The organism is Paenarthrobacter sp. NPDC057355, from assembly GCF_042667405.1.
Lineage (GTDB): Bacteria > Actinomycetota > Actinomycetes > Actinomycetales > Micrococcaceae > Arthrobacter.
In genome coordinates this window covers 56826-114496 of the sequence record NZ_JBHVAL010000001.1, presented here as the reverse complement: position 1 = coordinate 114496, position 57671 = coordinate 56826, and the positions used below count along the sequence as shown (strand labels likewise).

General features: G+C 61.0%; 56 protein-coding genes (1 of these 56 only partly in view). 23 read left to right on the top strand and 33 right to left on the bottom strand.

Features of this window, described 5'->3' with window-relative positions:
• The first annotated feature begins 60 nt into the window (after window positions 1-60).
• The 17 genes from ACFUOZ_RS00550 to ACFUOZ_RS00470 all read left to right on the top strand — a co-directional run bounded on the left by ACFUOZ_RS00550 (window position 61) and on the right by ACFUOZ_RS00470 (window position 15768).
• Window positions 61-549, top strand: coding sequence for a hypothetical protein (locus tag ACFUOZ_RS00550; protein WP_377543593.1), 489 nt, complete (start codon window positions 61-63; stop codon window positions 547-549).
• A gap of 9 nt (window positions 550-558) precedes the next feature.
• Window positions 559-1458 carry a phage major capsid protein gene (locus tag ACFUOZ_RS00545; protein ID WP_377543592.1) on the top strand — a complete coding sequence of 300 codons (900 nt, stop codon included), beginning with the start codon at window positions 559-561 and terminating at the stop codon, window positions 1456-1458.
• 182 nt (window positions 1459-1640) lie between these two features.
• The gene (locus tag ACFUOZ_RS00540; protein ID WP_377543590.1) at window positions 1641-2111 is read left to right on the top strand and encodes a hypothetical protein; all 471 of its coding nucleotides are present in this window, start codon (window positions 1641-1643) and stop codon (window positions 2109-2111) included.
• Window positions 2108-2512: a DUF6093 family protein gene (locus ACFUOZ_RS00535; RefSeq protein ID WP_377543589.1), complete on the top strand. Its 405-nt coding sequence runs from the start codon at window positions 2108-2110 to the stop codon at window positions 2510-2512. The genes ACFUOZ_RS00540 and ACFUOZ_RS00535 overlap by 4 nt, the downstream gene beginning before the upstream one ends.
• The gene (locus ACFUOZ_RS00530) at window positions 2509-2892 is read left to right on the top strand and encodes a hypothetical protein (protein ID WP_377543587.1); all 384 of its coding nucleotides are present in this window, start codon (window positions 2509-2511) and stop codon (window positions 2890-2892) included. Before ACFUOZ_RS00535 ends, ACFUOZ_RS00530 begins: the two co-directional genes overlap by 4 nt.
• A gap of 634 nt (window positions 2893-3526) precedes the next feature.
• Window positions 3527-4039, top strand: coding sequence for a hypothetical protein (locus tag ACFUOZ_RS00525; RefSeq protein WP_377543585.1), 513 nt, complete (start codon window positions 3527-3529; stop codon window positions 4037-4039).
• Between the two features lie 105 nt (window positions 4040-4144).
• Window positions 4145-4681 (top strand): hypothetical protein, encoded by a 537-nt coding sequence (locus ACFUOZ_RS00520; protein WP_377543581.1) that lies wholly within the window; start codon window positions 4145-4147, stop codon window positions 4679-4681.
• Between the two features lie 529 nt (window positions 4682-5210).
• A complete protein-coding gene (locus tag ACFUOZ_RS00515; protein ID WP_377543578.1) occupies window positions 5211-8114 on the top strand; it encodes a phage tail tape measure protein in 2904 nt (967 codons plus the stop codon).
• Between the two features lie 11 nt (window positions 8115-8125).
• Window positions 8126-8974 (top strand): hypothetical protein, encoded by an 849-nt coding sequence (locus ACFUOZ_RS00510; protein ID WP_377543576.1) that lies wholly within the window; start codon window positions 8126-8128, stop codon window positions 8972-8974.
• Between the two features lie 9 nt (window positions 8975-8983).
• Entirely contained in the window at window positions 8984-10279 is a 1296-nt protein-coding gene (locus ACFUOZ_RS00505) for a hypothetical protein (protein WP_377543574.1), read from the top strand.
• 15 nt (window positions 10280-10294) lie between these two features.
• Entirely contained in the window at window positions 10295-11248 is a 954-nt protein-coding gene (locus ACFUOZ_RS00500; protein ID WP_377543572.1) for a hypothetical protein, read from the top strand.
• Window positions 11248-11826: a hypothetical protein gene (locus ACFUOZ_RS00495; protein WP_377543570.1), complete on the top strand. Its 579-nt coding sequence runs from the start codon at window positions 11248-11250 to the stop codon at window positions 11824-11826. The genes ACFUOZ_RS00500 and ACFUOZ_RS00495 overlap by 1 nt, the downstream gene beginning before the upstream one ends.
• A gap of 121 nt (window positions 11827-11947) precedes the next feature.
• Entirely contained in the window at window positions 11948-12373 is a 426-nt protein-coding gene (locus ACFUOZ_RS00490; protein ID WP_377543567.1) for a hypothetical protein, read from the top strand.
• Complete coding sequence (locus tag ACFUOZ_RS00485) at window positions 12370-12729, top strand: hypothetical protein (protein ID WP_377543565.1); 360 nt, start codon at window positions 12370-12372, stop codon at window positions 12727-12729. Before ACFUOZ_RS00490 ends, ACFUOZ_RS00485 begins: the two co-directional genes overlap by 4 nt.
• A 12-nt stretch (window positions 12730-12741) precedes the next feature.
• A complete protein-coding gene (locus ACFUOZ_RS00480) occupies window positions 12742-13521 on the top strand; it encodes a hypothetical protein (protein WP_377543562.1) in 780 nt (259 codons plus the stop codon).
• Window positions 13522-13851: 330 nt separating this feature from the next.
• The gene (locus ACFUOZ_RS00475) at window positions 13852-14124 is read left to right on the top strand and encodes a hypothetical protein (protein ID WP_377543560.1); all 273 of its coding nucleotides are present in this window, start codon (window positions 13852-13854) and stop codon (window positions 14122-14124) included.
• 6 nt (window positions 14125-14130) lie between these two features.
• Entirely contained in the window at window positions 14131-15768 is a 1638-nt protein-coding gene (locus tag ACFUOZ_RS00470) for a hypothetical protein (protein WP_377543558.1), read from the top strand.
• A 9-nt stretch (window positions 15769-15777) separates the two neighbouring features.
• Here the strand turns inward: ACFUOZ_RS00470 and ACFUOZ_RS00465 are convergent, their stop codons facing one another.
• The 6 genes from ACFUOZ_RS00465 to ACFUOZ_RS00440 form a co-directional block, all read right to left on the bottom strand.
• Complete coding sequence (locus ACFUOZ_RS00465; RefSeq protein ID WP_377543556.1) at window positions 15778-16413, bottom strand: SGNH/GDSL hydrolase family protein; 636 nt, start codon at window positions 16411-16413, stop codon at window positions 15778-15780.
• Window positions 16414-17698: 1285 nt separating this feature from the next.
• Window positions 17699-18316: a hypothetical protein gene (locus ACFUOZ_RS00460; RefSeq protein ID WP_377543554.1), complete on the bottom strand. Its 618-nt coding sequence runs from the start codon at window positions 18314-18316 to the stop codon at window positions 17699-17701.
• A 41-nt stretch (window positions 18317-18357) separates the two neighbouring features.
• Complete coding sequence (locus ACFUOZ_RS00455) at window positions 18358-19584, bottom strand: hypothetical protein (protein ID WP_377543552.1); 1227 nt, start codon at window positions 19582-19584, stop codon at window positions 18358-18360.
• The gene (locus tag ACFUOZ_RS00450) at window positions 19581-19838 is read right to left on the bottom strand and encodes a helix-turn-helix domain-containing protein (protein ID WP_377543549.1); all 258 of its coding nucleotides are present in this window, start codon (window positions 19836-19838) and stop codon (window positions 19581-19583) included. Before ACFUOZ_RS00450 ends, ACFUOZ_RS00455 begins: the two co-directional genes overlap by 4 nt.
• Before the next feature lie 63 nt (window positions 19839-19901).
• The gene (locus tag ACFUOZ_RS00445; protein ID WP_377543547.1) at window positions 19902-20597 is read right to left on the bottom strand and encodes a hypothetical protein; all 696 of its coding nucleotides are present in this window, start codon (window positions 20595-20597) and stop codon (window positions 19902-19904) included.
• Between the two features lie 52 nt (window positions 20598-20649).
• Window positions 20650-21168 (bottom strand): hypothetical protein, encoded by a 519-nt coding sequence (locus ACFUOZ_RS00440; RefSeq protein WP_377543545.1) that lies wholly within the window; start codon window positions 21166-21168, stop codon window positions 20650-20652.
• A gap of 339 nt (window positions 21169-21507) precedes the next feature.
• Here ACFUOZ_RS00440 and ACFUOZ_RS00435 point away from each other — a divergent pair, with 339 nt between their 5' ends.
• A complete protein-coding gene (locus tag ACFUOZ_RS00435) occupies window positions 21508-21789 on the top strand; it encodes a helix-turn-helix transcriptional regulator (protein WP_377543543.1) in 282 nt (93 codons plus the stop codon).
• Window positions 21790-22007: 218 nt separating this feature from the next.
• On the opposite strand, the gene ACFUOZ_RS00430 is transcribed toward ACFUOZ_RS00435, so the two are convergent.
• The 4 genes from ACFUOZ_RS00430 to glnA form a co-directional block, all read right to left on the bottom strand.
• On the bottom strand, window positions 22008-22358 hold the full coding sequence (locus ACFUOZ_RS00430; RefSeq protein ID WP_144662552.1) for a hypothetical protein: 351 nt from the start codon (window positions 22356-22358) through the stop codon (window positions 22008-22010).
• Window positions 22359-22433: 75 nt separating this feature from the next.
• Entirely contained in the window at window positions 22434-22964 is a 531-nt protein-coding gene (locus ACFUOZ_RS00425; RefSeq protein ID WP_377543541.1) for a GNAT family N-acetyltransferase, read from the bottom strand.
• A gap of 36 nt (window positions 22965-23000) precedes the next feature.
• Window positions 23001-26012 (bottom strand): bifunctional [glutamine synthetase] adenylyltransferase/[glutamine synthetase]-adenylyl-L-tyrosine phosphorylase, encoded by a 3012-nt coding sequence (locus tag ACFUOZ_RS00420; protein WP_377543538.1) that lies wholly within the window; start codon window positions 26010-26012, stop codon window positions 23001-23003.
• Between the two features lie 9 nt (window positions 26013-26021).
• The gene (gene glnA, locus ACFUOZ_RS00415) at window positions 26022-27362 is read right to left on the bottom strand and encodes a type I glutamate--ammonia ligase (RefSeq protein WP_262278186.1); all 1341 of its coding nucleotides are present in this window, start codon (window positions 27360-27362) and stop codon (window positions 26022-26024) included.
• 190 nt (window positions 27363-27552) lie between these two features.
• On the opposite strand from glnA, the gene panB reads away from it, so the two are divergent.
• Window positions 27553-28458, top strand: coding sequence for a 3-methyl-2-oxobutanoate hydroxymethyltransferase (gene panB, locus ACFUOZ_RS00410; RefSeq protein ID WP_377543536.1), 906 nt, complete (start codon window positions 27553-27555; stop codon window positions 28456-28458).
• 44 nt (window positions 28459-28502) lie between these two features.
• Here the strand turns inward: panB and ACFUOZ_RS00405 are convergent, their stop codons facing one another.
• On the bottom strand, window positions 28503-28667 hold the full coding sequence (locus ACFUOZ_RS00405) for an SPOR domain-containing protein (protein ID WP_144662557.1): 165 nt from the start codon (window positions 28665-28667) through the stop codon (window positions 28503-28505).
• Window positions 28668-28775: 108 nt separating this feature from the next.
• Between ACFUOZ_RS00405 and map the strand changes: the two genes are divergently transcribed.
• From map to ACFUOZ_RS00390, 3 genes are all read left to right on the top strand, one after another.
• Window positions 28776-29654, top strand: a complete 879-nt coding sequence (gene map, locus ACFUOZ_RS00400; RefSeq protein ID WP_262278183.1) for a type I methionyl aminopeptidase — start codon at window positions 28776-28778, stop codon at window positions 29652-29654.
• Between the two features lie 72 nt (window positions 29655-29726).
• A complete protein-coding gene (ppgK, locus tag ACFUOZ_RS00395; RefSeq protein ID WP_144662628.1) occupies window positions 29727-30530 on the top strand; it encodes a polyphosphate--glucose phosphotransferase in 804 nt (267 codons plus the stop codon).
• A 7-nt stretch (window positions 30531-30537) separates the two neighbouring features.
• Entirely contained in the window at window positions 30538-31305 is a 768-nt protein-coding gene (locus ACFUOZ_RS00390) for an SDR family oxidoreductase (RefSeq protein WP_377543534.1), read from the top strand.
• Between the two features lie 60 nt (window positions 31306-31365).
• Here ACFUOZ_RS00390 and nrdR read toward each other — a convergent pair whose 3' ends face one another.
• From nrdR to ACFUOZ_RS00375, 3 genes are all read right to left on the bottom strand, one after another.
• Window positions 31366-31869: a transcriptional regulator NrdR gene (gene nrdR / locus ACFUOZ_RS00385; protein WP_377543532.1), complete on the bottom strand. Its 504-nt coding sequence runs from the start codon at window positions 31867-31869 to the stop codon at window positions 31366-31368.
• A 173-nt stretch (window positions 31870-32042) separates the two neighbouring features.
• On the bottom strand, window positions 32043-33401 hold the full coding sequence (gene hisD / locus ACFUOZ_RS00380; protein WP_377543530.1) for a histidinol dehydrogenase: 1359 nt from the start codon (window positions 33399-33401) through the stop codon (window positions 32043-32045).
• A 4-nt stretch (window positions 33402-33405) separates the two neighbouring features.
• Window positions 33406-33939 carry a hypothetical protein gene (locus ACFUOZ_RS00375; protein ID WP_377543528.1) on the bottom strand — a complete coding sequence of 178 codons (534 nt, stop codon included), beginning with the start codon at window positions 33937-33939 and terminating at the stop codon, window positions 33406-33408.
• Between the two features lie 108 nt (window positions 33940-34047).
• Between ACFUOZ_RS00375 and ACFUOZ_RS00370 the strand changes: the two genes are divergently transcribed.
• Window positions 34048-34548 carry a flavin reductase family protein gene (locus tag ACFUOZ_RS00370; RefSeq protein WP_306844882.1) on the top strand — a complete coding sequence of 167 codons (501 nt, stop codon included), beginning with the start codon at window positions 34048-34050 and terminating at the stop codon, window positions 34546-34548.
• Window positions 34549-34572: 24 nt separating this feature from the next.
• On the opposite strand, the gene dnaE is transcribed toward ACFUOZ_RS00370, so the two are convergent.
• The 19 genes from dnaE to ACFUOZ_RS00275 all read right to left on the bottom strand — a co-directional run.
• Window positions 34573-38130: a DNA polymerase III subunit alpha gene (gene dnaE / locus ACFUOZ_RS00365; RefSeq protein WP_262278178.1), complete on the bottom strand. Its 3558-nt coding sequence runs from the start codon at window positions 38128-38130 to the stop codon at window positions 34573-34575.
• Between the two features lie 22 nt (window positions 38131-38152).
• On the bottom strand, window positions 38153-39079 hold the full coding sequence (locus ACFUOZ_RS00360) for an RluA family pseudouridine synthase (protein WP_377543525.1): 927 nt from the start codon (window positions 39077-39079) through the stop codon (window positions 38153-38155).
• Window positions 39072-39671: a signal peptidase II gene (lspA, locus tag ACFUOZ_RS00355; protein ID WP_377543523.1), complete on the bottom strand. Its 600-nt coding sequence runs from the start codon at window positions 39669-39671 to the stop codon at window positions 39072-39074. Before lspA ends, ACFUOZ_RS00360 begins: the two co-directional genes overlap by 8 nt.
• A gap of 118 nt (window positions 39672-39789) precedes the next feature.
• Window positions 39790-40479 (bottom strand): DivIVA domain-containing protein, encoded by a 690-nt coding sequence (locus ACFUOZ_RS00350; RefSeq protein ID WP_144662565.1) that lies wholly within the window; start codon window positions 40477-40479, stop codon window positions 39790-39792.
• A gap of 155 nt (window positions 40480-40634) precedes the next feature.
• Window positions 40635-40922, bottom strand: a complete 288-nt coding sequence (locus ACFUOZ_RS00345) for a YggT family protein (protein ID WP_377543521.1) — start codon at window positions 40920-40922, stop codon at window positions 40635-40637.
• Between the two features lie 108 nt (window positions 40923-41030).
• The gene (locus tag ACFUOZ_RS00340) at window positions 41031-41567 is read right to left on the bottom strand and encodes a cell division protein SepF (RefSeq protein ID WP_377543519.1); all 537 of its coding nucleotides are present in this window, start codon (window positions 41565-41567) and stop codon (window positions 41031-41033) included.
• A gap of 85 nt (window positions 41568-41652) precedes the next feature.
• Window positions 41653-42417 (bottom strand): YggS family pyridoxal phosphate-dependent enzyme, encoded by a 765-nt coding sequence (locus ACFUOZ_RS00335; RefSeq protein ID WP_377543517.1) that lies wholly within the window; start codon window positions 42415-42417, stop codon window positions 41653-41655.
• The gene (locus ACFUOZ_RS00330) at window positions 42410-43123 is read right to left on the bottom strand and encodes a polyphenol oxidase family protein (protein WP_377543515.1); all 714 of its coding nucleotides are present in this window, start codon (window positions 43121-43123) and stop codon (window positions 42410-42412) included. The genes ACFUOZ_RS00335 and ACFUOZ_RS00330 overlap by 8 nt, the downstream gene beginning before the upstream one ends.
• 26 nt (window positions 43124-43149) lie before the next feature.
• On the bottom strand, window positions 43150-44367 hold the full coding sequence (ftsZ, locus tag ACFUOZ_RS00325) for a cell division protein FtsZ (protein ID WP_377543513.1): 1218 nt from the start codon (window positions 44365-44367) through the stop codon (window positions 43150-43152).
• 219 nt (window positions 44368-44586) lie between these two features.
• Window positions 44587-45549, bottom strand: coding sequence for an FtsQ-type POTRA domain-containing protein (locus ACFUOZ_RS00320; protein WP_377543511.1), 963 nt, complete (start codon window positions 45547-45549; stop codon window positions 44587-44589).
• Complete coding sequence (murC, locus tag ACFUOZ_RS00315; protein WP_377543509.1) at window positions 45542-46912, bottom strand: UDP-N-acetylmuramate--L-alanine ligase; 1371 nt, start codon at window positions 46910-46912, stop codon at window positions 45542-45544. The genes ACFUOZ_RS00320 and murC overlap by 8 nt, the downstream gene beginning before the upstream one ends.
• Entirely contained in the window at window positions 46909-48024 is a 1116-nt protein-coding gene (gene murG / locus ACFUOZ_RS00310; RefSeq protein ID WP_377543507.1) for an undecaprenyldiphospho-muramoylpentapeptide beta-N-acetylglucosaminyltransferase, read from the bottom strand. Before murG ends, murC begins: the two co-directional genes overlap by 4 nt.
• Window positions 48025-48030: 6 nt before the next feature.
• Window positions 48031-49332 (bottom strand): putative lipid II flippase FtsW, encoded by a 1302-nt coding sequence (ftsW, locus tag ACFUOZ_RS00305; protein WP_377543505.1) that lies wholly within the window; start codon window positions 49330-49332, stop codon window positions 48031-48033.
• 2 nt (window positions 49333-49334) lie between these two features.
• Entirely contained in the window at window positions 49335-50924 is a 1590-nt protein-coding gene (gene murD, locus ACFUOZ_RS00300) for a UDP-N-acetylmuramoyl-L-alanine--D-glutamate ligase (protein ID WP_377543503.1), read from the bottom strand.
• Window positions 50906-52015, bottom strand: a complete 1110-nt coding sequence (gene mraY, locus ACFUOZ_RS00295; protein ID WP_144662576.1) for a phospho-N-acetylmuramoyl-pentapeptide-transferase — start codon at window positions 52013-52015, stop codon at window positions 50906-50908. The genes murD and mraY overlap by 19 nt, the downstream gene beginning before the upstream one ends.
• A complete protein-coding gene (murF, locus tag ACFUOZ_RS00290; protein ID WP_377543500.1) occupies window positions 52012-53502 on the bottom strand; it encodes a UDP-N-acetylmuramoyl-tripeptide--D-alanyl-D-alanine ligase in 1491 nt (496 codons plus the stop codon). The genes mraY and murF overlap by 4 nt, the downstream gene beginning before the upstream one ends.
• 6 nt (window positions 53503-53508) lie before the next feature.
• Window positions 53509-55146 carry a UDP-N-acetylmuramoyl-L-alanyl-D-glutamate--2,6-diaminopimelate ligase gene (locus tag ACFUOZ_RS00285; protein WP_377543498.1) on the bottom strand — a complete coding sequence of 546 codons (1638 nt, stop codon included), beginning with the start codon at window positions 55144-55146 and terminating at the stop codon, window positions 53509-53511.
• A 102-nt stretch (window positions 55147-55248) separates the two neighbouring features.
• The gene (locus ACFUOZ_RS00280) at window positions 55249-57045 is read right to left on the bottom strand and encodes a peptidoglycan D,D-transpeptidase FtsI family protein (RefSeq protein WP_377543495.1); all 1797 of its coding nucleotides are present in this window, start codon (window positions 57043-57045) and stop codon (window positions 55249-55251) included.
• 42 nt (window positions 57046-57087) lie between these two features.
• Window positions 57088-57671 carry the 3' portion of a hypothetical protein gene (locus ACFUOZ_RS00275; protein WP_377543492.1) on the bottom strand. The gene runs 70 nt beyond the window's last position, so only the last 584 of its 654 coding nucleotides appear in the window; its start codon lies beyond the right edge, outside the window; the stop codon is at window positions 57088-57090.

The following is a 57671-nucleotide window of genomic DNA, read 5'->3' as shown; positions in this document are numbered from 1 at the left end:
CGCAACGGTCGCGCTTCAAGGCCGGTCTAACGTTCGACGGAACAGAAACGGGGTAATCCGATGACTACTGCACCCAATCCTGCCGATCCTGGCGCTCCTGCCGGCAATGAGCCGGAACCGCAGGGGAAGTCGTTCACTCAGGCTGATGTTGATCGCATCGTTCGTGAACGTCTCGCTCAGCAGGCAAAGAACCAGTTTGGCGACTACGAGGATCTGAAATCCAAGGCCGGCGAAACGCAAACCTTGGAACAGCGAGTCGCTGACATGGCAACCGAGATGGCTACCGCTAAGGCGGACGCTCTACGGTCGCGGGTCGCAGCAGAGTTCGGGATCAGCGCTAAGAAGGGGCCGAACGGCGAACCTTCTGACGCTGACCTTTTCCTCACCGGATCGGATGAAGCAACTCTGACCGCGCAGGCTGAGCGCCTTGCAGGTCGGGAAGCGGAGCGGAAGAAGCAAGGCAATTTCGCGCCGAAGGAAGGCTTGACCCCTTCCAACCCTGGCGACCCGCTTAGGGATTTCACGAAGAAACTTTTCAACAAAGAATAGGAGCCCATTGTGGCCGCTCTGACTACTGGCTCGCTGACCATTCCTACTCAGCTTCTTGACCCGTGGGTGAATAACATCCACAAGGGTTCCACCATCTCGCAGCTTTCGGGTTCCACTCCCATGAAGTTCGGCAAGGGCGAGGCGTTTGTTTTTGACTCGGGCGAAGCCGAGTATGTCGGTGAAGGCGCTAACAAGTCTTCGAACGATGTCACCAAGACCACCCAGACGGTTGAGCCGTTCAAGTTCCAGAAGACCATCCGTTTCACGGAAGAGGTCAAGTGGGCGGACGAGGATCACCAGCTGGGTGTTATCCAGGAAATCCTGACTCAGATCCAGCCGGCGCTGTCCCGCGCCCTGGATTACGGTGTTATCCACGGTATCAACCCGAAGACTGGCGCAGTTGTTGGCGCTATGACTCAGAAGCTGACCTCGGCCAGCACGTCTGTTGAGCTTGCCGCCGCTGATGCGCCGTACGTTTCCGTTGACGCTGCTGTTGCTGCTCTGCTTGCCGCTGATGGCGTCCCGAACGGCATTGCGCTTGACCCGAAGTTCGCTGCGAAGATCTCCGGGCAGAGGATCGCTTCGACGGGTCAGAAGCTCTACCCGGACTTCACCTTCTCGAATGAGACTTCTACTTTCGAGTCTCTGCGAGCGGCCACGTCAAAGACTGTTGGTGCGACTGGCGTGCTTGCCGTGGATACGAAGATCCGCGCTATCGTTGGCGACTTCTCGGCTGTGCGCTGGGGTGTTCAGAAGGCTATCGGCCTTGAGCTGATCGAGTTCGGTGACCCTGACGGCCAGGGCGACCTTAAGCGGAACAACCAGGTCGCTTTCCGCGCTGAGGTTGTTTACGGCTGGGGCATCGCAGAGATTAACCGCAACTTCGCCAAGATTGTCGATCTGGTCTAATGCCGCGTCTGCGTAATGAGACGACCGGCGCTGTGATGTCTGTTTCGGAGTCTACCGCCGCCCTTTTGGGTGGCGAGTGGGTTTCTGCTGACACGCAGCAGACGGAACCGGACGAAGCGCCTAAGCGCCGCGGCGGTAGGCCGCGCAAGGTTGAACCGAACGAATAACGGAAAGGGGCGGTCATGTCTGTGACGCCTGCGATGCTGGCGGTCGCTCTTGGGCGGGCCGCCCCTGAACCGGGTTCGGTCACTGAGCAGCAGTGGGACTTGTGGATCAGTGATGCTGAGATGCTGATTGAGGAACGCCGGGCGAGGCTTGGTGTTGAGGTTCCTGATGAGGCGAAGCTTGATTATGTGGTTCGTGAGGCTGTCGCGGACCACATCAAGCGGCCTGATGATGCCACTGAGGTCACCGTTTCGGTTGATGACGCTTCATCTTCCCGCAGGTACCAGAGCGGCAAGGGGCGCGTGACGATCCTTGATGAGTGGTGGGCGCTGCTTGGGCTGGTTGAGCCCAGCGGGGCTTTCTCACTGGACATGGTTGGTGGCTCGTCGGTTCACCTGCCGTGGTGCTCGTTGATGTTCGGCGCTAATTACTGTTCGTGTGGCGTTGACATTGCTGGTGTGCCGATCTTTGAAGGCGGTGAACCGTGAGCCTTATTGATGATGTGCTTGCGGCGCTTCCTGACTTTCGTGCCGCGGCTGAGTCGTTGATGTTGGATACGTGTACGGTGCATCGTCCTGGTGTTCCGGTGACTGATGCTGATGGCAATGTGTCTCCGTCGATGACGTTGTTGTATACGGGGCCGTGCAAGATTCAGCAAACTCTTGCGCAGTCGAGCAACCCCGTTGCGGGTGGGCATCGGTTTACGGTGCAGGATACGCGGTGGGATACGCCGGTTGTTGCTGGTCCGTTTCAGGTGGATGATGTGGTGACTGTTCTGGGCGCTGTGTTGGATCCGCAGCTTGTGGGCCGGGTTTTTCGGGTGACTGAGCCGTTCCATAAGTCTGGCGCCACGGCGCAGCGGACTCGTGTTGAGGAAGTGTCGGCATGAGTGATGGCTTGGAGGAAGTTCGCCGGCTTGCGCAGAACCTTGGGAAGGTCGCGGGGTCTGCGGTTGAGGATGTTGATGCGGTCCTTAAGAAGGGTGCGCAGAACATCAAAATGGAGATGGTTGCTGACGTAAGCGCCTCAGAGCATTTCAAGGGTATGGCTGGTTCGATCAGCTACGAGTCTAGGTATTCGGTGGGTCGTCCGAGGTATGTGGTTGGCCCTGATAAGAGTCGCCGTGGTGGTGCACTGGGCAATATCTACTACTTTGGTACGTCGCGTGGTGGTGGTTCTGGTGATATCGATAAGCCGTTGCGTAGCGAGGAACCGCGGACGGTCAGTGCGCTTGAGGCTTTGGCTGCGAAGTGGGCGGGTCAGTTATGACGGGTGATGCTCTTGCTTCGGCGTTTGAGGCTTTGCTGACTGGGTTCACGGTTTACAAGGACAAGGTTCCGTCCAGCCCGACTTTTCCTTATGTGCTTGTGCGGACGAATTTCCCTGCTGTTGCTGGTCGTTCTCATGCCCGTTCTGCGCAGTTCTCGCATTTGCGGTCAAGGACTCAGGTTGTTGGGCTTACTGGGACGTCTGTTCGGATCATCGCGGAGAAGGTCACGACCTGCCTTGAGGGTAAGAGGCCCGTTGTTGCTGGATGGGTGCTTGGGGCGATTGAGTCTGTCCCTAATGAGCAGCCGATACAACCTGACCTTGACGTGACGATTCCTGGCACCGCTGAGAATCCGTTGTATCAGCCGTTTGATTGGATCCTGACTGGTTCCCGTGCTGCTTAGGACGCTTAGGCGTCCTTTTTCTTTGCCCTGAAAGGGGTTCCCCATGTTTGTGCGTGTTAAGGACTCGACTTCTGGTCATGAGTTCGATGTTCACGAGTCGGATTGGCGGATTGATGCGGGTTCTTTGGTGCCTGTGAAGTCTGACCGATTCCCGCCGTCGCCTGTTGCGCGGCTTCCGAAGTTCAATGTCGGCCCTGTGAAGGCCAACCCATCTAAGAAGGAGCCGTAAATTGGCTGACATCCCCTCAACACCGGCTGACGGTAACACTCTCGTCAAGCTGGTTACCGCTATTGCTGATACTTCCGCGCCGAAGGTTGCTACAGAGTTGAACGCGGCGTCGTCCGTGGACATTTCTTGCTACCTGACTGCTGGTGGTTGGAAGCCGTCCCTGTCGGAGCAGGTCATCACGGATGAGCGTCTTTGCACCACTCAGACGTATGAGCAGAAGGGCCGTTCGCAGCGTGGTCTTGAGGTCGAGTACATCGACAACACGAACACTGCGAACGAGACGCTTTACAACAAGGCGAAGGACACCCTGATTCCGGGGACGAACTTGTTTGTTGTGGTTCGTACTGGTCTGCCGTACACGACTGCGTTGGCTGCTGGTCAGAAGGTCACGATTTATCCGGTGACTGCTGGTGAGTACAACGAGATGCCGCCTGAGGCTAACTCGGTTTACAAGATCGGGCAGAAGTTGTTTGTTCGTGCCGGCGTGAAGATCAGTGCAACGACTGTTGCGTAGCTGATCTTTTTTGAATACTCCTGCCTGCCCCTGTGTTGTGGGACCGGGGGCAGGCAGGCTCCAAGTCCCACTGTTCGTCCCACTCATTTTCTTTTGGAGTTACTGATGGCTTTGACTGTGAAGCGTCCTGAGACGCGTGTTTCGTTTTGCCTTGATGGTGATTTGAAGGCTGCGCATGAGGCGGCTGAGGCTGCGTTCAATGAGGCCCGCAATAAGTCCCTGGCGGATGCGCGGTTGAATAGCCCGGTGAAGGATCTGGCGCAGAAGGTCGCCGATATTGAGGAAGAGATGAAGTCTTCTTCAGTGACGTTCCTGATCCGTGGGTTGCCGCGTGGTGAGTGGTCTGAGCTGGTCGCTGCTCATGCCCCGCGTGAGGGGAACGCTTTGGATAAGTCTTACGGGTACAACGTGGAAGCGTTGATGGTTGAGGCTTTGCCTAAGTCGGTTATCAGTGTTGAGAGCGCTACTGGTGAGGTGCTGGACTTTGATCCTGCTACTGAGTGGGAAGCTCTCGCGGATGACATGACGAACTCTCAGTATGAGGATTTTGTTTTGGCTGCGATGCGTGTGAATGCGGGGCGAAACGATGTCCCTTTTTCGCTCAGCGCATTCAGGATGATCCAGGACTCAGAGCAGAAGTAGAGGCCGCTCATTCGCTCGGTATTTCGTTGAAACGGTTTCATGGGTGGGAGCCTGTGACTGTTCATGAGTACCGGGCGGGGCGGCTTGTGTCTTCGCGTCCTGAACCTGAATGGGATGACGCTGAGCAGACTGTGATGCTGGCGTTGCAGTTATACCGGAGTGGGTTGTGCCCGAAGTGTGGTGGCCCGTTGTCGGTGTGTACTGATCCGGCGAATGAGATGCGTTTTGATGCTGGGTTGCCGATCCGTTGCCACGCGACCACGGCGCGTGGTCGTGCTGCGGAGAATTACCGTGATCAGCCTGGCTCTGAGGCGTTGATGTTCGTCCCCCGGTTGAGGGACTAACCCCTCGCGTACCCGTCTACAGATGTTTGAGCCCCATAGACAAATAAGACCCTAAGCCCGCCCACGGCGGGCTTTTTTCATGCCCAAAACCTGTGGTTGGGCGCTCGCGAAAGAGGGTGGTCCTAATCGCGGACCGATCAATAAGCATCGCTCTTGAGGCCCGAGTACAAGGTTTTGTCGCAGGTATGCGAACAGCGCAACAAGCGGCCTCAGATTTCGCGTCTCGTACTGCGAAGTTCGCTCGGGATAATGAAGAACATTTTGACCGTGTGGGTAAGGCCAGCATGGTCATGGGTGGGGCTTTGCTGGGCGGCGCTGTCCTGGCTGTCAAGTCGTTCATGGAGTTCGACTCCGCCATGGCGGAGGTCAAGGCTTCGACGCATGAGACTGCCGGGAACATGGACTTGCTGCGTGAGGCCGCGATCAACGCGGGCGCAGACACCGCGTTTTCGGCGAAGGAAGCGGCGCAGGGTATTGATGAGCTGGCTAAGGCTGGTGTTTCCACTAAGGACATTCTTGGTGGCGGGCTTAAGGGCGCGTTGTCGTTGGCTGCTGCTGGTTCTTTGGAGGTTGCCGAGGCCGCAGAAATTAGCGCCTCGGCCCTGACCCAGTTCAAGCTGTCCGGGGATAAGGTGCCGCACCTTGCGGACTTGTTGGCCGCTGGTGCTGGTAAGGCTCAGGGCTCTGTTCACGACCTCGGTATGGCGTTGAACCAGACAGGCTTGGTGGCTGCGTCTACGGGTTTGACGATTGAGGAAACTACTGGTGGTCTTGCCGCGTTTGCTTCTGCCGGCCTGATTGGTTCTGATGCGGGCACGTCTATGAAGACGATGTTGCAGCGCCTCACGCCTCAGTCTAAAGAGGCTGCTGACAAGATGGCCGAACTGGGCATCTCGGCGTATGACGCTCAGGGCAACTTTATTGGGCTGTCCAAGTTCTCTCAGAACCTAAAGGACTCCATGCGGGACCTGACCCCCGAGGCGCGAAACGCGGCTATGGGTGTGATGTTCGGTTCTGATGCTGTGCGTGCCGCGAACGTTCTGTACGAGCAGGGCGCGGACGGCATTTCGAAGTGGATTGAGAACGTTAATGATGCGGGGTACGCGGCTGTTACTGCGAGCATCAAGCAGGACACTTTGGCTGGTGATCTTGAGAAGCTAGGTGGGTCGTTTGATTCGGTGCTGATCAAGGGCGGCGGCGCCGCTGCTGAGGCGTTGCGTGGCATTGTGCAGGGCGCTGAGGATCTGATTGATGCTGTCGGGAAAATCCCCGCTCCTGTGCTGAACGCGGCTGTTGGTATTGCTGGTGTTACTGGCGGCGCGTTGTTGCTGGGCGGCGCGTTCTTGACCGCCCTCCCCCGGCTGGTTGAGTTCAAGACATCGCTTGACCAGATCGCGCCAGCTGGGTCTAGGGCTCGTGGTGCTATCTCCGGTGTTGGTAAGGCTGCTGGTATCGCGACTGTGGCGCTTGTCGGGTTGCAGATCGCTGGGGCTGTGTTCAGTGATAAGCAGACTAAGTCTGCTGAGGATTACGGGCAGGCGCTTCTCAAGGTCCAAAAGATTTCTGGGGCTAACTCTGGTAAGGGCCTCGATGATCTTTTCAGGGGCTGGGACAAGGTCATCACTGGTGAGACTGTCTCTACTGTGAATGATTTGTCTTCCGCTGTTGAGCGACTTACGCATCAGGGCAGCAAAGACTGGATTGATAAAAACCTTGCTGATCCCCTCAACCGGATGCTTGGGTGGAGCGAATCAGACGTCGCCCAAATCGAGAAGAGGTTCACTGACCTAGGCCAAAAGATGGGTGAGGTTACTCGTAATGGGGGTGCGGAGACTGCTGCGAAGTCGTTCCAGGCTTTGACTGCCGAGTTCCAGAAGAATGGCAAGAGCGCGAAGGATGCGCTTGATGTTGTCCCTGGGTACAAGGATGCTTTGCAGGGGCTTGCTAACCAGGCTGGCGTGACGCTGAGTGAGCAGGAGCTTCTGGACTTCGCGATGGGGAAGGTGCCGGCGTCCATGCAGGAGGCTGGGGGCGCGGTTGAGACGTACACAACCAAGGTTGGCAACTCTGCGCCGTTGACTGAGGAAATGTCGAAGGCCCTTGAGGATGTTGGCCTTAGCGCTTCGGGTGCGATCACGAACATCGAGGCGTTCACAGCTTCGTTGTTCGCGGCTGGGATCCTTTCTCTATCAGCGTCCGATGCTGCCATTGCTTACCAGGATGCCATCGATAAGGTCACCGAGTCTGTCACCAAGAACGGCACGACTTTGGACATCAACACGGCGGCTGGTCGCGCTAATCAATCGGCTTTCAACGACTTGGCCCAGGCTGCTATGACTTCGGCTACTGCTACGGCTGAGGAAACGTTGAAGACGCAGGGTTCCGCTGCTGCGCAGGCTCAGTTGCAGGCTGGTCTTCGCACTAGTTACAACGACCTGATTACTGCTGCTGGACAGTTTGGGATCACTGGTGACGCTGCGGACACGATGGCCCGTAAGGCTCTGGGCATCCCGAAGAACGTGAATATTGATGCGTGGATCGCTGATCACGCGTCAGCCACGCTGGATGGGATCAAGGGTAAAGCTGATGGGCTGGACGGCAAGAAGGTCACGATTGGCATCTACACGACCGAGTATTTCGATAGTGTTGATCGCCGTTCTGTGGCCCCTGATCTGAACGGCGGCGCTTCTGGCACTGGCCGCATGGGTTCTTACGCGACTGGCGGTCGGGTCTATGGTCCTGGCACCACAACGTCAGATTCGATTGATGCTCGCCTTTCTAAGGATGAGTATGTGTTGACGGCGAAGGCTGCCCAAAAGATCGGCTATGGCACCCTTGACCGGCTGAATGGCGGGGATGTTACTCCGATCAGGCCGATGGGTTATCAGTATGCGCCGGCTGGGGCTCCTACGGTGACGGCGCGTCCTGTGGTGACAGCTTCATCCGGGCCTACTCAGATGACGGGCACGTTGATTCTAGATTCTGGTCAGGTGTTTGGCACGTTCCGTGGGGTTGCCTCGGAGGTCGCTAACGGTGCTATCAAGTCCGCCGATTCTGGCGCTAAGTACGCAAGGGCGGGTGGTCGTTGATGGCTGTTGGTGTGGCTGTTGAGGTCATCATGGGAACCCCGGATTGTGCGGGTATCACGATCACAGGCCTTGGTATTGGTGAGTCTGTTGTGAGTGTGTGGCAGATCGCTGATGGTGAGCGTAACCCTGTGCCTGGGTATCGGCGGCAGAGGATGAATGACGCGTTCTACCTGATTGATTACTATGCGCCGTTGCAGCGTCCGGTTACTTATGAGGTCGAGGTTATAAGCGGTCCTGGTGGTCCGTCTCGGACGACTTCGGAGCCTGTCACGATCCCGTCTACTACGGGGTTTTTGATGGACGCGCTTGTGCCGCAGACTGCTGTGCCTGTTGTTGGTGATGAGGGCAGGGCCGGGGATTTCTATTTGAGGTCTTCGGCCCTGTCCGAGTTGGAGTATCGGGCTGAGGTGTCGATTTTCAATGTGATGGGTTCTGATAAGCCGTTGGCGTTGTTTGGTCAGCGCATGGCTGAGATGAATCTTGATACTTCGCTGGGGATCAATTCGGCTGAGGAAAACGCTAGGTTGAAGAAGCTGCTCCGGTCTACGGGGCAGCTCCTGTTTAAGCCGTTGCCTTCCTGGGGTGACGTTGGGCTGTCTGGGGCGATGTCGTTGGCGAATGCTACGGCTAAGCAGGTTCCGGTGAATGTGACGTTCGGCGGGGATTTGACTTGGTGGGAGTTGAAGTCGGATGTGGTTGCGGCGCCGACTATCAAGGTGTTGTCTGCGACATTCACGTATGGCGATGTTGCTTTGTTGTTTAGTACGTATCAGGCGAAGCAGGATGCGGTTGTTGCTGCGGCGGCGGCTGCGGGTGAGTCGCCAACGTATTTGTTTGATTTGAAGCGTCCGCTTGGTTAGGAGCCTTTTGTGCGTCTGATTGATGAGTTGTCGTTGGATGCGTTGGAGGGTTCTAGGCCGGCTGATTCGTTGACGGTGTGGGCGTGGCGTGGTGATTCGTTGGTTGTGCCTGAGCCGTTGGATGTCATCGATTGGTCATTTGAGGATCAGGCTGGCGACAACGTGAAGGTGTCGCAGCGGATTTCGCTGACGGTTGCGGATCCTGATGGGCGTCTTGGTGCTTGGCGGCTGGATGATGCGCTGTCGGTGACTGGTGCTAGGTTGCAGGTCATTTACCGTGTGGGTGGTGCAGGCGCCGTGAATTACGGCAAGTTCCGCTTGACCGGGAATGAGCCTGACGAGGTGACTGAGTTCCGGGTCATCGATGAGTATGGCTATGTGGAACCTGACGGGTTACTGGAACCTCACAAGCGCCGGGTGGCAGTCACCCGCAGCGTGGTGAAGCTTGAGGCTGTTGATCTAACTGCTGAGCCTGACGATGACCGTTTTGAGGCTCCTGAGTCACCAAGCATCGGGGCGACAGTCCTCAGCGAGGCTCGCAGGCTTGCCTCCCCATATTTCCCTGTTGTGGTTGACGCGGGAGTGACTGACATCCCTGTCTCGCAGCAGCTTGTTTTCGACCGTGAACGGTTGGAGGCTATCCAGGATTTGCTGGGCCGGGTTGGCGCCAGGTACCGCATGGGCGGCGACGGCGAGCTGCACATCTACCCCCGCAACGGCCCCGTGGCATGGCGCGTCGGCCCGAACGAGGGTCTAGTCAAGGTTCGACGTAAGCAGTCTTCTGACGGCCTGTATAACCGATGGGTTGTTGAGGGCAAGGAAGAAGGCACCGGCAACCCCGTGAGGGCTGCTGTGAATATTGATTCGGGGCCGCTCAAGTATGGCGGGGATCATGGCAGGAAACCTTACCTCTATTCCTCGGAGATGATCACGTCTACGGCGGCGGCTGTGTTGTATGCGATCGAGTTGCGGGAGCAGTTCATTGCGTCGTTGGCGTTGGAGTTGAGTGTTGAGTGTGTGCCGCGTCCTGAGTTGCAGGCTGGTGACCGTATTGAGGTTGGTTGCCCGTTCGATGGCAGGTTGGCTTGGATCCCGGGCGAGATAACCGCTATCCGCCGTTCCGGGTCCACTGTTCCTGGCTCAACTTCGCTGACTGTTGCATGTGCTTATGGCGACGTGATCGCCGCCCTCGAACGAACCGACTGGGCGCAGAACCTTACCGGCGAATTGCCGCCGCTCACTTGGGACCGCATGCCTTCAACGTGGGGGCGTGGTCCGTCAATGTCTTGGGATGATCTGCCGTAGGAGGCGCTTGTGGCTTTGGATAGTACGCTCGCGTCGATCCCTGCTGATGGTTTTTCTGTCCGCCTGGGCACGGCTTGGCATGACGGCACCCGTTGGTGGGCTGTTGTTGGTGGCAACCCTTTGGGTGCTCGGTGGGCTGACCCTGCGCAAGCTGTTCAGGGCGCGAACATCCTTGTTGGGATTATCAATGAGGGGCGCGGTCAGTCCTCAGCTGTGGTGTTGTCTGGCGTGACAGATCAGCCGCGTTCCTCTAGTGGTCAGATCATGGCCGTTGGCGTTGTTGAGCTGGTGCTGTCTGGGGATAACGGCGGGGTCTACGCGACCAAGCGTTACCTTGGGGCGTTGTCTGATTACGCGGTCGGTGATCCTGTCCAGTTGATTTGGACGATGGGCGTTCCGACTGTGTTAGGGAAGATCGGCGAGGTTACCACGCCTCCTCCTGTGCCGCCTCCCCCGCCGCCGCCTGTGGTTGCTTCTGGCACTGAGGTGTTGACGGCTACGGCTTCGGACACGTTTGGTGTTGGTGGTTGGGGTCGTTGGGCTGGTGGTGGTGAGAAGGTTTATTCGGGTTCGTATGGCGGTTATACGCTGACGGGCTCGTTTTTTTATGGGGCGCCGCGTCCTGCTTTGCAGGGTAAGACGGTGACTGCGATCCGGTTTAGGGTGCCGCAACGGTTGGCTGTTGGTTCTTACAACTCCGGGGCCACGATCCATTTGTATGCGCATACGTCGCAGGCCCGCCCCGCTGGTGACGTGAACCGCGTCGCCGGCCCTTTCGACATCAGCGTGGTTGCCGGTCAGCAGCCGTCATGGGTGAACATCCCCAACGCGCACCCCGCTTTCAACGGGATCGCGGCGACTCTTGCCGCTGGTGGTGGCGTGAGTTTGGCGGGTGACCCGTACACCGGCTGGACAAGCCGACTTAGTGACCCTTTGGCGGGTCAAATCGAACTTGATTGGAGCGCTTAGTGCAGACTCTTGAAAACGGTGTGACGGTTCCGACGAACAGTGACCCGTATAACCCGACTGATGATTATGCGAATGCGTTCAAGCAGGTTCCTGGTGCTGTGCGTGTTTCTTCGCAGGCTCAGCGTGATGCGTTGACGAAGTATGTTGGGTTGCGGGTGCAGCGCCTTGATCTTGAGGGGCAGCCGTTCGATATTTGGGACGGCACTGTGTGGCTACCTAAAGCCCCGGTGACGTTGTCGTTCACATCGAATTACAGGCAGGCGGGGACGTGGTTCCTGGATGCGCTCAGGCCCGCGTCGGTGTCGCGTAACGGCAGGCGCGTGTCCCTTTCTGGCGCTCTGGCGAACGCCGTACCGATCACGTATCTGGCGAACACTGAGTACACTCTGGCGACGTTCCCGGTTGAGTACGCCCCTAAAACCTACAGTGAGCCGTTCGTGATCCTGACGAACGCATATCAGGTGAATGTGTGGGTTACGCCTGCTGGGCAGATCAAAATTTACTTCCTCGTGAACGTCCCCACCCAGTCGGTCGGGTCGCTCGTGTTCCCACTCTCGATGATGTCGTGGAACTCCTAACAATCTAAATCGTGTGGCCCCCGCGGCTAGGCAGGGGCCACACTACCCGAACCGTCTCAAGCCTGTTAAGGAGGCTCGCCCGGATGGGTGACACAAACTCTACGCCCATTGGGGGGCCACCATGCGCAAAACACTCAACGCCCAACGCCGAGTAAACGGACGACGCGGCTCATTCCAACTCTTGTTCGGAGTCGTCTACCTATTCGTCGGGTACTCGTACCTGTTCATGGAAGCATCCCCTGCACGCAGGGTAGCCCTCGCCTGGATCGGCGAATACGGGAACCTGCTCGGCCTTGTCTGGATCGTCGCCGGGTTGCTCGCGTTCGTAGGCTGCATCAGGCCACGAGGCAAGGACTCCTGCTCATTCGCCGCCCTCTCCGGTGCGCCCATGGCCTTCGGTTTCCTCTACCTCATCGGCGTCCTCGCAGGCGCACCAATCCAAGGGCTGTTTACGGTCTTTATTTTCTTGTTGATTTCGGGGGCCGTTGCGATTGTCGCGGGCATGCAAGGCGACCACGACCGTTGCATTAGGAAGCCGAAACTATGACAGCAGAACAACTCGTAACCCTTCTCGGCCTGCTGATCACGGCGGGCGCGACCATTGTTGTTTCGGTAATCGCATCAAGGTCTTCCAAGAAGGTCAGCAAAGAACAGTCAGCGGTGACGTTTTCGCAGCACCTCATTGATCGTATTGAGGGTTTGGAGAAGCGGAACGATGACTTGGAGAACCGTTTTGGGGTTCTTGAGAAGTCTTTCACTACGGCTATCAACTTCATTGAGCGGATGGTGTTGTGGGCGCGTGGTGGTTCGAAGCCGCCTATGCCGTCGATTCCTAAGTCTCTTATGGCTCACTTCGATCCTTCGCTTATCGAAGAACATCTTGAGCATCAAGAAGCGGAATGAGTAGGAGCCGTCATGGCTAAACAGTTGAGGCACCCTGACCCGAACATTCCGTGCAGGCCGGGCTGGTGCTTGCAGTACGTTCGTGAGGCGTTCGGGATTTACCCTGGCGTTTACCCGTCCGCTACGGCGGGGTGGGCGAACGCGAAGTTCAAGCACCCCGGAGAGCTGCCGCCGCGTGGTGTCTGGACCCCTTTGTGGTTCTTCATGAAGGACGAACCTCTGGGGCATGTGGTGTTGAGCGCCCCTGACGGTTCGATCTATTCCACTAGCGACCCGTCTACGGTGCCGCATCATCACCCTAACCTCGCTGACCTGATGGGCTATTACGCCTATTGGGGTTTGCCGCTCACATACCTTGGCTGGTCCGAGGACATTGAGACTGTGCGTGTTGTCGAGGTCGGGGCCACCATCGAATACGCCGGGGAAGTAACCCCGCAACCGCAAGAAGAGGACGACATGTTCAACGACGATGACCGCAAGCTGCTCACTGCTGTGAAAGAAGCTCTCATTGATGGGGGCAAGTCGATGCTGTATGGGGCTTCCATTCAGAAGCTCATTGATGACATCCCCCGGCGGACGGCGTTCTTCCCTGTGATTCGTGACGGGGTGAAGGTGGCGTGGATTCAGGACACTGCTGATGGTGTGACGATGCTTGAGAATTTGCAGGACAAAGTTCTGCCGGCGATGGCTGAGGCTTTGAAGGTTGATCCGGGGGCTGTGCGTAAGGCGTTTGAGGATGCGGTGAAGGGTTCGCAGCTCACGGTGACTATTGGCGGGGAGGACGTGAAGTAATGGCTGATCATGTTGCTGAGACTTCTCAGACTCGTTATCCGTGGCGGGCTACGGTGCGTACTGGGTTGGCGTTCATTGGTGGTGCTGCGGCTGCTGCTCCTGTTCTGTACACGGCGGTGACGAATGAGAGCCCGGAGGCTGCTACTGGTGCGGGCCTGACTGCTTTGGTGGTTAGCGCTGCGGTGACTCGGGTGATGGCGGTCCCGTTTGTGAATGAGTGGTTGACGCGGCTTGGTCTTGGTGCCGAGCCAAAGCAGACCAACTGATCCCCCTGTTTGTTGGGCGGGGCCACGCATCCGTGGTCCTGCCCCTTTGTTTTAGGAGGCCCGCGTGGCTGAAACAACCCCGTTAGGGTTCATCAAACCGTCCGGGTCTGACCTGATCAAAAACGGTGACAACGCAATCCGGGCTAACGCGCAAACAGATCAAGACCTGCACGCTTCAACCATCGGGCGTCTCGGTATCGCTGAGGCAAAGATCAACGCAGGCGCAGGCGGACCGGGCCTCTCAGAAGACCCGCTCAACCCCGGCTACTACTACTTCGCGGGTCCCGCGTTCACTGCTGACCCTGCTGACCCCGGCTACTACCTGATTGGAGAATGACCGCCCATGGTCAACAGACTCATCTCCGCGGACGAGAATAACAACGTCCCTGACAGCCTGAACATCCGAGACGTGAACCTCCCGGACCGCCTCCAAGACACGGCACTTAATGCCACTTATGGCCCCGACGCTCCCGGCATCCAGGCCGCTATTGCCGCGGCAATAGCCAACTCCGCGACAGACGTCGATGACATCTACGAAGCGCTGGACGGATTCGCGATGATTTCCGGCCCTGACGTGGACGGTGAAGGCGATTCGCTCACGGCTGGTGCTGGTGGCAATGGGCTCTCATGGCCCGCTGTCCTGCAGGAAATTATCACTGGCGCATATTCGAAGCCGTGCACGGTCAACAACCTGGGTGTCGGCGGAGAGACCTCGGCCACCATCGTGGGCCGCGTTGGCGGTGTGCCATGGTTGGCCACAGTCGCGGGCGGATCGATCCCCGCCAGCGGCCCGGTGGTTGTCACCTTGAAATCGTCAGACACTGGCGTCGCTGTGGCCCCCTTACTGCAAGACGGGGTCACAGGCGGGCGCGGCCTGAACCCCGTAGACATCGCAGGAGTCAGGGGATCTCTTAGCCTCAACGCTGGAGTGTATTCCTTCACCCGAACCGCTGCCGGCTCCGCCGTGAGCGTCCCCGAACCTGCCGAAGTCACCACACAGGCAATGCGGGAACGCCGCGGGAACACGAAGGTGATGTGGTGGGGAACCAATGACGGCACGTCCGATGCCACCACGATCATCGCCCGGGAGAAAGCATCCATTCGGAAGCTGAAGGCGTTCAAGAAGCGCTGGATCGTCTTGGGCCTTTCCAATGGCAACGAGGCTTCACGCGCCGCCATGGATGCGCAGCTCCTGGCTGCATTCGGAGACCGGTTCCTGAACATCCGCAAGTATCTGTCCTCGACCGCTGTCCTCGCGCAGGCTGGCATCACCCCAACGCAAGCGGACATGGATGCAATTGCGGTAGGGGCGGTTCCCCCGTCCTTACTGTCGGACGGATTGCACTTCACCGCTGAGGGATACCGGCGAATCGGAAGGGCGATCTACGAAAAGCTCAAGGCGCTGGGATTCAACGATCAGTGGGGAACGCTCATAGGCGATGACACTGAGAACGCCCCCTCGATCTACCTTGAGGACACGTTCAACCGTGCCGATGGTGCACTGTACTCCACCACAACACCTATTGGTGGCAAGGCTTGGTCTGGTGCTGGCGCGGGAACGGCGACGGTGGAGAGCGGAGCCGCGGCTCTGAACCCAACAGGTGGTGAGATCTTTGCCATTGCCGATGCGGGATCTTCAAACGCGGCTGTGAAGGCCACACTCAAGACTGTTGGCGGAACGAGCGCCCAGCTCGTCATGCGTTACACCAGCACTGCTGAGTACCTGATCATCAGTGGAAAGATCCTGCGTTCCCGCGTTGGAAACGTCAACACTGACATCACAACGATGGGCTATACCGTGGCGGCAGGAAACGTCTACGAAGTCACGCTGAACGGCACTAACTGCATTGTGAAGGTCAACGGCACTGAGTACTACAACGGAACGGTTCCAGCGATGAGCGGTACGAAGTTTGGCTTCGCGGCCTACCCGACAACCAACGCTCAGCGTTGGGACGACATCCGGGTGAGCGAACTGCCGTAGCGTCGTGGCTTAGCGGAGCGCGGTAGCGACGCGCTCCGCTATGGCCGCGTGACCTGCATCAGTGACGTGTGTCTTATCCTTGGCGATCATCGCGGGCGTGAATGCTGGCGGGTCAATCAAGCTGACGTAAGTTGCACCAACCTTCGCGGATGCTGCCTGGACAGCCTTGTCCACACCCAGAACCATAGGATCAATACCCCACGGGGTTGACGGTCCAACCGCGATGATCTTCACGTTGGGGAGGGCGTTGCGGATAGTTTGGTAGACATCGTCGATGGCTGCCGTGACCGCAGCCGGATCCTTCTTGAAGTCATCAAAGTCGTTCTGACCACCGGAAACGACGAAGTATGTGACATCCTTCTCAGCGAGGCCCTGCTGCACCATTGCCTTGTACGCAGGGCAGAAAGACAGCCCGCATCCAGAAGGCCCAGAGGTCGATACATAGCCCGTGCCACCCTTGCCAAGGTTTACGTAGGCGAGATTGGATTCGGCTGCGAGAACTTCCACCCATTTGTTCGGAGATGATGAGGCACCCACGCCTTGCGTGTAGGAGTCACCGATGAACACGGCCAATGGGCGCGTGTCTTTCGTTGGAGTCGCCACGGCAGTGTTCTGAGCGTAGTACTCGGCTACCTTGTCAGACACGGGCGGCGGGGTTGCTGCGCATCCGGTCGAGATGGCGGCGGTTATTGCCAGTAAGGCAGTCAGGAAGAGATTGCGGCGCACGGGTCCCCCAAGGAGTGAAGCGGATTTGAAGCTAATCATAAGGCTTAGGGCATCTCAGTTATTGAGGACTGCGGCATCCTCATCCCAGAGATGCATTTCACCGCACGCCGAGCATTCGAAACGGGCTCCAGAGATCTTGTTGTTCCCGTGGTAGGAGACTACGTCAGCGCCGATTCCGGTGTCAACGTACGTGTCGGTGACAGGACAAAGCGCTTGAATTGCCGCAGGTTCCGTTCGCCGCCGAGCTAGATCAGCGTTCCGCGCATCAATCTTTGCTGCCCGGAGGTCTTTTACTCGTTTGCCCTTACCCATCACAATCCCCTGTCCCGTGGTCAAAAGGCCAGTGTAAGGGCTAGATAAGACCGGCATTGTTCCCCATGCCATGACAGGAAATATTACGTGTCATGGAACAGCCCCATCCTCTTTCCGAGGGTGGGGCTGTTTCGGGTGTTAAGGGGCGGTGCGGATGACGATGGGTTTGTAGTCAGCCGGGACCAACCCAAGGGCCATAGTAAGCGCGTCAAAGTGTCAATCGCTAGTTGCTGGGCGGTGACTCATAACGGCCATAGGCTTCTGATTCTCTGCCCTAGAGATAGCTTGGGGTTCCGTTTTTCCGCTTCCTCTTTCAGCAGCTTGTAGGAGTTAACGAGCACCTCCATGGCCTCTTTGTCCCATTTGCCGCGGTAGTGTTTGCGTCCGGTAGTAGCGATTGGTTTCGTCTGTTTCGGTTTTCTGCCTTGACTGACTAGATGCTCCGCCAGCTCCTTGGTAGAAAGGACAAACTTCATAGACGCCCCTGGGGCAAGTGTTTGAGGAGGCTCCTGACCGTCAACATGGCTGGAAGGCTGAAAAGCGCCCGTCCTCCCAATCCGAATGTGCACTCCGTCCACGACGGTAGTCCCCGTATAGCCCAGATTGGTTGCAATTACAGCTAAGTTGTCCTGTCGGGAACCACGGTTTGTTAGCCGCTTGGAACCAGTGACTCTCAGGCTCGCGCGGTCAGATCGCCTCGACCACCATGTGTAGAGCAACGTTGCCACCGATATTAGGATGGCGAGGATAGGTAGAGGAGCGTCCCACCATGGCTTACTAACTAGCTCAACTTGAATAGGGTCAGCGCACATAAGGAGACACTTTAACGCATTCCGGCGCCCGCCATTGAACCAACTGCAGATACAAACTGACACCGAAGTCCAGGTGCACCTCAAAGCCGCTTGGCCCGCTCCTTGATTAGTAGGCTTTCTGCTCGCTTAGCAGACCGGAAGTTCGAGAAACGTTCCCATTTCGCTGGAGCGACCATATTCACGAGCACATTGATTCGCTCCATGATGTATTGCTGTATCTCTTTTGCCCGTGCCTCTGAAATGTGAACGTTGCCGGCATGCATGTAACCAACTTCGTTGATTACATCAGCGAGCCTGAGTTGGAGAGAGCCCACATGGTCAGCAATTCTTTGGTCACTGGCAACTAGTAGACGCGCAGATTTCTGAGCTGATTCACGGTAGCCAGTGATCATCGCCTCACCGAGGCGCTCATGGTAGTCATCATCTATATCCGCTTCAGCCTGGGGGTCGTTCACTAGCCTGGCTTTCAGATCCTCACGGACGCTATCAATCCACACGGCAGACTGTACAATCGCAGTCGCAAAACCGCTCACGGACACAATCAAGTCAGCTACTTCTCGTCGCAATTCCATCATGTGGGAGTAACGATCAGCTCGGTGCTTCGCTACGACCTGAAGGACACCACCGACGATCACCCCACAGAACCCGATAAGCGCCGGCAACATGCTTGAAAATATGTCAGGGGTAGCCTGAACCACCTGACCTCCTTCAGATACGAGGCCTAAAATGTGCCTGGTACTCATTTGTTTGACGCGGCTAGGGAGGTCAGCGCAGGCACTCCTTCTGCGAACGTGGTGTCCGCATCGATGTGTACGTTTACGCGCTCAAGCCATGATCCGGATTCAGTCGGGAAAACCTGGCTATTAAAGTGGCATTCGTAAAAAGACAGGCTGCGAGGCGCCGTGCTGTCGTTGAAGAACGAGCCCGCGCTGAAGGTGCAGTTGTAGAAGGTTAGCGAAAACTCACCACGTCGAGTGTATGGGACTTGGAAATCGGTGCCGCCGAACTCACACTCTCTGAATGCGATAGATCCGCGGGTGCGGTACTCCTCGCCAAGGCCTACCGACACCTGACCGCCGCTAAATCGACTCTTGTAGAAGTAGAGATGCGCCCGGTCTAGATCCATTGATCCAAGGTCGAGTGTGCCCCTTACGATCTCCAGGTGTTTGAAGTAGCCATGTTCTTCACCCGGGGACAGATATCGAAAGTCGACATAAGCTCCATCGATATACAGGTCTGATAAGGCGTCCATGAAGGCAGGATTCCCCATATCAATCCTGACGGCCCAGTAGTCCCGCGGCTGAAGGTTCCGGGCTAGATGGGAGAATACCCTAGTCGCGACCGCTGACCTCACCGAGGCTGCCTGGAATCCCTTCTGTTCGGTGTGCTGCGCTGCGATCATAGGGTAAGCGCAGAGCAGATCAATACAGTTCTGACGCTCCCGAAAGTTACCAGCGTCATACCATTCACTCGCGAGGGCTTCCAGAGAATACGCTCCGGCTATCGCGAGCGAAGCATTAGGACTCCCTAGATGTTCAGCGGCCTGGCTGAAACGCTCGCGCATGCTTTTAGTAACGTCACTGCCGTGCTGTTCTGCAGTGAGCTGCAACGCCTCCGCTGCGATTTTCTGGGCCTCGGCGGAAATGCGCTGGGTAGCTTCCGCCGTCTGCTGCTTCCGGTACGAGAAGAAGAGCGTAATGCCCACACCGAGGGCAGCAGCGAGGGTCACCGCGTTTCGAATGATGCCGAAAAGGGTGTCTCCGGTCATTAAGGGACGGGTGTCCCAGGGGCTCCAGTCGCGGGTGTTGTAGGCAGCGAAAAAGTAGACGAAGCCCATCATGACAACCAACGAAACGACGAAACCTATGGCAAAGACGGGCCAGAGGGACATCCCTTTCTTCTCGTCCGTTTTTGGTATGTCTTTCTGCGACCCAGGTTCAGCTTGCGAGGGATCAGCACTGCTCACGAGTTGGCCTCCATTGCTTCGGTATCCTCCATGCTGCCCGCTGCGATTCGTTCGCTAACTTGCCGGTAGGCGTCTTGGATGAAGTCTTCAAGGTCTTGACGCCCTATGCGCCAGACGTTGCGACCACCGATCTGGATACCTTTGAGCTGGCCGGTCTTGAGCATGGCCCGGATTTGAACCTCACTGGTCGCCAGTTCCTCGGCGACCTGATCAATCGTCAGGAAACGGGGGCTCGGCTTATGATCTTCAGGCATGCCGATAACGCTACCAAGTGGGGCTTCCCCCGCTGCACATAACAGCGACAACATCGTTCCCTGTTAGTCCTGGGCGGGAGTATTGGGCAGGTGACTGCTTGATGCATGTTCCGCGATCTCTAACGGTTCAACTACGTCATCTGTTTCTACGCCCACGTCATCGGCGCGATGCCTAGCCGCCCAATGAGAGAACTTGTTTGCCAGCACCCGCGGTCCATTAGGGGCCGGTGGTTTTGGGGCAAGATGTGATATCAGCGCATTTCGAGTCTCCCCGTAATTCTGCAGGTAAGTGCGCAAGACTGGCCGGCCCTTCTCCACATAGCCTTTGATCGCCACTTGGAGGGTCCGGCTGCTATCTGTTACCTCGCGTGCGAGCCATGACGTCGTTGGATCCGCCGTGAGGCGTATATAGTCCAAAACGATTCGTGCTTCAGCGCTCTGGGACATGGCGATATCAAGACGAGGTCTGTTAGCAATTTCCCGACGGTCGTTGACCGCACTTAGTTCAGTACCGCCGCCGTAGCTCTGGGAGTCCTTAAAGACTTCTGTATAGGCGGAGCGGATCGCATCGGTTCGTCGCAGTAGCTCAACAACTTTTTCGTTGATATGTCGCCGCTTTTGTTCCTTGTGAGCAAACGAATTGAATGCCAAGCCAATACTCGCACCAACCAATGTTCCAACAAGTCCGATGACGGCCGGTGTGTAGTCAGTCAGGGATGAGCCTTGACCAACGGCACTTAGAATTTCGGCGGCAATCATGTCACCCATCCTAGGTAAGTGCCGACGGTACGTGCGAAAAGCGATAGGTGTCCTACCCGGTGTATGGCTTCCAGGCGTCCAAAACGGTGATTAGCGGACGGATTTCCCCGTTGGCCTGAGTTATTGCGGCGTCGCAGGCTTCGCTTTGTTTGTCCTGGCACGCAGTCGGGGCTGGGTTCTTCGCGAGAACATCCAAGTTGGTGAGCGTCCGAGTAACCAGACCCTGCAACTCGGCAGGCGGTGCAGGCAGCTTCCGTATCTGTATCGCCGCCTGTTTCGCGGTCAACACAACCGTGCTCACCGTGTACCCACAGGTGGTCCGCTTTGCGAAATCAATTGCAGTGTCCCCCATCGACGCCAAGGCGCAGGCAACGATGTTGTCTTCGTACTCCCGCCAACCTTCTTCCCGTTCGGTGATGATGCTCGCGAACTGGGCGACCGTAGCGGTCGGTGTGGGCGTTGGTGTGGGCGTGACAACTGTAGACGCGACCGACGCGGGCTCGCTACCGGTGGATGAACACCCTGTCAGCCCGACAGATACAAGCAGGATAAGCCCCCAAATTTTCCTCATGCACCGCATATTAACCAAAGCAGCCACCAATTAAAAGAGAGGCCACCCAACTCCACGGGAGACTGTCCGTGCCAGCATGTATGTTTCGGGACATGGCGAAGTTTGACCCAGAGGGTTTCGACAAGATGATGGCAGAGCTGAACGCGGAAGACCGGGGCAGCGTAATAGTCCGGTCACCGTTTGAAGACTTGGAGCCCGACTTTGAGTACTTACCTACAAAGACTGGGTAGTTTGACACTCGAAGTTACTTGGCGGCTTACTACTTTCGAGTATGTCAGCACGTGGCCAGCTCGTCACGGAGTTGCTGACAGTCCCGGGCAAGCGTCTACCGTCTCCGCTATGAGTACTAACAGCACAGAACCCCCAATGCTCACGACGGAGGAAGTCGCGGCTCTTTTCCAGATCAGCCGTTCAACGGCTTACCGGCTCAAGAAAAAGGATTCGTGGCCGCATCACCAGTTCGGTGAACGCGAAATCCGGTTCTCAGCCGAAGATGTAAAGGCTATTCAAGCGATGTACCGCAAGCAGCCTGCGCCGGACCCTAGATCAGCTCCCCGAATTGGATCTGCGCACAAGCGCGGGCCGCAGATTGGGACCAGGGCCGGCCGAAAGGCCTCGTAGTCCGCAGACAGTCCGCAAGAGGTCCGAAAACGGCAGAAAATCACCAACAACGATCAACCCGGAAAACCTCTAGATCTAGAGAGATTCAACGCCGCTAAACGACGGTCACCAAGGTTTGTTTAGTTCGAGCTCTACTACGGCGTCTAAGCTCCAGGCTTATACACAAGAAGGCCAGCCCCTCCGCGAGGATGGGGCTGGCCTTCTTTTATGCGCCGGGATTACTCGGATTTACCTTGCTCCCGGTCCCTGAGGTTCTTCGTGATGTCATCCAGCTTCTCCTTGACGAAGCTGGCTGCCTCGGAAAGTCCCTTTTCCGCACTGCCCAGGGGATCGAGCTGCAGGTAGACCTTGTGGTCGATCGGCAGGTCGTACTCGTCCTTCAGATGGGTGCCGCCGCCGACGCCGTCGAGGGACAAATAGACGAGGGCTTCGGTCCGCGCAATGCCGGCAATGGTGCCAAAGACCACCGTGAAGTCATTGGGCTGAAAGCTGACCGATTGACCCACGTGGCGCCGGTCCAGTTCCCCGGCATTAACAGCTTTTTCAGTCGGGCTTCCGTTGTATTCCATGGACTTTCCCTCCGATTCGAGATCAGTGACAGCTAAAGTCTATAAGGATCCTTAGTGTCGGAGGCAAAGTATGTGTCAGTGGAAGGCTTTATACATTGTCCTCTGCGGCCCTGAGTTACCGCCCAAGTACCGGCCGGAGTCCACGAAGCCGGCTTTTGTGTAAGCGGCCTGCCCCGCCGGATTGCGCTCGTTGACGGACAGTACGACGCCGGTCTGCCCACCGAGGTGCCGGGAGGTCAGTTTCCGGGCTTCTTCCACGGCGGCCTCGGCCGCCCGGCTGCCCAGGCCGCGTCCCTGCTGCAAGGAGTCAATCAGGAATCCCCGAAGCAGCCAGACTGAATGATCGTCCGGCCAGCCAGCGAGCGTGGCCGCCCCGGATTGCAGGGTCAGCACACCGACGGCGGTTCCCTGGGATTCGATGACGTAGGGCAAACGCGACTCTTCTTCCAACGCGATCAGCATCATCCGCAGGGGCTCCCCCACGAAAGCGCGTTGGCTCTCCTTTATTGCCAACTCCGCGACAGCGCCCAGCTGGATGGCCCGGGCGTCGTCGTCGAGCATTTTGAGGGGAATCAACCACACATCAGCAGCAGGCATTTTCCACATCCTTCCGTGGGAGTGGCACAACAAACGCGGACCGGGCTAGTTGGCGTAGAACATCTTCTCGAAGACCGCCCTGGCCCGGCGGCTCAGCCGCAGGTAGTGCTCTTCGAAGTGTCCGGCGTTACCGGGCGGGTAACCGCACCAGCGCGCAACGGCTTCAAGATCCTTGCGGGACGAAGGCAGGACATCCGAGGCGCGTCCGGTCACGATGACGTTGGCCGAGCGGATTCGGCTGGCCAGGCGCCACGCCTCACGGAGCAATGCCGCGTCTCCCTCGCCAATGAATTCCAGTTCGTCGGCAGCAGCAAGGGCTTCCAGCGTCGAACTCGTCCGCAACTCCGGATGCTTGCCCGCGTGCTGCAGCTGGATCAGTTGCACCAGCCATTCGACGTCGCTGAGTCCGCCACGGCCAAGTTTGACATGCCGGGCAGGATCCGCGCCCCGGGGCAGGCGTTCGGACTCCACACGGGCCTTGATGCGCCTGATTTCGCGGACGTCCTGTTCCTTGAGCTCGTCGGGATACCGGATGGGATCAATCAGCGCGACAAAGTCCGCCGCCAGCTCATCCGAGCCGGCCATCGGACGTGCACGCAGCAGGGCCTGGGACTCCCAGATAAGGGACCACCGGCGGTAGTACTCCGCATAGGAATCCAAGGACCGCACCATGGCGCCGTTCTTGCCCTCCGGCCGGAGGTCGGCGTCGACCATGAGTACCCGCTCAGCCATGATGGCGGGCTTGAGCGGCTGGGTGAGGAAGCTGGAGATCTTGGCGACAATCGCCGTCGCCTGTTCCTGTGCCTCGGCGTCGCTGAAGCCAGGGCGGGCACGGTGAACGTACATGACGTCGGCATCCGAACCGTAGCCGATCTCACGGCCGCCCTGCCTTCCCATCGCCACGACCAGGACGTCTGTCTTCAGCGGTCCGGAGTCGGCAACAACAGCCTCAGCCACATGCAGCGCTCCCAGCACGGCAGCCCGGTCCGTCTCGGCCAGAGCTACGCCCACCGCATCCTGGTCGAGGAGCCCCGCGCTGTCCGCAATGGCGGTCCGCAGGATTTCCCTGCGCCGGATCAACCGGATGAGCCGCATGGCGTTCTCAGGATCCGGATGCCGGGACAGCTTGGACTGGATTTCCTGCCACTGAGCGTCGAAGGACACCGGGGCCAGCTCCTTGTCGCTGCCCAGCCACGCAACCGACTCGGGCGAGACTTCCAGCAGGTCCGAGATCAAGCGGGAGTTCGCCAGGACCTGGCACAAGCGCTCAGCCGCGGCCTGGGAATCACGGAGCAGCCCAAGGTACCAGTGCGTGGTGCCAAGGGCTTCACTGACCCGTCGGAAGGCGAGCAGCCCTGCGTCCGGATCGACTCCTTCAGCAAGCCAACCCAAAAGGATCGGCAGCAACTGCCGCTGCAACGCCGCTCGACGGCTGACACCGGCGGTCAAAGCCTCAATATGCCGCAACGCCCCCTGGGGATCCAAGTAGCCCAGGGCCGCAAGGCGTCCTTGGGCTGCTTCCGGGCTGAGCTTCGCATCTTCGCTGCTCAGCTTGGCCGCAGTATTGAGCAGGGGACGATAGAAGATCCGCTCATGCAGCTCCCGCACGGACTTTTTGGTCTTTTGCCAAGCGCCCATCAGCTGGTCGGGATGGGGACGTTCCTGGGAAAAGGGCCCGAGAACGGCTTTAGCCAGGAATCGCTGGGCATCCTCAGCGACCGGCATAAGGTGCGTGCGCCGCAGCTGGAAGAGCTGGATCCGGTGTTCGAGCAAGCGGAGATAGCGGTAGGCGTTGTCGAAGGCAGCAGCGTCGGAACGCCCGATGTAGCCGCCGCCCGACAACGCGGCGATGGCCGACGTCGTGTCCTTGCAGCGGAGGGACTCATCGGACTTGCCGTGAACCAGCTGCAACAGCTGGACAGTGAACTCGACGTCCCGCAGCCCGCCGCGACCAAGTTTGATCTGGCGCTGCTCCTCGGCCGCGGGTATGTAGTCCGTGACCCTCCGCCGCATTGCTTGGACTGACTCAACAAAACCCTCACGGCCTGCCGAAGACCACACCAGCGGCTCCACTGCCTTTTCATAGCGCTTGCCCAAGTCCCGGTCGCCGGCGATGGTCCGGGCTTTTAGCAGTGCCTGGAATTCCCAGCTTTCGGCCCAGCGGGCGTAGTAGCTCACGTGGGAAGGCAGCGTCCGCACCAGAGGACCCGACTTACCCTCCGGTCGGAGATTGGCATCCACTTCCCACAGCCCAGGTTCGGGGGCGGAAGAGGAAATTGCCCGGGAAATGCCCGACGCCAGCGCCGTACCTATGGTCGAGGCCCTGGCGTCCTCCAACCCCTCGGACTCGATGACGTAAATAACGTCGACGTCGGAGATGTAGTTGAGCTCGCGGGCACCGCACTTGCCCATGCCGATGACTGCCAGTCCGACGTCGGCAATTTCGTCGGCGTCGTAGTGACCTGCCGCTTCGGCCCGGGATACGGCGAGGGCTGCCTCGATGGCCGCCCCTGCGAGGTCGGCCAGCTCACCTCCAGCTGCGGGCATGAAGTCCTGGGGCGAGGCCGCACACAAGTCCTTGATGGCGAGTTCCGTGAGCCCCCGGCGGTACGCGGTGCGCAAGGCAGCGTAGGCAGGTTGCCCGGTGATGCCTGCCACCGGCCGGTGCGCCCCGGGCTCAGCCTTCACTGAACGAAGCAGCATCGCGCGAAGTTCGTCGCTGGAGGCCTGCATCGGCTCCGGGCTGACACGGACGTCGAAGACATCCAAATGCTCGGGCCGGCGTATCAGGAACTCCCCCAATGCTTCCGATGCTCCCAGCAATCGGTACAGGGGCTCACTGGTGTCCGGATCCGCTGCGGCCAGCTTCTTCAGGCCGGGGTTCTTCTCGATCAGCCGGACCAAGGTTTGCAGGGCAGTATCCGGACTGGCAGCCATGGAAAGGCCCGCAAACAGCGCGTCCTCGTCGATGCCCTCAAGTTCCGGGGCAGCAAGGAAGCGCTCCCCCTTCTCAAGGTCGCTGAACCCGGCCGAAATGAGCCGTCGTGCAAGGCTCACTGGCCCCGCCTAGAGAATGCCGAGATTGCGCTGCAACTCATAGGGAGTGACCTGAAGCCTGTAGTCCTGCCACTCTGCCCGCTTGTTCCGGAGGAAGTGCTCAAAGACCTGCTCGCCCAGGATTTCTGCCACCAGCTCGGACTCCTCCATGGCACGGATGGCGTCGTGCAGGCTGGCCGGCAAAGGCGCGTGGCCCATGGCTTTGCGCTCCGCGGTGGTCAGCGACCAGACATCGTCCTCTGCGGCAGCGGGAAGTTCGTAGCCCTCCTCGATGCCCTTCAAGCCCGCCCCCAGCAGCACTGCGTATGCCAAGTAGGGGTTGGTTGCCGAGTCGATGCCGCGGTACTCGATGCGTGCCGACTGGCCCTTGCCGGGCTTGTACAGCGGAACGCGTACCAGTGCGGAACGGTTGTTGTGTCCCCAGCTCAGGTAGCTCGGCGCCTCGCCGCCGCCCCAGAGCCGCTTGTAGGAGTTCACGAACTGGTTGGTGACAGCGGTGAACTCGGGAGCATGCTTGAGAATGCCTGCGATGAACTGGCGGGCAGTCTTGGACAGCTGGAATTCAGCGCCTGCTTCGAAGAACGCGTTGGTGTCGCCCTCGAACAGCGAAAAGTGCGTGTGCATGCCCGAGCCGGGGTGGTCGGTGAACGGCTTGGGCATGAAGGTGGCGTAAGTGCCCTGCTGAAGCGCCACTTCCTTGATGACGGTACGGAACGTCATGATGTTGTCCGCCGTCTGGAGGGCATCGGCGTAGCGCAGGTCGATCTCGTTCTGGCCCGGTCCGCCCTCATGGTGGCTGAACTCAACGGAAATGCCCACGGATTCGAGCATGGTCACTGCCGTACGGCGGAAGTCCTGGGCGACGCCTCCGGGGACATGGTCGAAATAGCCGCCCTCATCCACGGGAACCGGGGCACCATCCGGGCCCAGGTCCTTGGACTTGAGCAGGTAGAACTCGATCTCCGGGTGGGTGTAACAGGTAAACCCCATGTCCGCAGCCTTGGCCAGGGTCCTTTTGAGGACGTTGCGGGGGTCCGCGGCGGAAGGTTCGCCGTCGGGCGTGAGGATGTCACAGAACATCCTTGAGGTCTGCTCGGTTTCGCCACGCCAGGGCAGGATCTGGAAAGTGGAGGGATCCGGCTGCGCCAGCATGTCGGATTCGAACACGCGAGCGAGGCCTTCGATGGCGGAGCCGTCAAAGCCAAGGCCCTCTTCGAAAGCGCCTTCGACTTCAGCCGGCGCCAGCGCCACCGATTTGAGCGAACCCACGACGTCGGTGAACCACAAGCGTACGAAGCGCACGTCACGCTCTTCGATTGTCCGCAAAACGAACTCTTGCTGGCGGTCCATAGGGCCTCTTTCCCGATTCGGTGTCCATGCCGCTGGTTTCAATGGATCGAAGCCACGGCAGCTCAGCCTTCACTCTACTAAGAGTTCACTGCTAATGCCGCAGCAGTAGCTGCGCGTAACACACCGTTTACATAAGGTGACGCTGGGCACACTGCTGGCAGCCGCCGTCGGCACCGCTTAGGCTCTATCCATGGCCCCGAACAACCTTCCTGAGTCCAGCACGCCCGCCGAAGTTCCCGCCCCCTACGGCAGCGGCCCTGGAACCGGCGCGCAGACGCCCCCTGCGGCCGGCAGGAAGCCCGTCAGCCGGATACGGATCCACCACCTCCAGCAGGCCAAGGACAACGGCGGACATTTCGCCATGCTGACGGCCTATGAGCAGTACACGGCAGAGATTTTTGACCAAGCCGGAATCGAAGTCCTCCTGGTGGGCGACTCCGCTTCGAACAATGTCTTCGGCAATGAGACCAGCCTGCCCGTCACTGTGGACGAGCTGCTTCCCCTGACTCGTGCCGTAAGCCGGGCCGCCAAGCGGGCGCTGGTGATTGCAGACCTGCCCTTTGGCAGCTATGAGGTCTCTCCCGGCCAGGCTGTAGCGACCGGTGTGCGCTTCCTGAAAGAGGGCCTGGCGCATGCAGTGAAAATCGAGGGCACAGCGTACTACGCGGAGACTGTCAAAGCCATGGTCCAAGCCGGCATCCCGGTCATGGCCCACATCGGCTTCACGCCTCAAAGCGAGCATTCCCTGGGCGGCTACCGCGTCCAGGGCCGGGGGGACGACGCACAGCGACTTGTGGACGATGCCTTGGCCCTGCAAGACGCTGGGGCATTCAGCGTCCTGATGGAAATGGTCCCCGCCGAAACGGCTGCTGCCATAGACGCTGCGCTGAGGGTGCCGACGGTAGGCATCGGCGCAGGAAAGCAAACCACCGGCCAGGTCCTCGTGTGGCAGGACATGGCGGGACTGCGCGGCGGCAAGATGGCGAAGTTCGTCAAGCAATATGCCGACCTGCGCACTACGTTGAGCGACGCCGCCGCGGCTTATGGCGAGGACGTCCGGTCCGGGCAGTTCCCGGGACCGGAACACTCCTTCTAGCCGAACCCGTTCCAGAGCCGGACCGGGCTCCGGTCGAGGCCGGGCTAGTCGTCGTCCTGGGCGTCCCAGGCGTCGTTGCGTGCTTTGACCTTTTCCAAGGCGTGCTCGGCTTCTTGCCGGGTTTTATAAGGGCCAATCAGCTGGGTCCAATCGGACATGGCGTCCTCTTCGATCTCGTGCGTTTTGACGTTGTACCAGTACTCAGTCACGTTTCCTCCTCTTGGCTCGGGCCGCCCAACGCGTAACGTTGGCGCAGTCACAGGAACCTTGCCGCATATTGTTACTTACGTCTCTTGCGTGCCTTATATGATCAATCTATGCCTTCTCTTGCTTCGACCGCACCCATTGGCGCCCTCACCCCGGGAACCATCAGCCCTGAACTCCCCGTCCCCGCGTCGATCCCCCGGCCCGAGTACGTTGGAAAGAAGGCGCCGGCAAAGTTCACCGGGTCCGAGGTCAAGTCACCTGAGACGGTGGAGAAGATCCGCAGGGCCAGCAAGATCGCCGCGCAGGCGATCGTTGAAGTAGGCAAGCACATCAAGCCAGGCGTCACCACCGACCAACTGGACAAGGTCGGCCACGAGTTCCTCCTCGATCACCAGGCCTACCCGTCCACGCTGGGGTACCGGGGCTTTCCCAAGTCCCTGTGTTCCTCCCTCAATGAGGTCATTTGCCACGGCATTCCCGACTCCACGGTGGTCCAGGACGGGGACATCCTGAACATCGACATCACCGCATTTATTGGCGGTGTCCATGGGGACACCAACTACACTTTCCTGGTTGGCGACGTGGACGAAGAGTCCCGTTTGCTGGTTGAGCGTACGCAGGAGTCGCTCAACCGGGCCATCAAGGCCGTGGCCCCGGGCCGCGAAATCAACGTAATCGGTCGGGCGATCCAGTCCTATGCCAAGCGCTTCGGCTACGGCGTGGTGCGGGACTTCACCGGCCACGGCGTGGGCGAGGCCTTCCACACAGGCCTCATCATTCCGCATTACGACGCAGCCCCGGCGTACAACACCGTGATCGAGGCTGGCATGGTCTTCACCATCGAACCCATGCTTACCCTCGGAACCATCGAATGGGACATGTGGGCTGACGACTGGACAGTTGTCACCCGCGACCACAAACGAACCGCCCAATTCGAGCACACGCTGCTGGTCACCGAGACCGGCGCGGAAATCCTGACCCTTCCCTGAGCTCTCCGGAAGGTCCACGCAGCCCGGCTGGCTGTGCCTTGCCCATCCCCTCCTGCCATGATCGGAAATGCATTGTCCAAGAAGGATGAGAAAACCCACAAGAACGCGCCGCTGATCGGTATCGACATTGGCGGTACCGGAATCAAGGGCGGCATCGTCGACCTGAAGAAGGGCAAGCTGATTGGTGACCGTTTCCGGGTTCCCACCCCTCAGCCGGCTACGCCCGAGGCCGTGGCCGATGTCGTCGCCGAGATCGTTGAGGAACTGTCCAAGCGCCCCGACGCGCCGGCAGCGGATTCGCCCGTGGGCGTTACTTTTCCCGGCATCATCCAGCACGGCGTGGTCCATTCCGCGGCTAACGTGGACAAGTCCTGGCTGGAAACAGACATCGACAAGAAGTTCACCCACCGCCTTGGCCGTCCCGTTGAGGTCATCAACGACGCCGACGCCGCCGGCCTCGCCGAGGCACGCTACGGCGCCGGTGAAGGTGTCGACGGCACCGTCCTGGTGATCACTCTCGGAACTGGCATCGGATCGGCGTTCATCTTCAACGGGCAGCTGGTCCCCAACGCCGAGCTCGGCCACCTTGAGGTAGACGGCCACGACGCCGAGACGAAGGCTTCCGCCGTCGCCCGCGAACGCGACGGCCTCAGCTGGGACGAGTACGGCGTGCTGCTCAACAGGTACCTCCAGCACGTGGAGTTCCTGTTCTCCCCCGAGCTCTTCATTGTGGGCGGCGGCATCTCCAAGCGTTCGGACGAGTACTTCCCGCACCTGGACCTCCGCACCAAGATCGTCACAGCGAAACTGAAGAACGACGCCGGGATCGTAGGTGCGGCACTGGAAGTCGCCCTGCATCACAAGCTTGCCAAGTAGGCCGTCGATGGACGGGGACCCGACCACCCAGGCGGGCATTGCAATTGTCACCGGGGCAAGCCGTGGGATCGGTGCAGCCGTAGCCCAGGCAGCGGCCTTGGCCGGCTACGAGGTTGTCGTCAACTACTCCTCGGACGTCGCGGGCGCCGAAACCGTCGTTCGAAGCATCCGCGACGACGGCGGCCGGGCACACGCTGTCCAGGCCGACGTCAGCCGTCCTGCCGACGTCGAACGTTTGTTTGACGAAGCGGGAAGGCTGGGAACCGTGAGGGCCGTTATCAACAATGCGGCCATTACGGGCAACCTGATTGGTCCATTGGTGGGGGTGCCCGTGGAAACAGTCCAGCGTGTATGCGACGTCAACGTGGCAGGCATGATCTACATGTGCCAGGAAGCCGTCCGGAGGCTCTCGGTGGACTCAGGCGGCAGCGGCGGTTCGATCGTCAACATCTCCTCCACCGCCACCAAGGCCGGTTCGCCGGGAACCTGGGTCCACTATGCGGCCACGAAGGGTGCCGTGGATGTCCTGACCGTGGGTCTGGCCGCCGAGGTTGCCAAGCAGGGCATCCGGGTCAACGCTGTTGCACCCGGGAGCACCAATACCGGACTGCACGCGGCGGCGGGAATGCCGGATCGGGTGGAAAGGCTCAACCCGACTATCCCCATGGGCCGCGGAGCCGAGCCTGAAGAGGTGGCGGCAGCTGTGATGTGGTTGATGTCCGATGAGGCTGGTTACATCACCGGCGCGGTGCTCCCGGTCTCCGGCGGACGCTGATCCGCGCTGCACTTGGTGCCGGTGGCGGCTGCGGCTTCCCCTCCGCTGCCGCCACCGGAGCTAGAGTTGGCTCGCCTCGGCGCCCTTGGGCTGCTTGCTCCCGGCTTTCGCTTGCCCCTCGTGCTCGTGGCGGAGCAAGGAAATAGCGGACTCGAAGTCTTCCAACGATTCAAAGGCCTGGTAGACGCTGGCGAAGCGGAGGTAGGCCACCTCGTCGAGTTTGCGGAGCGGCCCAAGAATGGCGAGCCCCACCTCATGGGCATCGATCTCGGCGGCCCCGGAGGAACGGATGTTCTCTTCCACTTCCTGTGCAAGCATGGCGAGATCGTCCTCGGTGACGGGCCGCCCCTGGCAGGCCTTGCGGACACCGCTGATGACCTTGATGCGGCTGAACGGTTCACCGACGCCTGAGCGTTTGATGACGGAAAGGCTGGTTGTTTCCACCGTTGTGAAGCGGCGGCCGCATTCCGGGCATTGCCTGCGGCGGCGAATGGAAGAGCCGTCGTCCGCCATCCGGCTGTCGACGACGCGGGAATCAGGATTCCGGCAGAACGGACAATACACGCTGGGCCTCCCCTGACAACTCCGGCACGTGGGCCGGCCGGCAAGTCGCCGGAGACGCAAAAGGTGCCGGAAGATTCACTTCCGGCACCAGTTTACGTAGGTACCCACGATAATGACAAGCTTGTAATTACTACATGTTGTGGTGGGCACCCTTATATGTAGTGGTTGGCCCCTTACTGAAAGCGGATCCGGACAGCATCTCCGTGGCCCGGGAGGTCTTCCGCCCCGGACAAGCTGACGATGTGGCCGCTGACCTGTTCCAGGGCCTCGCGGTTGTAATTGATGACCTGCACCGCGCGCAGGAAAGTTGTCACGTTCAGCCCGGAGGAGAACGCCGCCGTGCCGCTGGTGGGCAGCACGTGGTTGGATCCGGCGCAGTAGTCGCCCAGGCTGACCGGGCTGTAATCCCCGACGAAGATGGCTCCGGCGTTGTGGATACGGGCAGCTACCGCCGCAGCGTCCGCCGTCATGATTTCCAGGTGCTCCGCCGCGTATGCATTGCAGACCGCGATCCCCTGCTCAAGATCATCCACCAGCACCACGCCCGACTGCGGACCGGACAAAGCCTCAAGAACGCGGGCACTGTGCTTGGTCTTGAGCGCTTGGCGTTCAAGCTCAGCGACGACGGCGTCAGCCAACTCCGCCGAATCGGTCACCAGGACTGAAGCTGCTTTGGGATCATGCTCTGCCTGGCTGATGAGGTCGGCGGCCACGAGTGGAGCCTGCGCTGTGGAGTCGGCCAGGATGGCGATCTCCGTGGTTCCTGCCTCGGAGTCGATACCCACCACACCCTTGACCAGACGCTTTGCCGTGGCCACGAAGATGTTGCCCGGACCCGTGACGACGTCGACGGGCTCGATGGGCAATTCCTCTCCGGAGCCCGGGATGCCGTAGGCGAACGACACGATGGCCTGCGCGCCACCGATGGCGTAGACCTCGTCAATGCCCAGAAGCTTGGCTGCCGCGAGAATCGTGGGGTGCGGCAGACCGCCAAAGTCCTTTTGCGGCGGGGATGCCAGGGCGATCGATTCGACGCCGGCAGCCACTGCGGGAACAACGTTCATGATGACGGAGGAGGCCAAGGGAGCGAGCCCGCCGGGAACATACAGACCCACCCGGCCCACTGGGATCCAGTTCTGGCTGACCACGGCGCCGTCCCCGAGGGATACGTCCACGTTGGCGGGCCGTTGGCGGTCGGCGAACTGCCGGGCCCTGCTGATCGACTCTTCCAGCGCTGCCCGTACAGCCGGATCAAGGCCGGCCAGGGCCTGGTCCAGCGCTTCCGGGGAGACCCTGGGGTGGGACTGTTCCACGCCGTCGAACTTACTGGCCAGCTCGGCCAGTGCGCTGAAGCCGCGGCTTCGGACAGCGGAAATTATGTCCTGGACCTTCTGTTCCGCGTCTGCCATGGTCTGATGGCGCGCCCTCGGAACAGCTGCACGGAGCTCGGCCAGGGACAAGCGGCGGCCCCGGAAGTCAATGCTCCGGAAGTTGAGGGCGGTTGGGGCGGAAGTATCGGAGGAAGTGCTCACCCGGCTATTTTACGGGCTTCTTGGAAAGAACCCCGAACAGGGACAGGACGAAGGTGACAAAGGACGTCGCGCCGGTCCACAGCAGCAGCACGGCATAGGACCGGAGGGTAAAGCCGTACCCTGGGCCAAGGTTCGGGCTTGGCGGAGGACCCCACAGCTGTGCCGCGAGCAAGCCGGTAAGCCAGGCGGTGAGCGCACCCGCTACGCCTCCCAGCAGTGCGTACACCAACCGGCGTCGCGCGGCCGCTCCTTCGAGCTTTCCGTCAAGCAGAAGGCCTACCACGCACCCGGACACCAGCATCAGGGCTGCCAGGACAAGGTCCCGGGGAAGCCACGAGTCGGGGTTGTCCGGATTCGACAGATCAGGATTGCCGGAAATGAGGTTGAGACCACCCGGAGCCAGCAGCCACCACAAAAGGCCCACGACGATGCCGGAAACCACGGGCAGAACCAGCCAGAGGACGTCCCTTCCCCCACGGGATCCTGGGGCCTGAGCCGGTTGGGAAACAGTCGGATGGTTCACAAGGGGCTCGGTCATGCAACCCAGATTAACAAAGGTTCACGCTTGCCAAGCAAAAAGAGGGAACCGCGGCCCCGGAGGAATACTCTGGGAGAAGAGTACGAGCCCACCCAGGAGAACACCACCGTGGCAAGCGAACCATCCGGTTTTGAACAGACATTCAGGGAAATGTTCCGCAGGCACGCCGCCGGAGTTGCCATCATCACGGCCAACCTCAATGGCAAACCGTTCGGATTTACCGCCACGTCGGTGGCTTCCTTGTCCGCTGAACCACCCCGCTTCACCTTCAACATGGCCAGGAGCTCCAGCTCGTGGCCGGCTGTAGCCAACGCGGAGTACATCGGCGTCCACATGCTTGGACTCGAAAACCAGGCGTTGGCCAACAGGTTCGCCCGGACCCGCGACCGGTTCGAAGGTGATCACTGGGAACCGGGTCCGCACGACGTGCCGATCCTCAAGGACGTCAGCGGCTGGCTGGTCGGCAAGATCCAGATGCGCCTGTCCTTCGAAAACAATGCAGTGGTTGTGGTGGAGGTCGTTGACGGGCAGGTGGGCGGAGACGGAGCCCCGCTGCTCTACCACAGCGGCGCGTACAGCCAGCCGGCCCCGCTGGACTACGAAATCTGATTCATCGGGGCCGGCTGTCGGCTTTCAGTTGTCCAGGCAGGCCGGGCCAAGCAGGACCTTGAGGTCTCCAAAGAGCGACGGGCTGGGATTCACCCGGAGGTGCACGGGCAATCCCATGACCTCCACCTTGGTATCGCCCATCAACTTCAGCCTGACCTCGGAATTCCCGCGGTGCGTGCGGAGGACATCCCTCAGGTCGGTGACCACTGCCTCAGTGGCCTTGAACGTGGGGATCGTGATCACCACGGGGCCGTTGACGCTTTCGCTCAGATCGGGAACCGAGAGTTCCATGCAGTTCAGGGTCACGGCGCCATCGTCCCGCCGCTGCAGCCGGCCCTTGACCACCACGATCAAGTCTTCGGCCAGCACGGAGGCGATGGGCCCATAGACCTGGCCAAAGAACATGACTTCCATCGAAGCCCCGAGGTCCTCAATCTCCGCCCGGGCATAGGCGTTGCCGCTGGCCTTCGCGATCCTGCGGCTCAAGGAGGTGATCATCCCCGCAATGGTGACAATGGCGCCGTCGTGCGGTCCGTCCTCGGCGATGATCGACGCAATGGACTGTTCCGCGTGCTGGCTCAGCACCCCCTCCAGCCCCTGCAAAGGGTGGTCCGAAACGTACAGGCCCAGCATGTCCCGCTCGAAGGAGAGCTTGTCCTTCTTTTCCCATTCAGGCAGGTCGGGAATCTCCGTGGTGAGCGACGCTTCCGGCTCCTGGTCTTCAAACCCGGCGAAGAGATCGAACTGGCCGATGGCCTCATTACGCTTGAGCGTGATGACCGAATCGATGGCTTCTTCGTGGACCATCGCCAGGGCTCTGCGGTGGTGGCCGAGGGAATCGAAGGCGCCGGCCTTGATCAGCGATTCGATGGTGCGCTTGTTGCAGACCACCGCGGGGACCTTCAGGAGGAAGTCCTTGAAGGACGTGTACTTGCCCTCCGTTGAGCGGGTGGAGACCATCGCGTCGACGACGTTCACGCCGACATTTCGGATGGCGCCCATGCCAAAGCGGATGTCCTGGCCCACCGGGGTGAAGTTCAACGACGATTCGTTGACGTCCGGCGGCAGCACCGTGATGCCCATGCGGCGGCACTCGTTGAGGTAGATCGCGGACTTGTCCTTGTCATCGCCCACCGAGGTCAGGAGGGCTGCCATGTACTCCGGCGCGTAGTGCGCCTTGAGGTAAGCCGTCCAGTAGGAGATCACCCCGTACGCCGCCGAGTGCGCCTTGTTGAAGGCGTAGTCGGAGAACGGAAGGAGAATGTCCCACAGGGTCTTGACGGCCTCCATGGAGTAACCGTTGTCCTGCATGCCTTGGGAGAAGCCGGCAAACTGCTTGTCCAGTTCGGACTTCTTCTTCTTACCCATGGCACGCCGGAGGATGTCTGCCTGGCCCAGCGAGTAGCCAGCCAGTTTCTGCGCCACGGCCATGACTTGCTCTTGGTACACGATCAGGCCGAAGGTCCCGCCGAGGATCTCCTTGAGCGGTTCCTCGAGTTCAGGGTGGATCGGGATGACCTCCTGGATGCCGTTCTTGCGCAAGGCGTAGTCCGTGTGGGCATTGGCGCCCATGGGACCGGGCCGGTACAAGGCAAGGACTGCGGAGATGTCTTCGAAGTTGTCAGGCTTCATGAGCTTGAGCAGCGACCGCATGGGACCGCCGTCGAGCTGGAACACGCCCAGGGTGTCGCCGCGGGCCAGGAGCTCGTAGGACGCTGCGTCGTCCAACTCCAGGGTCTCGAGATCGAGCTCGACGCCTCGGTTCATCTTGATGTTTTCCAGGGCGTCCGAAATGATTGTGAGGTTTCGCAGGCCCAGGAAGTCCATCTTGATCAGGCCGAGGCCTTCGGACGTGGGGTAATCGAACTGGGTGATGACCTGGCCGTCCTGGAAACGGCGCATGATCGGAATGACGTCGATGATGGGGTCCGAGGACATGATCACACCGGCCGCGTGCACACCCCATTGGCGTTTCAGGCCCTCGATGCCCAGGGCGGTCTCGAAGACCTTGGCGGCCTCAGGGTCGGTCGCGATGAGCTGCCGGAAGTCCCCTGCCTCGCTGTAACGCTTGGCCTCAGGGTTCTGGATGTCCGCGAGCGGGATGTCCTTGGCCATAACTGCCGGCGGAAGGGCCTTGGTCAGCGTCTCACCCATGCTGAACGGGTAGCCAAGCACACGCGAAGAGTCCTTGAGCGCCTGCTTGGTCTTGATGGTTCCGTACGTCACGATCATCGCCACGCGTTCGTCGCCGTACTTCTTGGTGACGTAGTCAATCACTTCCGAACGGCGACGATCATCGAAGTCGACATCGAAGTCGGGCATGGAAACGCGGTCAGGGTTGAGGAAGCGTTCGAAGATCAGGCCGTGCTGGAGCGGGTCGAGGTCTGTGATGCGCATGGCGTACGCCACCATGGAGCCTGCACCGGAACCACGGCCGGGGCCTACACGGATGCCGTTGTTCTTGGCCCAGTTGATGAAGTCAGCCACCACCAGGAAGTATCCGGGGAAGCCCATGGACGTAATAACGCCGAGTTCGTAGTCGGCCTGCTTGCGTACCTTGTCCGGGATACCGCCGGGATACCGGTACTTGAGCCCGGCATCAACTTCCTTGACCAGCCAGGAGGTTTCGTCTTCTCCCGGCGGGCAAGGGAAACGGGGCATGTAGTTGGCGCCGGTGTTGAAGGACACTTCGCAGCGCTCGGCGATCAGGAGCGTGTTGTCGCAGGCTTCCGGATGGTCCCGGAACAGCTCCCGCATCTCCTGTGGAGACTTCAGGTAGTAGCCACTGCCCGAGAAGGCAAAGCGCGAACCGCCGTTGTCGTATGTCGGCTCAAGCAGCGTGGAACCTGATTGGATGGCCAGCAAGGCCTCGTGCGCCTTGGCGTCGTGTTCATGGGTGTAATGGAGGTCGTTGGTGGCCACCAACGGGAGATTGAGTTCCTTCGCCAGACGAAGCAGGTCGCCGGTAACGCGCCTTTCAATATCCAGGCCGTGGTCCATCAACTCGCAGAAGTAGTTTTCCGCGCCGAAGATGTCGCGGAACTCGGCGGCGGCTTCCACGGCTTCCCGGTAGAGCCCCAGGCGCAGTTTGGTCTGCACCTCACCCGACGGGCAACCCGTCGTGGCAATAAGGCCCTCTGAATAGGTGTTGAGCAGTTCCCGGTCCAGGCGTGGCCACTTGCCGAACACCGAATCCAGGGAAGCAATGGAGGAAGCACGGAACAGGTTCCGCATACCCACGTTGTTGTAGCTCAGCAACGTCATGTGGGTGTACGAACCACCACCGGAGACGTCGTCTTTGCGCTGGCTTTCGTCGCCCCACCTGACGCGTTCTTTGTCACCACGCGCCGTCCCTGGAGTCACATAGGCTTCGACGCCGATGATCGGCTTGATGCCCTTGTCCGTTGCCTTGCGCCAGAAGTCGAAGGCACCAAAGAGATAGCCATGGTCCGTGGTGGCCAACGCGGGCATGCCGAGGCGCTCAGTCTCGTCGAACAGCTCCCCCAGCCTGGCCGCCCCATCCAGCATGGAGTATTCGGTGTGGGTGTGGAGATGGACGAACGAATCATTGCTGGAAGTCACCACGACAGTCTACCGTCCCGGGCTAGGCGGATCCTGTTGCGAGAAGGTCCAAAGCGTATTGGAGGTCTGCCGGATAATTGCTGGCAACCTCCACCCAATCGCCGGTCCGGGGGTGGGTGAAGCCAAGCTTGCGGGCATGCAGCCATTGCCGGGTCAGGCCAAGGGTCGCGGCCAGGCGGGGGTCGGCCCCGTAGGTGAGATCTCCGGCACAGGGATGCCTCAAAGCGGAGAAGTGAACCCGGATCTGGTGCGTACGTCCTGTCTCCAGGTGCACTTCAACCAGGGTCGCCTTTCCGAAGGCTTCCAGAACCTCATAGTGCGTGACGGACGGGCGGCCATCCTCGATGACTGCGAAACGCCAGTCATGGCCCGGGTGGCGGCCAATGGGCGCATCGATGGTGCCTTCCAGGGGGTCGGGCAGGCCTTGGACGACGGCGTGATAGACCTTGTCGACGGTGCGTTCCTTGAAGGCCTTCTTCAGCACCGTGTAGGCGTGCTCCGTCTTCGCCACCACCATGACACCGGACGTACCGACGTCGAGCCTGTGCACGATACCCGCCCGCTCAGGTGCTCCCGACGTAGAGATGCGGTATCCCGCCCCGGCGAGGCCGCCAACCACCGTCGGACCGACCCAGCCGGGCGAGGGATGCGCTGCAACTCCTACAGGCTTGTCGATGACAACAAAGTCCTCGTCGTCCAGCAGGATCTTCAGGCCTTCCACAACTTCCTCCACGACTTCCAGGGGGTCACGACGTTCCGGAACCGTGATGTCCAGGACGGCGCCGGCAACGAGCTTTGCAGATTTGCCCAGGACTGCACCGCCACTGGTGACGTTGCCCTCAGCAATCAACAGCGCTGCGGCAGACCTGGAGATGTCCAGCAACCGGGCCAGGCCGGCATCAGCGCGGACGCCGGCCAGATCGTCGGGTACAACTACGGAATCACTCACCGGCAGTGCCCCCGCTGGCCGGCTTCTTATCCCCTGCGGTCTTGGTGGTGGCTACATGGCGGCTGCCGTCCATGCCGATCCCCCGCAGGGTAAGCAGACAGATGATAACGACGCCGGATACCACGGCGGAGTCGGCAATGTTGAAGATGGCGAAATTCGGCAACTGGATGAAGTCGACGACGTGTCCCATGGCGAAAGAGGGCTCGCGGAACAACCGGTCGGTCAGGTTGCCGAGGGCACCGCCCAGGAGAAGGCCCAAGGAAAGCGCCCACCAGGCCGATCCCAGCCGACGAAGCTGGAAAAGGATCGCCACAGAAACAGCGGCCATGACGATGGTGAAGATCCACGTCACATTCTCGCCGATCGAAAAGGCTGCACCGGAATTCCTGATGTAGTACCAATGCAGCAGTGGGGGAAGGACCGGGATACGCTCCCCCTCGGTCATGGTGCTGGTCACCCAGAGCTTGGTGAGCTGGTCAAACGTGTATGCGAACGCGGCGAAGCCGGCAAAGAGCCAGAGCATGGCCGGACGCCACTTCCGCCGCGCGGTGGGCGCAGCCTGCGGGGCGTCATCGCTGAGGTCGTCTGTCATAGTGCTTTCATTCGGGAGGCGTGGCGGGCTGCTTCTTGGCGCGTTGACCGCTTTTGGGCTTTAACAAGCAAAGGCCGGCGGCCGAGGAGTCCTCAGCCACCGGCTTTCAGAATACTTGCTAAACGTCTGCGGTTGCTTCGCCGACCTCGGGGGCAGCGACGGAACCACGGGCATCCAGATCGCGCAGCTGGCCTTCGATGTAGGCCTTCAGACGTGAACGGTAGTCACGCTCGAAGCCACGGAGCTGCTCAACCTTGCGCTCCAGGACCGAACGCTGCTGCTCGAGGGCGCCAAGGATCTTGCGGGACTTCTCCTGGGCGTCGTTGACGAGGCTGGAGGCCTCGATCTGAGCCTCGGCGATGATCTTTTCCTTCTGCTGCGCACCATCGGCGACGTGCTTGTCGTGCATCTGCTGCGCCATGGCAAGCAGGCCGGCAGCGGATTCAGCGGAGGGAGTCACACTGTTGCTTGCGGCCGGGGCCTTCGCAGCTGCGGCAGCCTGCTCGGCTTCCTTCTTCTTGGCAGCTTCGGCAGCCTTGGCTTCGGCTTCTGCCTTCGCCTCAGCTTCCTTGTCGACCTTGACGGGAGCCGGAACCTTTTCGACGACCGGAGCCGCAGCGGTTGCAGCAGGCACAGCCGAACCAGCTTCGCCGAGCTTCTTGCGAAGTTCGTCATTCTCCTGGTTCAAGCGGCGCAGTTCCACCACGATCTCGTCGAGGAAGTCATCTACCTCGTCCTGGTCGTAGCCTTCGCGGAACTTGGTCGGCTGAAAGCGCTTGTTGACAACGTCTTCTGGCGTCAAAGCCATCTGGTCACCTCGTTGGTCTAGTTAGTCAGTAGGCCTTCCGGCCGTTCAAAACTACGGTACCTAAATATCATCTGTTTCCTCCAATTCAACACCATCGTGTTGATTTGGAGAATTTGCGGCCTATGGACCATCGGTGGCCCTGGTTCCGCGGGCACTTATGCCAAGCCAGCTGCCACGTTCATCCCAATGAGAACTGCAACTATCAGGATCAGGAAGCCCAAATCCAAGGATATTCCGCCCAGCTGGAGTGGCGGTATCAGCCGACGGAGCCTTGCCAGGGGCGGATCCGTGACGGAGTACACCACGTGTGCTGTTACCAATGCCACACCGCGCGGCCGCCACTGGCGGGCAAACATCTGAACCCACTCGAAAACGAGGCGGATGATCAGGGCGATGAAGAACAGGAACAGCACAATATAGATAAGGCCGAAAACAATGCCCACGAGTTAGCTCAGATCTCCCACTTGTTCCGGAATGCCGATCGGTCCCTACTATTGCAACACAGATGCCAGGCAGGGTGACCCGCCTGGCATCTGCTTAACAGCTTGTTGTCAGCTTTGGTTGAAGAAGCTGGCCTGCGTTTCGCTGGCCTTCTTGTCATCTCCGATGACCTCAACATACGACGGCGACAACAGGAAGACCTTGTTGGTAACCCGCTCGATGCTGCCGTGGAGGCCAAAGACCAATCCGGCGGAGAAGTCCACCAGGCGCTTGGCATCGGCTTCACCCATGTCGGTGACATTCATGATGACCGGGATTCCGTCCCTGAAACTCTCACCGATGATCTTGGCATCGTTGTAGGAGCGGGGATGGACGGTGGTGATCTGCCTCAAGCCCGAGGCATCTTCGCGGCTGGACGCCGCACGCTTAATGGGTGTCACGGGTGCGCGGTATTCCTCTTCGACCTCAACGGGGGGCATTTCACGGACAACTTCCCGGACGGGAGCGGGCGCGCGTCGCTCTTCCCGATCCTGTGCCTGGGGGCGTTCTTCGTCGTGGTGCGCGGCGACGGACTGCTCAGATTCGTAGTGTTCATCGCCGTCGGCGAGCCCAAGATAGATCATTGTCTTGCGCAGAGCGCCAGCCATGGTGCACTCCTATCGTTTCTGCAGTAGGCGGGCCGCCATGACTTGACATATTGGAACCCCGGCCCGTCATTCCAATACTTTGACGCTACCCCACGGCCGGACGGGAACCGAGAATATCGGAGCCAATTCTCAGGTGTGTCGCCCCGAACTTCACGGCAGCCTCCAGATCCTGGCTCATGCCGGCGGAAATGGCCGTTGCGTCAGGGTGGTCCCCACGCAGGGCATCGGAAATGCCTGCCAGTCTGGCGAAAGCTTCCTCCGGATCGGCGCCCAGCGGGGCAACCGCCATCAGGCCGGACAACCGCAGGCCGGCAGCAGACTCAATCCGTTCGGCAAGTTCCCCAACAGCCTCCGGGGCGGCACCGCCACGGTGCGCACCGGCGTCGTCATCCAGGCTGACCTGGATGAAGCAATCGAGGTCATTCCTGCCGGTGGCGTCCTGCTCCCGTGCGATGGCTTTAGCCAACGCATCAACCAGCTGGAGCCTGTCGATCGACTGGACGGAGGACGCATACTTGGCCACGGACTTTGCCTTGTTGCTTTGCAGCTGACCGATGAAGTGCCAGCGAAGGTCCATCCCGGTAAGTTCGGCAGCCTTCGCCGCGGCTTCCTGGTCCCGGTTTTCACCGACATCGGTGATTCCCAAGGCGGAGAGCCGGCGGACGTCGTCGGCGGGATGGAACTTGGTGACGACTATCAACCGGGGAGTTTCCGTCCGGCCGGCGGCTGCAGTGGCTGCCTCAATCCGGTGCTTGACGACGGCAAGCCGCTCCGCCAGCTGCGCGGAGCGGGCGTCCGCCTCCCCGGCGGCACCGGCCAGTCGGGCCTCGTTGTTGCCGGGCTCAGTCATGCGTCCAAACCAATCCTGCAAAGCGGCCGGTGCGCGCGTCCCGGCGGTAGGAAAACAGGGAATCACTCTCCAAGGTGCACTCCCCCAGGTACTCCACCTCCACGCCGGCCTCGTCCAACTGGGCGCGCACCCCGGCCGGCAAGTCCAGGGAGGGCGTGCCCCAGGACGTAGAGGACCACGTAGCGGGCACCTTGGCCGCCACTTCGGAGCGGAGCTGTTCTGGAACTTCGTAGCAGGCCCCGCATATGGAGGGGCCGACCCAGGCCTGGATATCAACAGCCCCGCGGCCGCGCATCCCGGCAACCGTGGAGGTCACTACTCCCGATGCGACTCCCGGACGTCCGGCATGGGCAACAGCAATGACCGGGTTGTCGCTGGAATCAGTCCCCACAAGGACCACCGGCACACAGTCAGCCACCATCACCGCCAACGGTTGGGGCGAACCGTCGGCGATGACAGAGGCAGAGACCATGGCGTCGGCAGTCGGCCCGGCGCCGTGGGAGGCGATGAACTCGACGTGGTTGCCATGTACCTGGTCCATGAATTGAAACTTCCTGGAGCCCAGGCCCGCTGCTTCTTCCAGCTGGACACGCCGGAGCTTCACGTCGTCGGGCTTGTCCCCCACGTGGAGGGCCAGGTTCCCGGCGCCCGTATCCGTGAAGGCTACAGAGACGCCGGGCCTGACTTCAGCTCGCCACAAAAACACCAAGTACTGACTCTTCCGGACGCGGCTTACTTCAGGAAGTCAGGAACGTCGAGGTCGTCCGAGCGGTTGCCCGAAAGATCCGGTTCCACCACAGCGGGAAGATCGACGTCGAAACCTGAGTCGGCGGGCAAGGCGGAGGGACGCTGCTGGCCCCAGTTGCTCAAACCGGACGCACCGATACCAGCCGTAGCGTGCTGCGGAACAGCGTTCGACGGCGCACTGGACGGCGCTGCCGGGCGCTCGGCCGGGACGGGGTTCTGGGCGGGACGGGACTGGTCCATCGACGGCGAGGTGGCCTTGACGTCGTCGAACCCTGCGGCGATGACGGTGACGCGTGCTTCGTCACCGAGGGCATCGTCGATGACGGCACCGAAGATGATGTTGGCTTCGGGGTGGGCGACTTCCTGGACAAGGCGGGCTGCCTCGTTGATTTCGAAGAGGCCAAGGTCCGAGCCACCCTGGATGGAGAGCAGCACACCGTGGGCACCATCAATGGAGGCTTCCAGGAGCGGGGACGCAATGGCGAGTTCCGCTGCCTTGACGGCGCGGTCCTCGCCCCGGGCGGAACCGATACCCATCAGCGCCGAACCGGCGCCCTGCATGACGGACTTGACGTCGGCGAAGTCCAGGTTGATCAGGCCCGGCGTGGTGATGAGGTCGGTGATGCCCTGGACACCGGAAAGGAGCACCTGGTCCGCTGAGCGGAAGGCGTCCAGGACGGAGACGTTGCGGTCGCTGATGGACAGGAGGCGGTCGTTGGGGATGACGATCAGGGTGTCGACTTCATCGCGGAGCGCGTCGATGCCCGCCTCGGCGGAACCTGCACGACGGCGGCCCTCGAACGTGAACGGGCGGGTCACCACACCAATGGTGAGCGCACCGAGGGAGCGGGCGATGCGCGCAACTACGGGAGCGCCACCGGTGCCGGTGCCACCGCCTTCCCCAGCGGTAACGAAAACCATGTCAGCGCCACGGAGAACTTCTTCGATCTCGTCAGCGTGGTCCTCTGCGGCCTGCTTGCCAACCTCGGGATTGGCGCCGGCGCCAAGGCCGCGCGTCAGTTCGCGGCCGACGTCAAGCTTGACGTCGGCGTCGCTCATGAGCAGCGCCTGCGCGTCAGTATTGATGGCGATGAACTCGACTCCCCGAAGGCCGACCTCGATCATGCGGTTGACTGCGTTCACGCCACCGCCGCCGATGCCGACGACCTTGATGACGGCCAGGTAATTCTGCGGTGCTGCCACGTTTCGTGCCCCTTGCTTGTGTCCTATAGCGAAACTGATCGAGTCCAACGTGTGAATCCTTGGACCTTAACCCTCTAGTTGAAGGTTATAGTTATGTCAAGTAACTCTACTGCGACGGTATTTCCTCTGGTTCGCACATGCAATGACCGCTTGCGCGTGTCGTGTGAATGTCGCGATTTAAGGCTACCGGCGCCTGCAGCGTCACTTTGTCGATGCTGTTTATTTGGTGAATGGATGCCGGGGAACGCTGACGTCATAGACGCTGACGGGAACCTTGGGATCTGCCGGCATCTTCAGCAACGCTTCCAGTGCCTTCGCCTTCAGCTCCCTGTCCTCGGCATTGCCCCACACTACCGTCTTTCCGTCCACCAGTTTGAGTTCCACCGCATCAGGCGAGGCAGCGGACGCTGTGGACATCCTCGCCCGGACGTCCGCCGGCAAGGTGTCCAGGACAGCGGCGATGGCCTTGAACAACTCCGTGTTGGTTGACGCTGCGCCCGCGTCGATGAGAGGGAGCGCCACGGCCGAAAGGTCCTTTGTAGCCCCGAGCTGCACTCCGTCGACATCAACCATGATGTAGGCATCACCCTGTTTGAGCAGGGCCACCGGTACACGCTCGTTGACGTGCACCAGGAGCCCGGAGGGTGGACGTGCCTCCATGGTCGCCGAACGGACCTGCACCAGCGGTTTGAGGAGTTCGTTGATCTCTTGCTCACTGACCTGCGGCAGGGGCTTTCCATCAAGGGGTGACAACGCCTTCTGCACGGCGTCGGGCGTCAGCAATGTGGTGCCGTCAACCGTAATGGAACGCACTGCGAGCACCGGGGAAAAGATTGCCCCGGCGATCAGCACGGCAACGAGTGTGGTAACCACTGAAACGGTCCACCACATGACACGGCGGTGGCGCCGGCGTTTGGGCTCCGGAAAGGCGATGACGTTGTCCCCGGATGGCCCCGAGGACGTGGATGCTTTCGCGGCCGGTTTCGCCCCGGTTGCTTTCCCCGCAGGTTTGCCGGCGGACTTGCCCGGTGTTTTGGCGGGCGATGCGGCCTCGGGTTCGAGGTCCCGCTGGGCGCTGATGACGCCGTCGGCTTCACCACCGCCCGTCCTGGGAGGACGGGCGGCATCCTGGCCGCCCGGGCGGGCGGCCTGCTTGTACGTCGGCTTCCGGGTGCTAGCCACCCAGAGCCTCCACGATCATGGGCCCGTATGCCGTGACATCACCGGCTCCCACGGTCAGGACCACATCACCCTCGCCCGTGGCAGCCACAATGGCGTCCACTGCCTCAGCGGCCGCGACAAGGCGGCCCGTGGACAACTGCCCGGTAATCAACGTGCTGGTGACACCCGGAATGGGGTCCTCGCGCGCGGGGTAGATATCCAGGACCAGGGCCGTGTCCGCGGCATCCAATGCGGAGGCAAATTCGCTGGCGAATTCGCGGGTCCGGGAAAACAGGTGCGGCTGGAAGAGAACGTGCACCTTGTGCTCCCCCGCGACCGAACGTGCCGCCGAAAGGGCAGCCCGGACCTCCGTGGGATGGTGGGCGTAATCGTCGTAGACCCGGACTCCGCTCCCCTCTCCCTTCAGTTCGAACCTCCGCGAGGCCCCGGTGAAGTGACCCAACGCCGCCGCGGCGGCAGCTGGAGCCACCCCAAGTTCAAGGGCGACGGCGAAGGCAGCTGCCGCGTTCAGCGCATTGTGGCGTCCCGGTACTTTGAGGTCGAGGCGGTGGACGTCGTCGCCAACCCCCACCGACACCTCTCCCGGTCCGCCGTCGTGAAGTTTGATGTCGGCCTCGCCTGATGTGCCATAGGTGCGGACACGGGTAGTTCCGGCCGCAGCGGTGCGTTGGGCGAGGGCAAGCGCGCCCGGGTCGTCTGCGCAGGCGAGCAGGAGGCCATGTGCCGGCAGCAGCGCGGCGAAAGCGTCGAAGGACGCAAAGACGGCTTCGGGTGTCCCGTAGTGGTCCAAGTGATCGGCTTCGACGTTCGTCACTACCGAGATCAGCGGCTGGTAGTTCAGGAAGGAGCCGTCGGATTCGTCGGCTTCGGCCACGAAGATGTCCGAGGCACCGTGGGCTGCGTTGACGCCCAGTGAGGGAACATTTGCCCCGATCGCGAAGGAGGGATCCAGGCCCGCTTCCTTCAGGAGCACAGCGATCATGGACGTCGTGGTGGATTTTCCATGCGTGCCTGCGACGGTGACTACGCGGTGACCGGCCATGGTGGCGGCCAGGCCTTCAGAACGGTGGAGGACAGGTAATCCAGCGCTGCGTGCCGCGACCAGTTCCGGGTTGTCGGCCCGGATGGCCGAGCCCGCAACCACTGTCTGGGCATCGCCAAGATTGGCGGCATCATATCCAACGGCGACGCGCGCGCCGGCTGCTGCGAGGTCCCGCATGACTGGAAGGTCCTTTGCGTCACTGCCGCTCACCGGGACCCCACGGGCCACCATGATCCGTGCGACGGCGGACATGCCGACGCCGCCGATGCCAATGAAGTGGACCCGGCCGAGGTTCTCGAGGGGGGCAATGCTGGTGGTCATGCGGATACCGCTTCCAGGACAAGATCAGCCATGCGCTGATCGGCGTTTCTTATACCAAGGGCTTCGGACTTCCGGGCCATGTCGTTCAACCGGCTCCGGTCCGAGAGCAAGGGAATCAGCTCCTGCTCCAGCCACTGCGGACCCAGGTCCTGGTCTTCGACGAGCAGCGCGCCGCCGGCCTCCACCAGTGGGGCTGCGTTCAAGGCCTGCTCCCCGTTTCCGATCGGCAAGGGCACGAAGACCGCGGGAACACCTACCGCAGCGACCTCGCTGACGGTACCCGCCCCAGCGCGGGCCAGCAGAACGTCGGCGGCAGCGTAGACGTTCTCCATCCCGTCCACGTACTCAACCTGGCGGTAGCCGTCACCGGCCAGCAGGCCGCCGTCGTCATTCTTGACAGCTTTACCGACGCCGGTGATGTGGAGGGTCTGGATGCCGGCTGCGGCGAAGGTAGGCAAAGCGGCAGCGATTGCCCGGTTGATGCTGAGTGCGCCGGACGAGCCTCCGGTCACGATCAACGCCGGACGATCGGGGTGCAGGCCGAGCAGGGCCTTGGCAGCCGGAGCGGCCGAGCCCCGGTCGAGCGTGGAGATGGCGCGCCGCATCGGCATGCCCACGTGGCGGGCGCCCTTCAGGCGTGTGCCTGCGAACGCCACAGCGACGTGGCGGCTGAACCTGGCACCGACGCGGTTGGCGAGTCCTGCCTTCATGTTGGCCTCGTGGACGACGATCGGAATACCGAGTCGCCGGGCCGCGAGGTACATGGGCGTGCACACATAACCGCCCACGCCCACCAGGACGTCGGCCTGGGAATCCTCGAGGATGCCCCTGGCTTGCTTGACGGCTCCTGCGAGGCGGCCCGGGAGTTTGAGCAGGTCGACGGATGGACGGCGCGGGAAGGGAACCCTGTCGATGGTAGCCAGCCGGTACCCGGCCGCCGGGATGAGTCTGGTTTCCATTCCCGACGGCGTTCCAACAGTCAGGATGGACGCCTCCGGGCGCTTTTCCCTGATGGCATCAGCGATGGCCAACAATGGGCTGACGTGCCCGGCGGTTCCGCCGCCTGCGAGGACGACCGACAAAGGCTTGGACGCGTGGGAATCAGAAGTCATGAAGTACTAGGTACGCTTTCGTGCGGGTTTGGGTGAACGGCGCGGCAGGAATCGTGGACGTTGCTGGGGTGGCAGCTGGCCGCGGGCCAAAGACAACACTACGCCCACGCCACATAGGGACATGATCAGCGCCGAACCGCCGTACGAGATGAAGGGCAATGGCACTCCCACTACGGGCAGCAACTGCGTGACCACAGCCATGTTCATGCTCGCCTGGCCCAGAAGCCACACCATGATCCCGCCGGCGAGGGTCCGCTGGAAGGGATCGGTCTGGCGGACGACCACCCGGAAAATCGCAATGCCCAGGATCGCGAACAGCACCAGGACGACGATGGTTCCCACCAACCCCAGTTCCTCGCCGATGATGGCGAAGATGAAGTCGTTGTGGGCCTCGGGGAGCCAGTTGTACTTCTGCCGGCTCTGGCCCAGTCCCAGGCCCGTCCAACTCCCCTGGGCCAGGCCGTACATGCCGTTGGTTGACTGGAAATCGAAATCGAACTGCTCGGTGCACGATGCCGAAGCCGTACCCAGCCAGGAAGTGATGCGGCAAATGCGGTTGGCGCTGCTGACCGTGGCAAGGACTGCCCCGACCACCCCCACGGCACCGGCGATGCCCAGCATCCGACCAGGGACGCCGGCAAAGTAGAGGCCGGCGGCTGTGATGGCCGCAATGACGATGACAGTTCCGAGGTCGTTGCCGAGCATGACCAAACCGATGACCAGGCCCGCACCCGGGACCACCGGGATGATGACGTGCATCCAGCGGTTGAGCAGCTTCTGCTTCCGGGCAAGAACGGCAGCAATCCATACGCACAGGACCAGTTTGGACATCTCGGAAGGCTGGAGCGTGACACCGCCGATGTCGATCCAGTTCTTGTTACCGTTGACGGTGTTGCCCATGACCTGGACCAAGGCGAGGAGGACCACAACAGCGCCCAGTGCCCACCATGACAACCTTTTCATCCAGTTCACGTTGGTCCGCGAAATGACATACATGGCGATCAGGCCAACGACGCCAAACACGGCCTGCTTCATGGCATCCGCGTAGGGTGACTTTCCTTCAGAAATTGCCTCGACGCTTGAAGCGGACAGCACCATCATGATGCCAATGGCCGTCAAAGCAAGGGCGCAACCCAGTATGAGGTAGTAGGTGGAGCTGTTGGGAGCCTTGCTTTTGCCTTCAAGGCTTTCCCAGAAGATGCGCCAGTGCCGGCGGAGTCCTTTGGGCTGGCTGCCGCCCTTGGGCGTGGCCTTGTTCTTCCCGTCCTGTGGCTCTTTGCCGCGGGTGCGGGTGGGCGTGCTGACCATTGTTACTCCTCGGTGGTCTGTGCCTGCCCTTCCACAAGCTCGCGAACTGCCTGGACGAATGCGTCGCCACGGTGAGCGTAGGAAGAGAACTGATCCATGGACGCAGCCGCTGGTGCCATGAGGACGGTATCGCCCGGGCTTGCCACTCCCGCCGCGGACGCCACGGCCTGGGCCATGACGGTCTCGCCGAAAATTGGCGAAGCGGCGTTACCGGCTGCGGTCTGCACACTCTCAGTGTCACCCTTGGCTTGGGATATCACGGGGACATCCGGCGCGTGTCGCTGGAGCGAGGCCTCAAGCTGGCCGGTGTCCGTTCCAATGAGGACCACGGCCTTGAGCCGGGGTGCATGTTCCTTGACCAGATCGTCATAGTTGACGCCCTTGGACAAGCCTCCGGCAATCCAGACCACATTCTGGAAGGCCGAAAGGGCCGCCGAGGCAGCGTGCGGATTGGTCGCCTTGGAGTCGTTGATCCACAGGATGTCGTTATGCTTGGCCACCAACTGGATGCGGTGGGCGCCGGGCAGATAGTTGATCAGGCCCTGCTTCACGGCCGAGGGTCCAACTCCGTAGGCCCTGACCAGTGCTGCGGCTGCCAGTGCATTGGCCACCATGTGGCGCGGGGCGACGGGACCAAGGTCCGCCATGGCAGCGAGCTCTGCCGCGGAGTCCTTGCGCTCGGCGATGAAGGCACGGTCCACCAGAAGGCCTTCCACCACGCCCACCATGCTGATGGCAGGAGTGTTGGTGGTGAAGCCGATGGCCCGGCAGCCCTCCACGACGTCCGCATTCTCCACCATGCGTTCTGTTTCGATCTGCTCGGCATTGTAGATCGCGGCCTTTTGGGTGTTTTCATACACCTTGGCCTTGTCCGCGAGGTAGGAGGCATAGGAACCATGCCAGTCCACGTGGTCTTCGGCGACGTTGAGGCACACGCTTGCCACCGGTGACAGGGAGTGGCTCCAGTGGAGCTGAAAGCTGGACAGCTCCACAGCGAAAACATCGTAGTCAACCGGATCCCGGAGGGCATCCAGGATCGGCGTTCCCACGTTCCCCACCGCTATTGCCTTCAAACCGGCGGCCTGCAGCATGGATTCGGTCATTCCCACTGTGGTGGTCTTGCCGTTGGTTCCGGTGATTGCCAGCCACTCGGTCGTCTTGCGTCCTTCACGGACGCGCAGGCGCCAGGCCAGTTCGACGTCGCCCCATACCGGGATGTGCTTACGCTTGGCTGCCGCGAGCAGGGCTTGGTCCGGGCGCCAGCCGGGCGAGGTCACCACCAGGTCAGGCAAAGCGTCGTCGATCAGAGGAAGAGCGTTGACGGCGTCCTCCCCGAGGAGGACATCGACGGCACCCACGATCTTCAGGGTGTCCGCCTGGGCCTTGGCTTTGTCGGTGGTCGCGGCATCCACCACCACCACCTTGGCTCCAAGCTCGATCAGCGTGTCCGCGGCAGAGAAGCCGGACAGGCCGATGCCTGTCACAACAACCCGCAGCCCGCTCCAGTTGGCATCCCAGCTGGTGAGGTCCTTAAGCCGGTCAATGGTGGAAGTCTTGGTCTCGGGGCTTTCGTTCACAGCAGCACCACCCATTCAGCGTAGAAGATTCCCAGGCCCGCGGCCACGAAAAGCCCGGCCAGGATCCAGAACCGGACCACCACGGTGACTTCCGCCCAGCCCTTCAGTTCGAAGTGGTGCTGAAGCGGGGCCATCTTGAAGACCCGCTTGCCGCCGGAGAGCTTGAAGAAACCAACTTGGATGATGACCGAGAGGGTGATCAGCACAAACAAGCCGCCAATGAATGCCAGCAGCAACTCGGTGCGGGAGAGGATGGCGAAGGCTGCCACGGCACCGCCAATGGCCAGCGAGCCGGTGTCCCCCATGAAGATCTTGGCCGGTGAAGTATTCCACCAGAGGAATCCCACGAGGGCGGCGCTGAGGATCGCGGCGAGCAGGGCGAGGTCCATGGGATCACGTACCTGGTAACAGCCGCTGCCGAATTCCCGGGGAGAGCCGCAGGCCTGGTTGTTCTGCCAGATGCCCATGATCGTGTACGCGCCGAAGACCATGATGGAGGCGCCCGCGGCCAGGCCGTCCAGGCCATCAGTAAGGTTCACGCCATTGGTGGCCGCCGTGATGATCAGGTTGGACCACACGATGAACAAGATGGCACCCAGGACAGTCCCGCCGAACGCGAGATCCAGCCAGGGGATGTCCCGCACCAGGGAGATCTGCGTTGAGGCGGGCCGAAGTCCGTCCTCGTTGGGGAACTGCAGGACCAGCACTGCGAAGATGATGCCGACAGCGGCCTGGAGAATGAGCTTGGCGCGGGCGTTGAGGCCCAGGCTGCGTTTGTTGGAGATCTTGATGTAATCATCCAGGAACCCGACAAAGCCCATGCCGACCATGAGGAACAGCAGTAGAAGCCCGGACGCCGAGGGGCCGGCTGATCGGGGATTCATCATCCACATGATCAGGTGGGTCACGAAGTAGCTGATGAGCACAGCCGCCACCACGACAGTTCCACCCATCGTGGGGGTACCTCGCTTGGTGTGGTGGGAGGTGGGCCCATCATCGCGGATGAATTGCCCGTAGCTCTTGGCTACCAGGAACCTAATGAAGAGGGGTGTACCAATCAGGGCCACCAGAAGGGCGACGCCGGCGCCGATCAAAAGTGCAATCACAGCAGCTCGTTCCCTTCGCTTGCGGCAGGTTCTGCCGCGCTTTCTCCGGTGGGCTCGGCCCGTGGAGGTAATGCTATCCGATCACCCAAGTGCCTTAGTCCAACGCCGTTGGAGGACTTGAACAACACGAGGTCGCCCGGCCTGAGTTCGTTCTGCAGGAGTTCGTAGGCTTCCTCCACGGTTTCAGTGAAGGAGCACTCGTCACCCCAGGAGCCTTCCTGGATCGCGGAGACGTACAGTGCACGCGCTTCGCGTCCAACCACCACCAGCCGTGAGATGTTCAGCCGCACTACCTGTGTGCCCACCGCGGTGTGCTCACGGATGGAGTCTTCTCCCAGCTCAAGCATTGCTCCAAGGACAGCCCAGGTCCTCCGGCCTTGCCCGATGTCCGCCAGGGTGCGCAGTGCCGCGCGCATGGATTCAGGATTGGCGTTGTAGGCGTCGTTGATGATGGTGACGCCGTCTTCGCGTTCCGTGCGTTCCATCCGCCACCTGCTTGCAGCCTGCTGCGAGCTCAAGGACAACGCGATGTCAGCGGCAGGAATGCCGGCAGCAAACGCAGCGGCAGCGGCTGCCAGCAGGTTCGTCACGTGGTGCGCGCCGATGAGGCGGCTGTGGACGGGGACGGACGGTCCGCCGTCGGGAAGTACAAGATCGAAGCCGGGATAGCCGTCGGCATCAACCACGACGTTGCGGGCCTCGACCTCCTCGCTGGTTGCCGGCTGGGCCGAGAATCCCAGGACCTTTGCGTTGGTCCGTGAGCGCATCGCAGCCACGCGGCCATCGTCAAGATTGAGCACGGCCGTGCCGTTTTCGCTGAGGGCTTCGACCAGCTCACCCTTGGTTTTGGCGATATTCTCCACGCCACCGAACTCACCGGCGTGCGCCGTACCAACCATCAGGACCACCCCGATGTCGGGTTTGACCATGCCGGCCAGATACTTGATGTGCCCCAGGCCCGTGGCACCCATTTCGATGACCAGGAAGCGGGTCCCGGCGTCAGCTGCGAAAACTGTCAGCGGGACGCCGACCTCGCCGTTGTAGGAGCCCTGCGGAGCCACTGTGGCCCCGGCCGTGGACAAAACTCCGGCCAGGAGGTCCTTGGTTGTGGTCTTTCCGGCAGAGCCGGTGATACCGACCACCGTGAACTGCTCTCCACGCTGTTCACGCTCAGTCCGGATACGGCGGACGGCTTCAGCGGCCAGGGCGCCCATGGCCAAGACGGCATCGTCCACCACGACGGCGGGATACGGGGTGCCGTTGGAGTCGGTCACTTCGCGTTCGGCCAGGACCAGGACGGCACCACGTGCGAACGCGGCGTCGACGAAACTGTGGCCGTCGGCGTGCTCGCCGGGCTTGGCCACGTACAGCGTGCCAGGTGTGGCCTCCCGTGAGTCAGTGACCACAGAGGAAGGCACGATGCCCGGATCTCCGGTCAAACGGCCATGGGTGATGTCGGCGATCTCCGCCGCAGTAAATGCAATCATCTCGGTTTAGGACTCTATCCGCTGGTCCGATGAAACGCTGAATCCCTTGGATGTCAAGGCGGTCCTCAGCTCTACCCTGTCATCGAGGGCGAGGTTCACGCCTTTCACTTCCTGCCAGACCTCATGGCCACGTCCTGCAACGAGAATGGTGTCCTTGGCCGTCGCTGCATCCACTGCGAGACGGATAGCCGCGTCGCGGGGGTAGGACTCGATGATTTCGCAGGCCAGGTTTTCTTCTTCTCGTGCCGCATAGGCGCCCGCCAGGACTTCCGCGCGGATTGCCGCAGCATCTTCGTCGTGGGGGTCGTCGTCACTGATGATGACTACGTCCGCAAGGCGGGCTGCAATGGCACCCATCGTGGGTCTCTTGCCTTGGTCACGTTGGCCTGTCGCACCGAAGACCACGATGACCCGGGAACCTTCCTCAGGCGAGCGGACGGCCGTCAACGCCCGGGCCAGGGCGTCTGGATTGTGGGCAAAATCAACAACGGAAGCGGGCTCAGTGGAAACCAGCTGCATGCGGCCGGGAACCGCGACCGTGAAGGGATCTTGGGAATCCAGGGCTTCCTGGATCAGTGCTTCGTCCACGCCGCACGCCAGGACCATGACGGTGGCCAACGCGGCATTCGCGACGTTGAAGTCTCCCGGCAAACCCGTGTGGACGCGCAAGGTCCGGCCGTCCCTGTGTTTGAGTTCGAATTCCGATCCGAGACCGCGCGGGTTGACCGAAGACACGTGCCAGTCAGCGTCAGTCGCGGCGTTGGCTGCCGAAAGGGTAGTCACCGGAATGTCGGCCTGTCCGGCAAGCCTGCGGCCCCACTCGTCGTCCACAGTGACAACAGCCCGGCGTGCACGGCCGGCAGTGAAGAGCTGGGCTTTGGTATTGAAATACTCCTCCATGCTGCCGTGGAGGTCCAGGTGGTCCTGGGTGAGGTTGGTGAATCCGGCAACTTCGAACATGACCGCATCCACCCGGCGGTATGAGATCGCATGTGATGACACCTCCATCGAGGCAGCGTCCAACCCCCGCTCACGCATCAACGACAGCAGCGCGTGGACATCCGTGGACTCAGGCGTGGTCAGCAGGCTCGGAATGGGCTCGCCCCCGGCCACGATCTCGATGGTCCCGATCAGCCCGGGACGCCTGCCCAACGTGCGCAGCAGCGAGTTGATGAAGTAAGTGGTGGTGGTCTTGCCGTTGGTTCCGGTGACACCGAACAGGGGCGGGTAGGCCGCGTCCTCCGGTTGGCTGCGGTAGATCAGCGCGGCCAAAGGCCCGACGGCGGCCCGCGGCTCCTCGATGATAAGGACAGGGACGGGTTGCTCGGCTGCCAGCGCGAGCTGGCGCGCACCGGCGTCGTCCGTCACTACGGCGACGGCACCGGCGTCGATGGCCTGCGGAACGAAGTCGGCGCCATGGCGGGTCGCGCCCGGCAGGGCCATGTAAAGGTCGCCCGCTTCCACGGCCCGCGAATTGAGGGTGATTCCTGTGACTCCAATGTCCTGGCTGCCGTCAGGAGCGGTAACTCCCAGCGCACCGGCAATGGCGGCCAAAGGCACCGCAGCCACGGATGCAGGACGGAAGCCTGTCCGTCCGGCGTCCGGCATCGCGGTATTGGAAGCTGGCTCGTTGTGCTCTGACACGTAGTTCTCCGTTGGTGCTCGTGGAACAGCCGGCCAGGGGCCAGCGGCGCCCGGGCCGTTGGTTGTGGATCGAATGGTGCCCGAAACAGACGCCCAAAAAGCTTACTTGACGAACTGGGGCAGCCGCGCGGGAGTTCCCGTGGAAGGAGCCACGTTGTAGGTCCGCAGGACCTGCGACATCACCGATCGGAATACCGGCCCATTGGTGATTCCATAGATGTTTCCCTTGGGGCGCTGCAGGACGACTTCGACGACGAACCTCGGGTCATCCATAGGTGCCATGCCCACCATGGAGGCCGTGTAGCCATCGAAGCCCGGCAGTCCGTCCTCCCTGGGCGCCTGTGAGGTTCCGGTCTTCGCTCCTACGCGGTAGCCGTCGATGGCGGCGTCCTTGATTTGCCCCTCTGTCACGGCGCTTTCAAGGATGTCGCGGACCTGTTGGGCTGTGTCCTTGGAGACCACCTGCCGGGAATCCTTGGCAGGGGCTTTCTCCTCCTGCCCATCGGGATGGATATAGCCGTCAATCAACCGCGGCTGCAGCATCACACCGTTGTTGGCGATGCTCTGGAAGGCCCGCACTGTCTGGAGCGTGGACTGCGACACTCCTTGGCCGAACAGCACCGTGTATTGCTGGCGTTCATCCCATTGGTCGGGCGTGGCAAGGATGCCTTTCGCTTCAGCCGGCAGCCCGATGTCGGTCTGTTCTCCGATGCCGAATTTCTTCAGCCAGTCATACCGCTGCTCTTTGCTCAGGCGGCTGCCGACCATGACCGTGCCTGTGTTCATGGACCACCCAAGGATGCCCGCAAGGGTGCGTTCTTCAGTGCCGTGCTCAAAAGCGTCCGTGAATGTCTGGCCGTCAACGGTGTAGGCCGACGGGATGGTGAAGTGGTCCAGCGGGAAAGACTTTCCCTCCTCGATGGCGGCCGCAGCCGTGATCATTTTCTGGACCGAGCCGGGCTCGTAGGCGGCGGTCACCGAACGCACCCCGCGGTCCTTGGCATCGACCTTGCCGGGGTCGTTGGGGTCCGGGGCATTGGTATCGGCCATCGCGATGAGGTTGCCGGTCTTGGCGTCCATCACGACGATGGAACCCCACTCGGCGTTCATCTTGTTGACCTGGCTCTGGATGGCCTGTTGCGCGAAGTACTGGATATCCGTGTTGATGGTCAGTTTGACGTCACTGCCATCTACGGCCGGCGTCAGCTCGTCCGTTGCCACGGGGATACGGAGACCGTCGGCGCCGATCTCGAATACGCGCTTTCCTTCTGTGCCGCGGAGAACCTCGTCCTGGGTTTGCTCAATACCGGCCTGGCCCGTGGTTCCGTCCTTCAGGAAACCAACTACCCCGCCGGCGACGCTGCCGTTCGGGTATACGCGCTTGCTGATGCCTTCGGCCCTGAGTCCCGGGATGTAGAGCTTAGTGATGCGGTCTTCCAACTCAGGCTTGATGTCCTTGGCTACCACGGAGTACCGCTTATCCCCTGTCAGGGACTCCCGCATCTTGGCAACATCAGTGCCCAAAAGGGCGGCAAGATCCGCGATCCCCTGATCCCGGGTGATTTCGTCGAGCTTTTCGGTTTTCTCGTTGAACCGGTGGAATGTCGCGGTGTTGGTGTTGACGGTCTGGTCTACCACGATGTTGTACCTGATGACGCTGCTTGCCAGGACTGTGCCGTTTGCGTCCAGGATCTGGCCCCGCTCGGCAGGGAGGACCTGCGGCGTCAGCCGCTTGGCAAGGGCGGCCTCAGCCATCCCGCCCATGTCCAGGCCCTGCACCATGAACAACTTGCCACCCACCACCAGCAGCAGGCTCAGCATGATGCCGAGCCCAACACGCAGCCGCTTTCGTGCCGCCGGCGTCTTCGTTTTTTTCGATGTGCCGGGGTTCTGAGCCACGTTTATTCCTTGCTGCTGGCCTTGGTTCAGTGGACGGATGGACTATTGCCCGGGGGTCTTCTGCTGGGGGGCCGGTACCGACCCACCATGGAGATCCACCGGCGGTGTAGCTGCCGGAGCAGCCGGCGGGGTTGCCTGCGCTGCGGGCGCTGCGGGAGCAACCGGTTTGAGGTTCTCCAACGGATCCTTGGTGGTCACCGAGGGAACAACATCAAGAACGCCTCCCACGGCGGGTGGAGCAAGAACAGCACCAGGGTTGTCGCCCTTGACTGCGGGAGTCGCCTTGCCGGTCACTGTCATCGTGTTCAGGTCAATCTGGCCTTTGACGGTGGAAGGTACCATTCCCAATTCTGTAGCCTTGGCTGCCAGATTCTGGGGAGCTTCGTAGTTCTGCTTCTTCTGTGTCAGGTCCTGGTTTTCCTTGTTGAGGGTCGCAGCCTGGGCCTTGAGCTGCACCAACTGGTACTGCGCCGTGGACACAGAGATGTTCAGGACAAGGACGGTCAGGAGAGCCGCGGCCATGGCAACGAAGCACAGAACCACGAAAGGGGTCCTGCGCCGGCCCGGGGCGCTGCGCACCAATGAGAGCGGCGTGCGGGCCCTGCGGGTACCGTCAGCTTTGCCAG

Coding starts and splice junctions, on each gene's coding strand:
- ACFUOZ_RS00550 (WP_377543593.1), top strand. CDS start 61: ATGACTACTGCACCCAATCCTGCCGATCCTGGCGCTCCTGCCGGCAAT.
- ACFUOZ_RS00540 (WP_377543590.1), top strand. CDS start 1,641: ATGTCTGTGACGCCTGCGATGCTGGCGGTCGCTCTTGGGCGGGCCGCC.
- ACFUOZ_RS00530 (WP_377543587.1), top strand. CDS start 2,509: ATGAGTGATGGCTTGGAGGAAGTTCGCCGGCTTGCGCAGAACCTTGGG.
- ACFUOZ_RS00520 (WP_377543581.1), top strand. CDS start 4,145: ATGGCTTTGACTGTGAAGCGTCCTGAGACGCGTGTTTCGTTTTGCCTT.
- ACFUOZ_RS00515 (WP_377543578.1), top strand. CDS start 5,211: ATGCGAACAGCGCAACAAGCGGCCTCAGATTTCGCGTCTCGTACTGCG.
- ACFUOZ_RS00490 (WP_377543567.1), top strand. CDS start 11,948: ATGCGCAAAACACTCAACGCCCAACGCCGAGTAAACGGACGACGCGGC.
- ACFUOZ_RS00485 (WP_377543565.1), top strand. CDS start 12,370: ATGACAGCAGAACAACTCGTAACCCTTCTCGGCCTGCTGATCACGGCG.
- ACFUOZ_RS00480 (WP_377543562.1), top strand. CDS start 12,742: ATGGCTAAACAGTTGAGGCACCCTGACCCGAACATTCCGTGCAGGCCG.
- ACFUOZ_RS00470 (WP_377543558.1), top strand. CDS start 14,131: ATGGTCAACAGACTCATCTCCGCGGACGAGAATAACAACGTCCCTGAC.
- ACFUOZ_RS00450 (WP_377543549.1), bottom strand. CDS start 19,838: ATGCCTGAAGATCATAAGCCGAGCCCCCGTTTCCTGACGATTGATCAG.
- ACFUOZ_RS00445 (WP_377543547.1), bottom strand. CDS start 20,597: ATGATTGCCGCCGAAATTCTAAGTGCCGTTGGTCAAGGCTCATCCCTG.
- ACFUOZ_RS00440 (WP_377543545.1), bottom strand. CDS start 21,168: ATGAGGAAAATTTGGGGGCTTATCCTGCTTGTATCTGTCGGGCTGACA.
- ACFUOZ_RS00435 (WP_377543543.1), top strand. CDS start 21,508: ATGAGTACTAACAGCACAGAACCCCCAATGCTCACGACGGAGGAAGTC.
- ACFUOZ_RS00430 (WP_144662552.1), bottom strand. CDS start 22,358: ATGGAATACAACGGAAGCCCGACTGAAAAAGCTGTTAATGCCGGGGAA.
- ACFUOZ_RS00425 (WP_377543541.1), bottom strand. CDS start 22,964: ATGTGGAAAATGCCTGCTGCTGATGTGTGGTTGATTCCCCTCAAAATG.
- glnA (WP_262278186.1), bottom strand. CDS start 27,362: ATGGACCGCCAGCAAGAGTTCGTTTTGCGGACAATCGAAGAGCGTGAC.
- panB (WP_377543536.1), top strand. CDS start 27,553: ATGGCCCCGAACAACCTTCCTGAGTCCAGCACGCCCGCCGAAGTTCCC.
- map (WP_262278183.1), top strand. CDS start 28,776: ATGCCTTCTCTTGCTTCGACCGCACCCATTGGCGCCCTCACCCCGGGA.
- ACFUOZ_RS00390 (WP_377543534.1), top strand. CDS start 30,538: ATGGACGGGGACCCGACCACCCAGGCGGGCATTGCAATTGTCACCGGG.
- ACFUOZ_RS00375 (WP_377543528.1), bottom strand. CDS start 33,939: ATGACCGAGCCCCTTGTGAACCATCCGACTGTTTCCCAACCGGCTCAG.
- lspA (WP_377543523.1), bottom strand. CDS start 39,671: ATGACAGACGACCTCAGCGATGACGCCCCGCAGGCTGCGCCCACCGCG.
- ACFUOZ_RS00350 (WP_144662565.1), bottom strand. CDS start 40,479: ATGGCTTTGACGCCAGAAGACGTTGTCAACAAGCGCTTTCAGCCGACC.
- ACFUOZ_RS00340 (WP_377543519.1), bottom strand. CDS start 41,567: ATGGCTGGCGCTCTGCGCAAGACAATGATCTATCTTGGGCTCGCCGAC.
- ACFUOZ_RS00335 (WP_377543517.1), bottom strand. CDS start 42,417: ATGACTGAGCCCGGCAACAACGAGGCCCGACTGGCCGGTGCCGCCGGG.
- murC (WP_377543509.1), bottom strand. CDS start 46,912: ATGACCACCAGCATTGCCCCCCTCGAGAACCTCGGCCGGGTCCACTTC.
- murG (WP_377543507.1), bottom strand. CDS start 48,024: ATGACTTCTGATTCCCACGCGTCCAAGCCTTTGTCGGTCGTCCTCGCA.
- ftsW (WP_377543505.1), bottom strand. CDS start 49,332: ATGGTCAGCACGCCCACCCGCACCCGCGGCAAAGAGCCACAGGACGGG.
- murD (WP_377543503.1), bottom strand. CDS start 50,924: ATGGGTGGTGCTGCTGTGAACGAAAGCCCCGAGACCAAGACTTCCACC.
- murF (WP_377543500.1), bottom strand. CDS start 53,502: ATGATTGCATTTACTGCGGCGGAGATCGCCGACATCACCCATGGCCGT.